The sequence below is a fragment of the Streptomyces sp. Root1304 genome (assembly GCF_001426405.1).
Classification (GTDB): domain Bacteria; phylum Actinomycetota; class Actinomycetes; order Streptomycetales; family Streptomycetaceae; genus Streptomyces.
In genome coordinates, this window is record NZ_LMEP01000001.1 from 684783 (window position 1) to 740166 (window position 55384).

Sequence of the window (55384 nt, forward strand, 5' to 3'; positions counted from 1 at the left end):
GTCGTCGGGGCCTGGGCGCCCGCGCCCACCTCGTACGCCTACCAGTGGCGGGTCGACGGGCTCGCGATCCCCGGTGCCACCGGGGCGCGTTACGTCCTCCCGGCCGCCGCCCGCGGCAAGAAGCTGACCGTCACCGTGTACGCCCTCCGCACCGGGCACCTGACCGGTTCGTACACCTCGGCCGGCTACACCGTCGGCTACGGCCTCGCGCCGAAGGCGACCGTCGCGCCGTACGTCACCGGCACGGTCAGGGTCGGGCGGACCCTCACCCTGAACCGGGGCACGTGGACGCCGGCACCGACCTCGTACACGTACCAGTGGTACGCGAACGGGCGGGCCATCACCGGCGCAACGAAGACCTGGCTCACGCTCGGCAAGGCCCAGCGCGGGACGCGGATCACCGTCAAGGTGACCGCCTACCGGACCGGCCACACGGCGGGCGTCGCCTGGACCCGTTCGACGGGTGCGGTCGCCGGGTGATCCCGACCGCCTAGCGCACGCTCATCCAGCAGCCCCCGGGGCGACGGCCGGTCCGTCGCGCCGGGGGCTGTGGCGTACGGCGGCGGGCGGCGGCCCGGCGGCTCCCGGGGGCTTCCCATCTGACGATGCGTCAGTTTCAATGGGTGACGTGATGGGACACGCGGGGATGGCGGCCACCGCCGTCCGACACCTGAGAGCGGCCGGTTCGCCGACGGCCGTGGAACCACTGCCCAGGCCGGTACTGCGCGCGGTACGGGAGGACGAGCGACCGCCCGTCGACCCGGCCGAATTCCGCCGCGTCCTCGGCCACTTCGCGAGCGGCGTCACGATCGTGACCGCGCTCGACCCGGAAGGACCGGCCGGCTTCGCCTGCCAGTCCTTCGCCTCCCTCTCCCTCGACCCGCCCCTGGTCGCCTTCATGGTCGCCCGTACGTCGACGACCTGGCCCCGGATCGCGAGCGCGGGCACCTTCTGCGTCAACATCCTGGGCGCGGACCAGGGCGGCCTGTGCCGCGCGTTCGCGGTGAGCGGCGCGGACAAGTTCGCGGGCGTCGACTGGACCCCCGCCCCGACGACGGGCGCACCCCGCCTGACGGGAACGCCCGCCTGGATCGACTGCACGATCACGGCGGTGCACACGGGGGGCGACCACCTGATCGTGGTCGGCCGGGTGGAATCCCTGGGGTCGGAGGAGGAGGACGGGGGGCCACTGCTGTTCCACCGGGGGAAGTTCGGCCGGTTCAGCGGCGCCTAGGCTGTCGCGCCCTCCGTACGGGGGCGCTATCCACGCCCGTGCCCGGGGGCTGAGGGGGGTTCAGTCGCCGATCAGGCCCGCGTACACCCCGATCCCGCCCAGTGTGAAGACCGTCAGGACCACCAGCGCGCCCCACACCAGGAGCGAGACGAAGTAGCCCCTGCGGGCCGGGCGGGTCAGGAGGGTCGCCGCGGACAGGCAGGCCGCCGCCAGGGGCCAGCCCTGCCGGCCCGTCAGCGGGAGGACCAGCGCGCCCGCCGCGGCCGACAGGAGCAGCTGCCAGCCGAGCGGACGGCCTCCGAACCTGCGCGCCAGGTCCTCGCCGAGCAGCACCGTCGGGAGCACGATCACCGCGGAGACCACCAGGGCCGGCAGCAGTGCCATCAGCGGCAGGAACGGGAGGAACAGCAGCGTCAGCGCGCTGACGCGTTCCTCCCCCGGCTCCGCCTGCCCGGCGTCCCCGAACACCACCCCCAGGGCCAGCGCCAGCGCCCCTTCGAGGAACAGCGCAAGCACCGACGCCCACAGCATCCGGGCATGCGTCCGACCGTCGTCCGGACCGCTCATCGCGATCACCCCCGGCGGTCATCATGCTCCTGCCGGGGACACCGTTCCCGTCCGGGGTCGCCTGATGACCAGCGCCATCAGGGCCGCCGCCGCGCACAGCGCGCCCGAGGCGTACCAGACCACGTCGTACGTGCCGAAGACGTCACGGGCCACCCCGCCCGCGAAGGCGACGACCGCCGCCCCGACCTGGTGCGAGGCGAGCACCCAGCCGAAGACGATCGCCGAGTCCTCCCCGTAGTGCTCGCGGCACAGCGCGATCGTCGGCGGGACCGTCGCCACCCAGTCGAGGCCGTAGAAGACGATGAAGAACAGCATCGGCGGGTGCACGGTCGGCGCGAGCAGCACCGGCAGGAAGAGCAGCGAGATCCCGCGGAGCGCGTAGTAGACCGCGAGGAGCCGCCGCGCCTCGAAACGGTCGGTGAACCAGCCCGAGGCGATCGTGCCGACCACGTCGAACACCCCGATCACGGCGAGCAGTCCGGCCGCCGCCGTGACCGGCATGCCGTGGTCGTGCGCCGCCGGCACGAAGTGGGTCTTGACCAGGCCGTTCGTGGACGCGCCACAGATCGCGAAGGTGCCCGCGAGGAGCCAGAAGGGGCCGGTGCGGGCCGCCTTGAAGAGGACGGTGACGGCCCGGCGCGCGGCGCCCGGCACGGGGGCGGGCTTCTCCGCGTACTCCCCGCCGTACGGGGCGAGTCCCACGTCCGCCGGGTGGTCCCGCAGCAGCAGCCAGACGAACGGCACGACGGCGAGCGCCGCGAGGGAGACCGTCACGGCGGCCGGTCGCCAGCCGTGGTGCTCGACCAGCCAGGACAGCAGCGGCAGGAAGACGAGTTGCCCGGACGCCCCGGCCGCGGTGAGGATGCCGGTCACCAGGCCCCGGCGGGCGACGAACCAGCGGTTGGTGACGGTCGCGGCGAAGGCCAGCGCCATCGAGCCGCTGCCGAGTCCGACGAGGACGCCCCAGAAGAGCACCAGCTGCCACGCGGCCGTCATCCACACCGTGAGGACCGATCCGGCGGAGATGATCGTCAGCGCGACGGCGACGACCCGGCGGATGCCGAAACGGTCCATCAGGGCCGCGGCGAAGGGGGCGGTGAGGCCGTAGAGGGCGAGGTTCACCGAGACGGCGAAGCCGATCGTGCCCCGCGACCAGTCGAACTCGGTGTGCAGGGGCTCGATCAGCAGACCCGGCAGGGAGGCGAAGGCGGCGGCGCCGATGATCGTGACGAAGGTGACCGCCGCGACGAACCAGGCACGGTGGACGCGGGAGTCGCGGGCCGGTCCGGCAGGGGTACGGGCAGGGGTCTCGGTTGTCTGGGCCATGCCACTGAGCCTCCCGTGTGCGCCCCGCCCCGGCCATTGGCCCGACTGACAGCTTTCGAACGGATCGGGACACGGGCGCGAGCAACGGACCAGAGGGGTGTACCCCTCCGGGAGGCTCGGGCAGGCTGAGGCGCAAGCTCATCCGCTTCCAGCAGCTCTTCGAGGAGGACGGCGCCGTGGGCCGCCCGGCGGAGGTCCCGCTGAGCGGACGGTTCCGGCACCGGCTGTTCCGGGACGAAGCCCTCGTGGCCCCGCAGCCGTCGCCGGACGGCCGGTGGCGCGTGCGGCTCGTGCTCGCCGCCCACGGCCGGTTCCCGCTGCGACTGGTCGCCGCCGTGGGACTGCGCCTGTTCCGGTCCCGTATCGACCGCGAACTCGGGACGGCCCTCGGCCGCGCCGCCGCCCGCTGGGACGCCGTCGTCCCCGCCCTGACCGCCCTGCACGGCGAGGCACTGCGCCGCCGCGTCCTGGAAGACCCGGCCCCTAAGCCGGCACCGAACCCGGAGCCGAAGCCCTGGGCAGCGTCCTGATCGGCCGTACCGCCAGCAGCGCCGCCACCACCAGTACCGCGATCCCCGCCCCCGTCAGCAGCACCCGCTCCGTCCCGACCGCCGCCGCCACCGGGCCCGACAGGGTGCGGCCGACGCCCATCATCAGCAGCGAGCCGGCCACGTCGTACGCGTGCATCCGGTTCAGCGCCTCCTGCGGCACGTGGGTCTGGACGGACGTCGACCACATCACCAGCCAGAAGGCGAAGGCCGCCCCGCCGATGAACTGGCCCGCGCCGAGCAACGCCACCGGCGCGCCCAGGCCGAGCAGGACGAGGTTGACGGGGAGGCCGAGGAGGGCGACCGCACCCGACGCGAGGGGGCGGCGCGGGCGCAGCCGGAGGGCGAGGAGGCCGCCGACCGCGCTGCCCGCGCCGTTGATCGCCATGAGCACGCCGTACGCGGCCGAGCCGTGGTCCTCGGTGACCAGGCTCGCGGTGAGCGGCACCATGGGGCCCGCGACGGTCAGCCCGTACACCGTCCAGATGGAGATGACCCCCCAGAGCCAGTTGCGGGACCGGAACTCCCGCCATCCGCCCACGAGTTCGGCACCGAGCGAGTCGCGTCGCAGGGAGTCGGACGGGATCGGCGCGATCCGCATCAGAGCGAGGCAGAGGGCGCTGACCGCGAACGTCACGCCGTTGACGGCGAACGCGGCGCCCGCGTTCCACACGGCGACGAGCACGCCCGCCGCCGCCGGTCCCGCCATGATCATGAGGGCTTCGACGACCCGCAGGACGGCGTTGGCGCGCTGCACGTCCGGGGCGATGCGCGGGATCGTGGAGGCGACCCCCGGCTGGAAGAGCGCGGCGCCGATTCCGCTGAGGACGGAGAGGGCGTAGACCGCCCACAGCGGCGGGCTGCCGAGGGCGAAGGAGACGGCGAGGACGGCGGCGCCGGGGAGCCGCAGCAGGTCCGCGAGGATCATCATGCGGCGGGCCGTGAACCGGTCGGCGAGGACGCCGCCGAAGAGGACGAAGAGGGCGAAGGCGGCGGTCCAGCCGCCGAGCGCGTACCCGACGGTGGAGCCGGAGTGACCGGCGCCGAGGAGTCCGGCGGCGAAGGCCACCGGGACCATGCCCTCGCCGAAGACGGCGACCGCGCGGGCGACGAAGAAGAGCCGGAAGTTACGGTTCCACAGTGCGGGCGGCTCGGCCGGGGCGGGAATCCGCTCGGCGGCCTCAGACTTGTACGTGTTGTCCGTCACGAAGACGAACAGCTACCAGCCAGCTGGTCTACACCACCACTGATTTTCCGATGGGAGCACCGCCCGTGCCGTCTCCGCACCGCGTCGCCGTGCTCGCCCTGCCCGGCCTCCTCCCCTTCGAACTGGGCATCCCCCACCGGATCTTCGGCCGCGCCCGCGACGCGGAGGGCCGGCTGCTGTACGAGATCGTCACCTGCGCGCCGGTCGCCGGGCCCGTACCCACGGACGCCGACTTCTCGGTGCACGTCGAGCACGGCCCGGAGGCCCTCGCCACCGCCGACACGGTCGTCGTACCGGCCTCGTACGAGCTGGGCCCGGTCTACGACGAGGGCCGGCTCCCCGGGGACCTGGCCGCCGCCCTCGCCCACATCCGGCCCGGCACCCGGCTGGTCTCCATCTGCACCGGCGGGTACGTGCTCGCCGCCGCGGGCTTCCTCGACGGCCGCCCGGCCACCACGCACTGGTCCTCGGCCGCGCACTTCCAGCGGCTCTTCCCGCGCGTACGGGTCGACGCGGACGTGCTGTTCGTCGACGACGGCGACGTGCTCACGTCTGCGGGGGTGGCCGCCGGGATCGACCTGTGCCTGCACATCGTGCGCCGCGACCACGGCACGGCGGTCGCGAACGACGTCGCCCGCCGGACGGTCGTCCCGCCGCACCGGGACGGCGGCCAGGCCCAGTACATCGAGCGTCCGGTGCCGGAGACGGGCACCCACACCACGACGGCGGCGCGGGCCTGGGCGCTCGCCCACCTCCACGAGCCGATCCAGCTGCGGGACCTGGCCGAGAAGGAGGCGATGAGCGTACGGACGTTCACCCGCCGGTTCCGGGACGAGGTCGGCATCAGCCCCGGCCAGTGGCTCACCCAGCAGCGCGTGGAGCGCGCCCGGTACCTCCTGGAGTCCACGGGGCTGCCGGTGGACCGGGTGGCGCGGGACGCGGGCTTCGGCACGGCGCAGTCCCTCCGGGTGCACCTGATGAGCGCGATCGGGGTGACCCCGACGTCCTACCGGCGGACCTTCCGCACGGGCGCGGACGCGTCGGCCTGACCGTCCGGCGCCGGCAGGACGTCGCCCCGACCGTCCGGCGCGGACGCCTCCCCCTCCCCCACGAGCTTCGGCGTCTCGCGGTCGAGCCTTCGCTCCCCCACCGCCCCCACGACCGCCAGCAGCACCGTCAGCCCCACCCCGTAGAGGATCGCCGTCGAGGGGGCGACCACCTTGAGCAGCCCGCCCGCGAGGGCCCCGCTCGCCGCGTATCCGGCGCCGACGGCCGCGTACATCACGGAGTACCCGGCGGCGAGCGCGGACGGCGGCAGGAGCCGCCGCAGGGCCAGGTTCCGCGCGAGGCCGGCGGGGGCCTGGCAGAGGCCGGCGACGACCAGGGCGACCGCGATGGCGGCCGTCCACGGCAGGACGGCGACGAGCGCGACGCCCGAGGTCACCACGAGGACGAGGACGAAGGACTGCCCGAGCAGCGAGCCCGGCCAGTTCCCCCGCAGGCCGTAGACGAACGCGCCGACCGCCGAGCCGATCGAGAACCCGGCGAGCAGCGGCCCCACCCACCCGATGCCGATCCCGCGCTGTTCGAGCAGGGCGGGCAGGATCAGCTCGGCGAGCGCCAACAGGGTCAGTCCGGCGGCCCCCAGGACGTACACCGGCCAGGCCCGCAGCAGCGCCCGCCGCGCGGCCCCGCCGTCCTCCCCGGCCGCCGCCTGCTCCCATCCGGCGGGCAGCAGCCACAGTCCGGCGACACCGAGCGCCATCGACACCGCCGAGAGCACCAGCGGTACGGCGGGGTCGACGCCGAGCGCCAGTCCGGTGACGAGCGCGGGCGCGGCGGCCCAGATGGCGAAGGTGAGCACCGACTCCATGCTCATGGCCTGGGTGACGGCCCGCTCCGGGACCAGGCTGGTGAGGAGGGCCCGCAGCCCGCCGGGCACGGCGGCGGGCCCGGCGCCCGCGAACAGCGCGAGGACGGCGAGGACCACCGGGTGCGCGCCCGGCAGGAGCCCGAGGCCCGCGAACCCGGCGGCGCCCACCGCGAGCCCGGCGGCGAGCTGCGGCCGGGCCCGCCCGGCGTTCATCCGCATGCCGAGGACGGGGGCGGCGACGATCTCGCCGATGACGTACGCGGCGGCGAGCGCCGCCCCCAGCGAGTAGCCCCCGGGCCGCTCCCGCACCAGGAACACGAGCGCGAGCGGCGCCATGGCGACGGGCAGTCTGCTGGTGACGGTGACGCCCGACCAGAAGAGGACGGAACGGGTGGCTAGCTCGCGGTAGGACATGGCCAGGACCGTAACCGCCGTACGGCCCTGAGCCCAGCCGGTTTACGGGGACGGCTCAGAAGGTGAGCACGCCCCTGGCGACCTTGCCCGCCTCCGCGTCCTCCACGGCCCGTGCGAAGTCCTCCACGGGGTAGGTAGAGGTGACGAGTTCGTCGAGGAGGAGACGGCCCGAGCGGTACAGCTCGGCGTAGAGGGCGATGTCCCGCTGGGGCCGGGAGGAGCCGTAGCGGCAGCCGAGGATCGACTTGTCGAGGAACATCGCGGCGGGCAGGAACGTCGCCTCCGCCTTGGGCGCGGTCATGCCGAGGAGGATCGCCTGTCCGTGCCGGTCGAGGAGGTCGACGGCGGTGCGGACGAGCCCGGTGTGCCCGACGCACTCGAAGACGTGGTCGGCGCCGGTGGGCAGGATGCCCCGTACGCCGTCGGTGGAGTCCAGGAAGTGGGTGGCGCCGAAGCGGCGGGCCACCTCCTCCTTGTCCGGGTTGGTGTCCACGGCCACGATCGTGAGGGCGCCGGCGACCCGGGCGCCCTGGAGGACGTTGAGGCCGATGCCGCCGGTGCCGATGACGACGACGGTCTCGCCCCGGCCGACCTTCGCCCGGTTCAGCACGGCTCCGACGCCGGTGAGGACGCCGCAGCCCATGAGGGCGGCGGAGGTGAGCGGGATGTCCTTCGGGATCTTCACGGCCTGGACGGCCTTGACGACGGTCCGCTCGGCGAACGACGAGTTCGACGCGAACTGGTAGAGCGGCCGGCCGTCCCGCGAGAACGGCTGCCCCGGCATCCCGATGGCCTTGCGGCACATCGTGGGCCGGCCCCGGTCGCAGTCGGCGCAGGCGCCGCAGTTCGCGAGGGTGGACAGGGCGACGTGGTCGCCGGGGGCGACGTGCGTGACGCCGGGCCCGACGGCCTCGACGACCCCGGCACCCTCGTGCCCGAGGACGACGGGCACGGGGAACGGGATGGTCCCGTCGACCACGGACAGGTCGCTGTGGCAGAGCCCGGCGGCGGCCACCCCGACCAGCACCTCGCCCGGCCCGGGGTCCCGTATCTCCAGGTCGTCGACGACCCGGACCTGCTTCCCGTCGAAGACGACACCCCTCATGATCCGTTCTCCTTACCGGTGTTGGGGCGCTCGCCCGCCGCCGCGGCGCGCGCCATCTCCTCCAGGCGCGCCAGCATGGGCATCGGGTCGACGCCCACCGTCCCCGGCAGGAAGTCCGCGATCCGCTCGGGGGTCCACGCACCGCCCTCGGCGTACCCGGCCCGCAGTTCACGGGGCTGCGCCCAGACCGCGATCTTGGGTCCGGCGATCGTGTAGACCTGGCCGGTGATCTTCTCCTCGCGGGCCCGCTCGGAGAGCAGGTAGACGACCAGGGCCGCCACGTCCTCCGGCTCCCCGATCTCGGTCAGCTCCATCGGGACGTTGGCCGACATCCGGGTCCGTGCCACCGGCGCCACCGCGTTCGCCGTGACCCCGTACTTGTGGAGCCCGAGCGCCGCCGACCGCACGAGCGAGATGATCCCGCCCTTGGCGGCCGAGTAGTTGGCCTGGGCCACGGAGCCCTGGTGGTTGCCGCTGGTGAAGCCGATCAGCGTGCCGGCGCCCTGGCGGCGCATGACCGCCGAGGCCGCCCGGAAGACCGTGAACGTGCCCTTGAGGTGGGTCGCGACGACCGGGTCCCACTCCTCCTCGGACATGTTGAAGAGCATCCGCTCGCGCAGGATGCCCGCCACGCAGACGACGCCGTCGATGCGCCCGTACTCCGCGAGGGCGGTGTCGACGACCCGCCGGCCGCCCGCCATCGTCGAGATGTCGTCGGCGACCGCGACGGCCGTGCCGCCCGCCGCCTCGATCTCCTTCACCACCGAGAGGGCGATCTCCGAGGTCGGTTCCCCGCCCTCGATGGACACCCCGTAGTCGTTGACGACGACCTTGGCGCCCTCCGCCGCGCACGCGAGGGCGACGGCACGGCCGATGCCCCGCCCCGCCCCCGTCACGGCGACGACCTTGCCAGTCAAGAAGTTCCCCACGTCCGGCCCCTTCCCGCGCTTTCTGACGGTCCGTTAGATTCGTTCGTCGTCAGGATTCTACGGTCCGTCAGATACCGGAAAACAAGACCCCGGAGGCCCCGGATGTCTCTGCCCGCCGCATTCCACGAGATCGCCAAGCGCGTCAACAACTGGGGACGTTGGGGCCAGGACGACGAGATCGGCACCCTCAACCTCGTCACGGACGAGGTCGTACGGGAAGCCGTCGCCACCGTCCGCACCGGCCACCGCGTCCCGCTCGCCGTCGACCTGAAACAGGACGGCGTCCAGACCGGGATGATCCCCGGCCGGGTCAACCCGCTCCACGCCATGGTCCAGATCAACCAGGAGCTCTTCGGCCCCGGCACGGTCGCCACCAGCGACGACGCCGTGACCCTGGGCCTCCAGGCCGGCACCCACTGGGACGCGCTGACCCACGCCTCGCACTCGGGCCGCATCTACAACGGCCGCCCCGCCGGCACCATCACCCCGCACGGCGGCGCCGAGTTCAGCGGCATCCAGACCGCCCGCCACCTCGTCTCGCGCGGCGTCCTGCTGGACGTGGCCGCCGCGAAGGGCCTGGACCGGCTGCCGGGCGACCACGCCGTCACCCCGGAGGACCTCGACGAGGCGGCGGACTTCGGCGGGGTGACCGTACGGGCCGGGGACGTCGTGCTCGTCCGCACCGGCCAGATCCAGCTCTACTTGGCCGGGGACCGGCACGGGTACGCGTTCCCGTCACCCGGGCTCTCGGTCCGCACGCCGGAGTGGTTCCACGCGCGGGACGTCGCGGCGGTCGCCAACGACACCCTCACGTTCGAGATCTTCCCGCCGGAGATCGAGGACCTGTGGCTGCCCGTGCACGCCCTCCACCTGGTCGAGATGGGCATGCTCCAGGGCCAGAACTGGAACCTGGAAGCACTGTCCACAGCCTGTGCACAGGAGCGGCGCTACGCCTTCCTGCTCTCGGCGATGCCGGAGCCCTTCGTGGGCGCCACGGGGACACCCGTGGCACCGGTGGCCGTCCTCTAGGGCCTGCCTTTCGGATCAGGCCCCAGGACAGCCACCCACGAAGAACGGTCAGCAGGGCACCCGGCCGGGGGTGAAGGAAGCCGCCGGCGCGGGCGCGGCCGGAGCCGACCGGTCCACCTCGCACCAGATGCTCTTGCCGACGCCCTCGGGCTGCCAGCCCCACCGGTCCGCGAGGCCGTCCACCAGCTCCAGGCCGCGCCCGTTGGTGTCCTCACCCTCCGCGTGCCGGGGCTTCGGCGGGCGGTCGCTCCTGTCGGCCACCTCGACCCGCACCCCGCCCTCCGCCGCGAACAGCATCCGGAGCACGGCCGGGCAGCCGGTGTGCACCACGGCATTGGTCACGAGCTCGGAGATGAGCAGCACCAGCGTGTCCGCCAGCGGCTCGTCGTCCCCTATGCCCGAGCCGGCGAGCCTCGACCGGGCCCACCTCCGGGCCCGCCCCACCTCGGCCGGGTCGGGCCCGACCTCCAACTGAACCTGAAGCACCTGCACCGCTCACACCATCCGAACCGGCGGACACATCGCCTCGCGCCTCACAGACATCGACGTCCTTACGGAACGTGATTCCCTTGCGAGACAGCATGGTTGACGTACAGTCACCGCAACAAGCGCTTCGGGCATATTCCAGCGCGAAGGAGTACGCGTAGTCCATACTGTGCGACGCGCGCTGCGGGGAGTCGAACAGGAGCGCGCGGGGCGCCTCCTCGGGGCGCGAGCGGCGCACATTCCCGAACCCGGAGTCACCTCGGGGGCGACACCGGGACGATCCGGGTCAACACGCACTCGCATCCCACGGAGCGTACCGGAGCCGGAGGGCGACTCCGGGCCGTGACGGCCCCACCGAAGGACACAACCCGGTATCGACATTCCGTGACCCACCGGACGCGGAGGGCTACCGGCCCGTCACAGTCCGGCCGCCACCGCCTCCTCCGCCCGCGCGGCGGGCAGCCGCAGCTCGGCCCGCACCCAGGCCCGCTTGAGGTGCAGATGGACGTCCGCCTCCCAGGTGAAGCCCATGCCGCCGAGGACCTGGAGGCAGTCCCGGGCGTTGCCGACGGCGGCCGTGTCGGCGAGCAGCTTGGCCCCGGCGATCTCGACGGGGTCGGCGGTGACGGAAGCCGCACGGACGGCGGCGCGGGCCAGTTCGGCACGGACGAGCATCCCGGCGCAGAGGTGCTTCACCGCCTGGAAGGCCCCGATCGGCTGCCCGAACTGCTCCCGCTCGCGGGCGTACCCGACGGCCGCCTCGGTGCTCCACCCGGCGCTGCCGACCTGCTCGGCGGCGAGCAGGAGCGCGGCGACGAGCCGGTCCTCCCCGCCCTCCCCACCCTCCTCGGGAGACCCCGGCACCCGGTGGAGCGGTGTCAGCGGGTCCACCGACCGCATCGGCACGGCGCCGCCCGCGTCGCCGAGGACCACGTCGGCCTCGTCCAGCCAGGGGACGAGGCCCTCGGCCGCCTCGGTGACGACGACGGTGCCCTCCGCCGCGCCCGGCACGGCGCCGGCCGCCAGGTGCGTGGCGACCAGCGGCCCCGGCAGCAGGGCCCGGCCGGCCTCCTCGAAGACGAGCACCGCCTCCGGGAGGCCGAGCCCCACGCCCCCGTCCTCCTCGGGCAGCCGCAGGGCGAAGAACCCGGCGTCGCCGAGCTCCCGCCACAGCTCCCGGTCCAGGGCGGGGGCGTCGGCCGCCGCCCGGAGCGCCTCGCGGTCGAAGCGCCCTTCGAGGAGGTCCCGTACGCCCCTGCTGAGGGCCCGCTGGTCCTCGGTGAGTCGGAAGTCCACGGTGGGGTCACCGGCCCTTCGGCAGGCCGAGGATGCGCTCGGCGACGATGTTGCGCTGGATCTGGGAGGTGCCGGCCGCGATCGTGTAGGAGAGCGAGGAGAGCCGGTCCAGGGTCCAGTCGCGGCCGAGGTCGAGCGCGTCGGGGCCGAGGACCGCGGCGGCGGCGTCGTACAGCTCCTGGCGGGCGTGGGAGTAGTGCAGTTTGAAGACGGAGCCGCCGGCGCCGGGGACCCCGCCCGTCGCCTGGGCCTCGCTGACGTTGCCCTGGACGATCCGCCAGAGGGCCCGGAACTCGGCGGAGAGCCTGCCGAGCCGGCGGCGCAGGACGGGGTCGTCCCAGGTGCCGTTCTTCCGGGCGGCGCGGGCGAGTTCGCCGAGGAGGCGGCGGCAGGCGACGACCTCCCCGACGAACGCGGTGCCGCGCTCGAAGGAGAGGGTGACCATGGTGACCCGCCAGCCGTCGTTCTCCTCGCCCACCCGGTTCTCCACGGGCACCCGGACCTCGTCGAGGAAGACCTCGGCGAACTCCGTCGACCCGGCGAGGGTCCGCAGCGGCCGTACGGTGATGCCAGGGGCGTCCATGGGCATGGCGAGCCAGGTGATGCCCTTGTGCTTGGAGGCCGCCCCCGGGTCCGTACGGACGAGGAGTTCGCACCAGTCGGCGACCTCGGCGTGCGAGGTCCAGATCTTCTGGCCGCTGACGACGTACGCGTCCCCGTCGCGGACCGCCTTGGTGCGGAGCGAGGCGAGGTCGGAGCCGGCGCCGGGTTCGCTGAAGCCCTGGCACCAGACCTCGTCGCCGCGCAGGACCGGCGGCAGCCAGCGGGCGCGCTGTTCGGGCGTGCCCTCGGCGGCGACGGTCGGGCCCGCGTGGAGGAGGCCGACGAAGTTGGCACCGACGTAGGGCGCTCCGGCGAGTTCGGTCTCCTCCAGGAAGATGAGGCGCTGGGTCGGGGAGGCGTCCCAGTGGACGTCGGCGTATCCGGCGTCGTACAGCCGGCGCTGCCAGCCGCAGTCGTAGGCGCGGCGGCCCGGCCAGTCGAGCGGGTCGGGCCGTTCGGGGAGGCCGGGGAGGGTGGCGGCGAGCCATTCCCGCAGCCCGGCGCGGTAGTCCTCCTCCTCGTCGGTGCAGGAGAGGTCCATCAGACGGTGCCCCGGCCGCGGTCGAGGTCGAGTCCGAGCATGCGGATGGCGTTGCCGCGCATGAGCTTGTAGACGGTCTCGTCGTCGAGGCCCCGGACGTGGTCGAGGGCGACCTCCTTGGTGTGCGGGAAGGTCGAGTCGACGTGCGGGTAGTCGGTCTCGAAGGTGGCGTTGTCGCGGCCGACGACGTCGAGCGAGGCGATGCCGTGCTTGTCGCGGAAGAAGCAGCAGAAGATCTGCCGGTAGTAGTACGTGGACGGCGGCTCGGGGACGAGGTCGCGGACGCCGCCCCAGGCGCGGTGCTCCTCCCAGACGTCGTCGGCGCGTTCGAGGGCGTACGGGATCCAGCCCATCTGCCCCTCGCTGTAGGCGAGCTTCAGCCGCGGGAACTTCACGAGGACCCCGCTGAAGAGGAAGTCCATCATCGAGGCCATGGCGTTGTTGAAGCTCAGCGAGGCCTGGACGGCGGGCGGGGCGTCGGGCGAGGCGGCGGGCATCTGGGAGCTGGACCCGATGTGCATGTTGACCACCGTGCCGGTCTCCTGGCAGACGGCGAAGAAGGGGTCCCAGTAGCCGGAGTGGATCGAGGGCAGTCCGAGGTGGGTGGGGATCTCGGAGAAGGTGACGGCCCTGACGCCCCGGGCGGCGTTGCGCCGGATCTCGGCCACGGCGAGGTCGATGTCCCAGAGCGGGATGATGCAGAGCGGGATGAGCCGGCCGCCGCTGTCGCCGCACCACTCCTCGACCATCCAGTCGTTGTAGGCGCGGACGCAGGCGAGGGCGACCTCCTTGTCGTGGGCCTCGGCGAAGGTCTGCCCGCAGAAGCGCGGGAAGGTGGGGAAGCAGAGGGAGGCCTCGACGTGGTTGAGGTCCATGTCCTTGAGCCGGGCGACCGGGTCCCAGCACCCGCGCCGCATCTCCTCCCGGGTGATCCCCTCCAGGGTCATCTCGTCCCGGTCGAAGCCGACGGCGGCGATGTTGCGCTTGTACGGGAACTTGAGGTCCTCGTAGATCCACCAGTCGGTGGGCGGCCCGTCGGGATCCATCGCGATCTGGTACTTCCCGGCGACGTAGGCGAGCTCCCCGATCCCGGCGGTGAGCGGCCGGGGCCCCCGGTCCCGGTACTTCTTCGGGAGCCAGGTGTCGAAGAGGTGGGCGGGCTCGATCACGTGGTCGTCGACGCTGATGATGCGGGGCAGTTCCGTCATGACCCCTCCATGTCTCTCATGGCGCTTTCTGATGGACCGTCAGATCTGACGGGATCAGGCTAGCCCCGCACCCCTGGACCGACAAGCGCCGGGCCTCTACGCTCACCGCACCATCTGACGGAACGTCAGCCAAGAGGAGTACGGTCATGGATCAGACCGCGCACGCCCTGGGCGAGTCCGGCACGCTCTGGGAGCTCGTCGAACGTCGCGCCGAGCTCACGCCCGGCCGGCCCGTTCTTCTGCAGGGGGACCGGGTGCTCACCTTCGGGGGGCTCCGGGAGCGGGCCGAGCGGTGCGCCGCCGGGCTGTACGCCATGGGGGTGCGGCCCGGGACGGTCGTCGCCTGGCAGCTGCCCACCCGCATCGAGACCGCCGTGCTCTCCTTCGCGCTCGCCCGCCTCGGAGCCGTACAGACGCCCGTGATCCCCTTCTACCGGGACAAGGAGGTCGGCTTCGCGCTGCGCGAGTCCGAGGCCGAGTTCTTCGCCGTCCCCGGCGTCTGGCGCGGCTTCGACCACACCGGCATGGCCCGGCGGCTCGGCGCGCGCGGGATCTTCGAGGCCTACGACGACCTGCCCGACGGCGACCCGGCCGTACTGCCCCCGCCGCCCTCCTCGGGCACCGACGTCCGCTGGATCTACTGGACCTCCGGCACGACCTCCGACCCCAAGGGCGTCCTGCACACCGACCGTTCCCTGCTGGCCGGCGGCTCCTGCCTCGCCCACGCGCTGCGGCTCACCGCCGAGGACGTCGGCTCGATGGCCTTCCCGTACGCGCACATCGCCGGGCCCGACTACACCGTGATGCTGCTGCTCTACGGCTTCCCGGCCGTCATGTTCGAGCAGTTCGCACTGCCCGACGCCCTCGACGAGTACCGGCGGCACGGGGTGACCGTGGCCGGCGGCTCCACCGCCTTCTACGCCATGTTCCTGGCCGAACAGCGCAAGCGGCCCGGCGAACCCGTCATCCCCACCCTCCGGCTGCTCGCGGGCGGCGGCGCGCCCAAGCCGCCGGAGATCTACCACGCCGTGCGCAAGGAGCTGGGCTGCCAGCTCACCCACGGGTACGGCATGACCGAGGTCCCCATGATCACCATGGGCGACCCCGAGGACACCTCCGAGAACCTCGCGACCACCGAGGGGCGGCCGCCCGCCGGCATGGAGATACGGATCACCGGCTCGGGGGAGGTCCGGCTGCGCGGCGAGGCCGTCTGCCGGGGCTACCTCGACCCGGCGCAGACCGCCGCCGCCTTCGACGAGGACGGCTTCCTGATCACCGGCGACGTCGGGCACCTCACCCCGGGCGGCCACCTCGTGCTCACCGGCCGCATCAAGGACATCATCATCCGCAAGGGCGAGAACATCTCGGCCAAGGAGATCGAGGACCTCCTGCACGAGCACCCGGACGTCGGCGACGCCGCTGTCATCGGCCTCCCGGACACCGAACGCGGCGAGCGCGTCTGCGCCGTCGTGGAACAGCCGCCGGGCGCCGCCCCGCTGGCCCTCCCGCAGCTCACGGCCTTCCTGCGGGAGGCCGGCCTCTCCGTCCACAAGCTGCCGGAACAGCTGGAGGTGGTGGACGCCCTCCCCCGCAACGAGACGCTGCGGAAGGTCCTCAAGTACCGGCTGAGGGAACAGTTCGGCCCGAGGCCGTGAGCGCCGACGCCGTGAGGCCCGACTCCGTGAGCGCCGCCGACGCGCCCGCCCCGGAGACCGCCGCCGGTACGTCCTCGTACACCTCGAAGAGGCGGCGGACGCCGAGCGCGGCCAGCACCCGGCCGACGTGGCCCTCCCGGTCCTCCGGCAGGATCAGCCGCAGCCGGCCGCCGCAGGACCGGAGCAGCCGCCGGGCCGCGATCAGGACGCCGACCCCGCTGGAATCGCAGAACCGCACGGCGGACAGGTCCATGACCAGGTCGCGACGGCCGCCCGCCACGGCGTCGTGGACCCGCCGGCGTATCCGTGGGGAGGTGATCAGGTCCATCTCTCCGCGCACCTGGAACACCGTCCAGGAGCCGTACTCGTCCTCGTCGACCTCGATCGTCGTCACGTCCGCCGCCTGCCCAGCGGGGAAGGGACGAAACCCCCGGACCGGTGGATGACGCTTTCCTTACCACCCGGGTCCGCATCAAGGGCGCACTTGCGGCAAACAGGCGTGCGTTCTCGGCGCGGGCCACTACGTTGGAGGGGAACCGGGGAGCCGACGGGGATGCCGGGAGGGGCGGAGGACCGGATGGCGAGGGAGACACCACCGCGCTGGGACCGCAGGATGCAGCAGCGGCTGGCGCGCGGCGAGGCCGCCGCGCTCGGCGAGCTGTACGACCGGTTCGCCGCCCTGGTGCACAGCCTCGCCCACCGGGTCCTCGACGACGACGACGCGGCCGACCAGGTCACCCGCGAGGTCTTCGGCTACATCTGGGAGAACCCCGACGCCTACGACCCCCGGCAGGGCAACCTGCGCTCCTGGGTCGCCAAGCTGACCCAGCGGCAGGCCGTCCACCGGCTCCGGCAGGCCGAGGCCACGGCGTACGCGGAGACCGGGCTCGGCTCCGCCGAGGAACTGGAGCAGAAGGTCCGGCGGGCCACCGTCGCCGCCCGCGCCGACTACATCGTCACGTCCATGCCGAGACCGCTGCGGGCCGCGCTCGAACTGGCGTACTTCCAGCGCCGGGACTACCGGCAGACCGCCGCCGACCTCGGCGTCACCGAGGACGAGGCCCGACGGCGCCTGCGTCTCGGCCTCCAGCTGCTCTCCTCGGCCAACGCCCGCCCCGTCGAGGGCGGAGCACCGCCCGGTTACGGACGGGCACTGTGACCGGGGCGAACGACGACGCGGACGACGTCGCACGCGCCCCCTGGATACCGGGGCCGCGCCGGGCGGCCGACGACCACGCGGACCTGACGGCGGAGACGGCGTACGGGGACGGGGACACGGACACGGACGGGCGCGCCGACAGGGACGCGGACGGGCACGAGCTCGCGGACGGTCACAGGGACGCGAACGGCGTCGGCCCTCCGCCGGAACCGCAGCCGGAACCGGAACCGGAACCCGACGTGCCCGTCCTCAGCCACGGAGTGCTCAAGTCCCTGCTCGGGGCCTGGGCGCTTTCGGCGTGTTCGGCCGGGGAGACCCGGGCCGTCGAGGACCACCTCACCGCCTGCGCGCCCTGCGCCGACGAGGCCCTGCGGCTCCGCGACGCCGTGTCGCTGCTCCACGAGGACCGCGACCTGGACCTCGACCCGCTGCTGCGCTCCCGGGTCCTGGAGAACTGCCTGGGCCGCCGCCCGGCCCGCATCCCCGTCCCCGACTGGGTCACCCCGTACGACGCCGAGACCGCGCGGCTCGACGCGCTGCTGCGGGACATCGGCGAGTCCGAGTGGCACGCCCCGGTCCGGCTCAAGTGGTACGAGCAGGACCGCGTCGTGCGCCGCAAGGCGACCGTCGCCGGGGTCATCGGCCACCTCCTCGCCGTCGACGGACTGGTCGCGGCGTCGCTCGGACTCGACGACCCGCTGGGCGCCGGCACGCCCGAGCTGTCGCCGACGGAGCGCACCGAGGAGTTCTGGTCGGGTCTGGAGCGCCCCGCGAACCGGTCCCTGCGGGGTCCGTGGCGGGAGCAGAGCCACGCCCTGATCCGCACGGTCTCGTTCGCGGGCCGCGGCGTGGCGGATCTGACGGTCACCTACAAGGACTTCGCGCTGCCGCTGCGCGACTCGCTCCTGGAGCGGGCCTTCGAGTGCTGGGTGCACGCCGACGACATCGCGAACGCGGTGGCCTACCCGTACGCCCCGCCCAGCGGCGCGCATCTGCACGGCATGATCGACCTGGCGGCGCGGCTGCTCCCGGCGGCCCTGGCCGGGCGCCGTCGCACCGGCCTCGCGTCCCCGGCCCGGCAGCTCGTCGCGGCGGGCGCGCCGGGCCGCTCGCTCCACCTGGAGGTGGAGGGCGCGGGCGGCGGCCACTGGTACATCGCGCTGGACTCCCCGGCGGCGGTCGGTTCACCGGAACGGGCGGTGGCGCAGGTGGCGATGGACGGGGTGGAGTTCTGCCAGCTGGTGGCGGGCCACATCTCGCCGGAGGAGGCGGCGGCGGGCCAGGACGGCGACCGCGAGGCGATCAGGGACGTCCTGTTCGCGGCGGCCTCCCTGAGCCGGCTGTAGACGGCCGGTCGGCCCAGGGGTCCTGAGGGGTGGTACGGCTCCGCTACGCGAAGACGACGGTGCGGCGGCCGTTCAGGAGGATGCGGCGCTCCGCGTGCCACTTCACCGCGCGGGCCAGCGCCTGGCACTCCACGTCCCGGCCGATCGCGACCAGCTGGTCCGGGGTGACCTCGTGGCCGACGCGCTCGACCTCCTGCTCGATGATCGGGCCCTCGTCGAGGTCGGCCGTCACGTAGTGGGCGGTCGCGCCGATCAGCTTCACCCCGCGCGCGTGCGCCTGGTGGTAGGGCTTGGCGCCCTTGAAGCTCGGGAGGAAGGAGTGGTGGATGTTGATGATCCGGCCGGAGAGCTGCTTGCAGAGGTCGTCGGAGAGGACCTGCATGTAGCGGGCGAGGACGACCAGTTCGACGTTCTGCTCGCGGACGAGGTCGAGCAGCTCGGCCTCCGCCTCGGCCTTGGTGTCCTTGGTGACGGGGATGTGCCGGAAGGGCAGCCCGTACGAGCCGACGAGTGCCTCGAAGTCGGTGTGGTTGGAGACGACGGCGACGATCTCCACCGGCAGCGCGCCGATCCGGGAGCGGAACAGCAGGTCGTTCAGGCAGTGGCCGAACTTCGACACCATGAGGACGACGCGCATGCGCTCGTCGGCGCGGTTGATCTGCCAGTCCATCGCGAAGGAGTCGCCGACGGCGGCGAAGCTGGCCCGCAGCTTGTCGACGTTCACGGGGGCCTCGGCCGAGAAGTGGACCCTCATGAAGAAGAGTCCGGTGTCGCGGTCTCCGAACTGCTGGCTGTCCTCGATGTTGCACCCGGTGATGAAGAGGTAGCTCGACACTGCGTGCACGATGCCCTGCTTGTCGGGGCACGAGAGGGTGAGGACGTACTGGTCGGTCATCCCGTCAGCCTGCCACACCCGGGCCTTCCGGCGGCCCACCGTCCGCCAGACGGAACGGGTTCACGGACGCCCGGAGGGGGGCGACGCGCGAACGGCTCACCGACGGTTCAGGCCCCGGTCATGATCTGCAGCACGTCCAGCGAGCGCGGAGGCGTGTCGGGGTCCTCGCCGTCCGCCCGCGCCAGGTGGACGTGGGCCTCGCGGGCGGCCCGTACGGCCTCGGGCCAGCCGGGGTGCTGGAGGTAGGCGGAGACGGGGGCGTCCGGGCCCACCTGGTGCATGATCCGGAGCACCCGGAGGACGGCGACGTCGACGAGGGCGGCCTCGGCGGTGTCGCGGAAGATCGAGCCCACGTACTTCTCGGCGGACCAGTTGTCGAGCCAGGTGTCCTCGACCAGGCGGTATACGGCGTCGGTGACGTCGCCGTACCCGTCCAGGCCGGCCAGCCAGGTCGTCTCGTGGAACCCGGGGTCGGAGAGCATGTGCAGCGCCGAGCGCACGTTGCTGCGCCAGCGCCACCACGGCATGTCGTTGAGCGGCATGCCGCCCATGGTGGAGGAGCGACGGCCACGACGGGAAGAGTTCACCGAACCGGAGACTGGACTGGACACGTTTCGATCGTACGTTCCCCTGTCCGGTAACCGGAGTCGCCCCCTCGCAGCCCCCGTAATTCACCTTCACGTCACCCACCGTTGAACCGTGCTCACTCCCGCGTTACCCATGAGGCGGAAATGTGCATGCCCATGACCGGTAGGCGACTGACCTCACTCCTCGCGTACGTCACGACCGCGGCGGCCGGAGCCTCGATGCTCACCGGGTGTGGCGTGCTCCCTGGGGCCACGGGGGGCTCCAGGGAGCCCGTCACGGTGATGACCTGGGCCCCCGACCAGACCCGCGCGACCAACATGCCCGGAATGCCCGCCATGGCGCAGGCCTTCGCCCGCTGGGTCAACTCCCAGGGCGGGATCGACGGCCACGAACTGCGCGTCCTCACCTGCAACGAGCACAACACCCCCTCCGGCGCCGCCGCCTGCGCCCGCCGGGCCGTCCACGAGAACGCGGTCGCGGTCGTCGGCTCGTACAGCCAGAACGGCCGCGCCTTCATGGCCCCGCTCGAAGCCGCGGAGATCCCGTACATCGGCGGCTACGGCATCACGGAGGACGAGTTCACGAGCCCGCTCTCGTACCCCGTCAACGGCGGGCAGGCCTCGCTCATCGCCGGGCACGGCATGCAGCTCGCCGCGACCTGCCGGACGGTCTCGCTCGTCCGGCCCGACACCCTCGCCGGGGACAAACTGCCTGAACTGCTCAACTCGGGCCTCCGCAAGGCGAGCCACCGCAGCGCCGTCGACATCCCGGCCGTCGAGGACGCCGCCGAGTACAGCACGCAGGCGGGCCGGGCCCGCGAGAAGGCCGGCGACCGGGAGGGCTGCGTCACCGCCGTGCTCGGCGAGCGCACCCAGACCTTCTTCGACTCCTTCCGCCGCCTCCCCGAGGAGGAGGAAGCCAAGGGCTCCGACGGCAAGCGGGACGCCGTACGGATCTCCTCGGTGCTCGGCAGCGTCGGCCAGCCCGTGATCGACCGCACGGGAGGCGCGCACAGCCCCTTCGAGGGCGCCTACGTCACCGGCTGGTACCCGGAGGCCGACGACAAGAGCTGGGCGCCGATGCGGAAGGTCATCCAGGAGCACGCGTTCGCCGACAACCGGGTGGACCCGGCCGACGCGGGCGTGCAGACCACCTGGATCGCGTACACGGTCCTCAAGGAGGTCGTCGAGTCCCTCGGCAGCGACCGGATCAGCGCCGCGCAGATCACCCACGCCCTCGACCGGGGCGAGCGGATCGACACCGGCGGCCTGACCCCCAGCCTGCGCTGGAAGTACGAGGACCTGCTCGGCGCCCCCGGCTTCCCCCGGATCGTCAACCACCAGGTGACCTTCCAGGTGGTCCGCAAGGGCCGGCTGGTGGCGCAGAAGCCCGGCTTCGTCGACGTCGGCGCGACGGTGCTCAGCGCGCCCTGAGCACCGCCCCCAGGGGCTACAGCTGGGTGTACGTCCGCTTCTCCAGGCCGTACTTCGCGGCGGTCGGGTTCCACAGCCCGGCCGCCTGCTTCTTCGCCGCGGTGGCCTCGCCGCTCTTCTGCGTCGCCGCGACCGTCTGGTTCGTCGACCGGGCCTTGCCGCCCTTGCAGGCCTTCTTGGCCTTCATCTGGTCGGCCCAGGCCGCGTAGTGGTCGTCGGCGGAGGCCGAGGCCTGCCAGGCCTTGGTGAGGGCGGCGGTCAGCGCCGGGCTGTTCGGGATCTTGTCGACTCCGAGCGTCTGGAGCCGGGTCACCAGGCCCCGCCGCTGCTCGGCGGCGCCGCGCAGGTCGCCGGCCGCCTTGTCGAGGTTCTTGCACTGCTTGATGAGCTCCACCGAGCTGATCACCGTGTCACGGCTGCTGCTGCTGTCGGCGAGCAGCTTGCTCAGCTCGCGCGCCTGCGGCTCGGCCGGGTCGGCGGGCTTCTCCGCGGGCGGCTGGGTGGAGGGCGCGGCGGAGCCGGTGGCCACGTTCTGGGTGCCCTTCTCGGGCGTCTTCTCGTCGTCGCCGCCGCTGAGGAGCGCACCGGCGCCGAGCCCGACGACCGCGCAGCCGACGACCACGGCGGCGATCAGCGCGACGGGCGACTTGCGGCGCGGGGGTTCGGGCTCGCCTCCGTCGTCGTAGTACGCGTCCTGGTAGGCGTACTGCTGCGGGGGCGGCCCCTGGTGCTGCTGCTGGTGCTGCGGCGGCTGGTGCTGCTGGTACGGGGCGGGCGCGGGCGGCTGCTGGTACGCCTGCGTGCGCGGCGGCTGCGGGGCCTGGGGCGCCCGCGGGGCCTCCGTACGGAAGAGGTTGTCGAACTCGGCGGGGGGCTGCCGCTCGCCGGGAGCCTGCGGCGGTACGGGAGCGATGTACTGGGTCGCGTCGGAGGCGCCGGCGGGCCCGGGGGCCTGCGCCTGGAGCGGTCCGGTGCCGAGGAACTGGGTCGAGGCGCCCCCGCCCTGCTGCGGCGGGACCGGCGCTATGTGCTGGGTGGCCTGCATGTCACCGGCGGCCGGCGGCGGGTACCCGTACCCGGGCTGCTGCGGGGCCGACACCGGCGGCATCCCGCCCTGAAATCCGGGCATTCCGCCCGAAGCGGGCGGCATGCCGCCCGCGACCGGGGCGATGTGCTGGGTCGCCTGCATGTCACCGGCCCCCGGGCCCGGGTAGCCGTAACCGGGCTGCGGCGGGGCACCCTGCGGCGGCACCGGCGGCAGGTACTGCGTCGACTGCATGTCCGCGGCGCCGCCCGGGGTCGCCTCCGGAGGCAGCGGCTGCGCGGGCGGCAGCGGCTGCCCGCCCGGCCGGCCGGCGGCGGGACCCCAGGCACCGTCCCACGGCTGCGCTCCCCCGCGGGCGTCGTGCGCCGGGGGCACCGCCGGGTACTGCTGCTCCGGACCCTGTCCGTTCTGCGTCACCGGGACTCCTACTGATGGACCTACGGAATCGTCGGCTCACGCTACCGGGTGCGCGCCGGGCTCCGCACACACGTGTGAGCCCGGTTACACAACCTTCCTTCACCACCCCTGCCCCACCAGCGGCTACGCGGCGTACAGCTCCATCCGCGCCCCGAACTCCCGTACCACCGACTCCCCCGCGTACGGCTCCAGGCGGTCCCTCAGGTCCTCCAGGTACTCCGCGCCCCGCGACGACCGCAGCGTGCCCAGGAGTTCGAGCGCCCGCGTCCCCGTCCGGCAGGCCTGCTCGACCTCCCGCTGCTGCACCTGCGCCGACGCGAGCAGCGCCAGACCGATCGCCCGCCGCCGCGCCCGCGTCTCCGGATGGCCCTCCACCGACTCCGCCGCCGCCCGCGCCGCCGCCTCCGGCTGCCCCAGGTCCCGGTAGCAGTGCGCCAGTTCGTCCGACAGGTACGCCCCGTCGAAGTGCGCGATCCACGACGGGTCGTCGCCCGCCGCCGGATCGGCCCGCTCCAGCGCCCGCGCGGCCCGCCCCGCGGCCTCCTCGAAGGCACGGACGTCCCCGAGCAGCGCGTGCCCGCGCGCCTCGGCCGCGAAGAACATCGCCTCCGCCCTCGGCGGCACCTTCCCCCGCGCCCCCTCCTGCGCGGCCCGCGCCAGCTGGGCGATCTCCCGGGGGTTCCCGAGCTGTGCGGCGAGGTGGCTCATCGAGGCGGCCAGCACGTACCCGCCGTAGCCCCGGTCGCCCGCCGCCTGCGCGAGCCGCAGCGCCTGGATGTAGTACCGCTGCGCGAGCCCCGGTTCACCGGTGTCCACCGCCATGTACCCGGCGAGTTCGGTGAGCCGGGCGACCGCCGCGAACAACTGCCGCCCGACCGCCTCCCGGTACGAGCCCGACAGCATCCCCGACACCACGCTGTTGAGGTAGTGGACGACCACCGGCCGCACGTGCCCGCTGCCGAACCGACGGTCGAGGTCGACGAGCGCGCCCGTCATCTCCCGTACGGCCGCCACGTCCGCGACCCCGACGCGCGTCCCCGCCATCCTGGCCACGTGCGTGTCGGGCCCCGTGATCAGCCAGTCCCTGCTGGGCTCGACCAGTGCGGAGGCCGCCACCGTCGAGCCGGCCAGGAAGTCCCGCCGCCCCACGTCGCTGCGCCACAGCTCGCAGACCTGCTCGATCGCCCCGGGCACGGTCGGCGCGAACTGGAGGCCGACCCCGGCGGCGAGGTTCCGCCCGTTGGCCATGCCGACCTCGTCGATCGTGACCGTGCGGCCCAGCTTGCGGCCCAGCGCCTCGGCGATGACGCCGGGCGCCCGGCCGCGCGGCTGCTGCCCGCGCAGCCAGCGCGCCACGGACGTCTTGTCGTACCGCAGGTCGAGGCCGCGCTCCGAGCCGACCATGTTGACCCTGCGGGCGAGACCGGCGTTGGAGCAGCCCGCCTCCTGAATGAGCGCCTGGAGCCGTTCGTTGAGCTGACGCGGAACGAGTGGCCTGGCTGCCATGAGTACCCCCTGAGGCCGTGCGGTGATCACGAGAGAAGTGATCACTGCCCGGTGGATATCCGGTCAATGCCGATGTGAACACGCGAAACCGGACACGTCGGCCGCGATCCCGCCGGTGCCCCCACCACTCCGTACCCACCCCCGCTCCCCGGCCCCCCGCGCGCCCCCGCCCGTGCTCCGATGCGCCCCGCATGCAGGATCGATGCCTCACACCACCGGACCCTCCGCCCGTAACCCCGGGTGACGCGGGAAGTTGTGTTCACCGTGGAAGAGACCATGGGAGTCACGGAAGCCGCACAGATCCCCCAGCAGCGCGGCGAACAGCTGCTGGACAGTGCCGTGCGGTACGCGGAAGAGCGGCACTGGGACGTGTTTCCCGGGACCTGGCTGGAAGCCGTCGAGGGCAGGGAGCGCTGCTCCTGCGGCGCGGACGCGTGCGCCCTGCCCGGCGCCCACGCCGTCCGGCCCGACTGGTCGACCCAGGCGACCGGCAGCGGGGTCGGGGCGCGGCGCATGTGGTCGAAGCAGCCGAAGGCCTCGATCCTGCTCCCGACGGGCCGCACCTTCGACGCGATCGAGGTGCCCGAGTCGGCCGGCTTCCTCGCGCTCGCCCGCATGGAGCGGATGGAGCTGACGCTCGGCCCGGTGACCTGTACCCCGGACCGCCGCATGTACTTCTTCGTCCTGCCGGGCGCCGCGACCAAGGTCCCCGACCTCGTCCGCAAGCTGGGCTGGGTCCCGGCCGCCATCGACCTCACCACGCGCGGCGAGGGCCACTACGTCGCCGCCCCGCCCACCCGCATCGGCGGCTGCGGCGCCGTGCAGTGGGCCCGCCGCCCCACCCCGGCGAACCGCTGGCTCCCCGACGCGGAGGAGCTGATCAGCGCCCTCGCGTACGCCTGCGGCCGGGAGGCGGCGGAGGCGCGCGGCCGCACCTCGTGACCCCCGGGCCCCCGGGATTCCGCAGGTCGCGGGCCTAGGGGCGCGGAGGCCCCGCCCTTAGGGTTGCCCCGTACACACGGGGACGACCGAAGGGTTGACGGAACATGCCTGACCAGGCATTTGACGGAGCGTACGAAAAGGCGGGCGCGGCACCGGGCGACGGTGCGGTGCCCGCCGTCCGCGTCGAGGGGCTGTGGAAGCGCTTCGGGCAGCAGATCGCGGTGAACGGGATCGATCTCGTCCTGCCCGCGGGCAAGTTCATCGGGCTCGTGGGGCCCAACGGCGCGGGCAAGACCACCACCCTCTCGATGATCACCGGTCTGCTCCGGCCCGACCACGGCCGCATCCTGGTCGCCGGGCACGACGTGTGGGCCGACCCGGAGTCGGTCGCCCAGGTCAAGGCCCGGATCGGCATCCTGCCGGAGGGCCTGCGGCTCTTCGAGCGCCTCTCCGGCCGTGAACTCCTCGCGTACAGCGGCCGGCTGCGGGGGCTGCCGGGCGCCGAGGTCGACAAGCGGGCCGCGCAGCTGCTCGACGTGCTCGACCTGACCGGTTCGCAGAACAAGCTGGTCGTCGACTACTCCACCGGCATGCGGAAGAAGATCGGGCTCGCGGCGGCGCTGCTGCACAACCCCGAGGTGCTCTTCCTCGACGAGCCCTTCGAGGGCGTCGACCCGGTCTCGGCGCAGACCATCCGGGGCGTCCTGGAGCGGTACACCTCCTCCGGCGCGACCGTCGTCTTCTCCAGCCACGTCATGGAACTGGTCGAGTCGCTCTGCGACTGGGTCGCCGTGATGGCGGCGGGCCAGATCCGGGCGCAGGGCCCGCTCGAAGCGGTACGGGGCTCGGCGCCGTCGCTCCAGGCGGCGTTCCTGGAACTGGTCGGCGCGAACGGCCGCGAGGCGGCCGGGGACTCGCTGGACTGGCTGGGCGGCGGGGGCGGCGCGGCCGGTGGGGCCGGTGCTTCGGGCGGGTCCGGTGCTTCCGGTGCGGCCGGTGCTTCGGGTGGGTCCGGTGCTTCCGGTGCGGCCGGTGCTTCGGGTGGGTCCGGTGCTTCCGGTGGGGCTCAGTGATGAGTGCCGTCACGACCACCGCCCCCTCCGCCGGGGCCGGTTCCGCCCCCTCCCTCACCACCGTCTTCGTACGGCTCAAGCTGGCGCTGCTGCGCAACGGGCTGCGCCAGTCGGGCGGGCGGACCGCCGCGTACATCGCCTCGGCCGTCTTCGGCGCCTTCTTCGCCGCCCTGATGCTGCTGGCCTTCGTCCTGCTGCGGGGCAGCGCAGACGCCGACACCGTCGCGGTCCTCCTCACGGGGGCGCTCGCGCTCTCGTGGACGGTGATGCCGCTGTTCATCCCGAGCGGCGACGAGACCCTCGACCCCTCGCGGCTCGTGATGCTGCCGCTGCGGCCGCAGCCGCTCGTGCGGGCCCTGCTCGTGGCCTCGCTCGTCGGCGTCGGCCCGGTCCTCACCTTCCTCCTGGTCTTCGGCGCCGCGCTGTCCGTCGCGCACGGCGCCGCCGCGACCGTCGTCGCCGTCCTGGCCGTGCCGCTGGTGACCGTGACGTGCGTGGCGCTGTCGCGGGCGGTGGCCGCCGCCAACATCCGGCTCCTGACCTCCCGCAAGGGCCGCGACCTGGCTCTGCTGAGCGGTCTGGTGATCGCGGTCGGCATCCAGTTCGTGAACTTCGGGGTCCAGCGCCTCAACCGGGCCGGCAGCCTCACCTCCCTCGAACCGGCGGCGACCGTCGTCGGCTGGCTGCCGCCGGCCGCCGGGATCGGCGCGGTCGACGCGGCGAGCAGGGGCGAGCACCTGGTGGCGGCGGTCCGGCTGCTGCTCACGGCGGCCACCCTGGCGGCGCTGGTGTACTGGTGGCGGCGGAGCCTGGTGCGGCTGATGGTCGAGCCGGACGGTTCCACGATCGGCGCCGCCTCCGACAGCGGGCGGGAGAAGTCCACCGGTGCGGGGCTGCTCGGCCGCATCCTGCCGGACGGCCGTACGGGCACGGTCATGGAGCGCAGCCTGCGCTACATCTGGCGCGACCCGAAGACGAAGGCGGCGTGGGTGACCTCGCTCGCCATCGGCCTGATCGTCCCGCTGTTCAACGCCTTCCAGGGCAGCGGCTCGATCTACTTCGCGTGCTTCGCCTCGGGCATGCTCGGCATGCAGATGTACAACCAGTTCGGGCAGGACACCTCGGCGTTCTGGATGGTCGCGCAGACCATCTCGACGAGCGCCGACGCGTACGCCGAACTCCGGGCGCGGGCCCTCGCCCTGCTGACGATCACCCTGCCGTTCACGGCGCTCGTCACGGCGGTGACGGCGGGCGTCCTCGGGCAGTGGTCGCGGTTCCCGGAGGCCCTGGGACTGGCGTTCGCGCTGCTCGGCGCGATGCTGGCCTCGGGCGCGGTGGCGTCGGCGGGCTTCCCGTACTCGATCCCCCAGGACAGCGGCTACAAGAACGTGGTGCCGGGGCAGGGCGGTCTGGCCTGGATGTCGATCCTGGGCGGCATGATCGCGGCCGCGGTGCTCTGCGCGCCGCTGATCGCCGGGACGATCTATCTGCACGTCTCCGACCAGGGGTCCCTGCTGTGGCTGGTGCTCCCGGTCGGCGCGCTGTACGGCGCGCTGATCGCCTGGGCGGGCCTGAAGGCGGCGGCCCCGCGCACGGCCCGGCGACTGCCGGAGATCCTGGCGGCGGTCAGCAAGGGCTGAGCCCGTACGGACGCGGGCCCCGGGACGGTCGTACGTCTCGGGGCCCGTGCCCGCCGGTCAGCTCACGGGGTGTCTCGCCGCCTCCCACCGCGTGTGCGCGGCGCGGACGCGGTGCCAGAGTTCCGCGCGTGCGGGGGCGTCGACGTCGCTCAGGTCCAGGCGGAACACGCCGGCCAGCACGTCGTACCAGTCGTCGGCCGATGCGATGGTCCGCTCGTCCGTTCCCCCCGCGCCGGTCCGGCGGAGCACGCAGCCGCGCAGCACGTCCACGCCCTCGGCGTCGCGGCGCTGGGCGCTGAGGACCCGGACGAAGCCGGACTCGGGGGAGGTGGAGAGCCGGACGTGCTCCTCCTCGAAGGAGGACAGGTCCGCCGGTTCCGGCGCGAAGTCCATCCCCGTGAACGAGCCGCGCGGGTCATGGGTGAACCGCCAGCCGCCGGGCACCGCCGTCGACGGGGCCAGCGCGTAGGTGAAGGGCCCCTGGGTGTGGCTGCCCTCGCGCAGCGGCAGGGGCTCGTGCAGTCCGTCGCCGAGCCCGGTGTCGACGAACCAGCGTTCGCCGTCGAGCCGGACGGTGAGCGCGAGGTGGTTGCCGTCCGCGTTCGCGGGGTCCTCGGGGGTGCCCTGCACCCCGGCCCGGTGCCGGGTCACCTCGTAGCCGAGGGCGGTGAGGAGTTCGCTGAAGGCCCCGTTGAGGTGGAAGCAGTAGCCACCGCGTCCGCGCAGGATCCGGGCCACGGACGCGGCGGCGCCGATGCCCGTCGGCCGTCCCAGATGGATGTCGAGGTTCTCGTACGCGACCCGCTCCACCTGGGCCCGGTGCAGTTCCCCCAGCGCCTCGGCGGTCGGGGCCGCCGGCCGGGCGACCCCCAGTACGGCCAGATACCCGTCGACGTCGATCATGCTCCCCCACCCTCTGCGGACACCCTGCGCGAACGGGTGATCAGCATAGGCACCGGCACTGACACCGGCGCGGGAGCCGGCAGCGGCCCGCGGTGGCGGAGCACGATCCGGGGCGTCGGTCAGGCAGCGTGGTTGTAGCCGAACCCCACGTCGTAGGACCAGACTTTCTGGGCGCCGAGGAGCGGGGTCTTCCAGTCGCCCGTGCCCCGGTAGAGGGACATGTCGCCGGTAGGACGGATGGCGAGCAGGTCGGGACGGCCGTCCTTGGAGACGTCTCCGGCCGCTATGAGGAACGCGAAGGCGTTCCAGCCGCCGCCCACCCGGGTGCGCGGGGCGAAGGTGCCGTCGCCCTTGCCCAGGTGGCTCCAGAGGACGCCCGAGGTGTCACGGGCGAGGAGGTCTCCGGCCGGGCCGCCCGCGATGTCGCCGACGGCGGTGATGTCGTTGTAGATGCCCCAGCCGGTGCCGAGCTTCTTCCGGGCGGTGAAGGGGCTGGTGGCGTTGCCGGTTCCGGGGTGCAGCCAGAGAACGCCGGCCTTGTCGGCGGCGAGGACGTCCGGCCTGCCGTCGCCGGTCAGGTCGCTGCCTCCGGTGATCCGGTCGTAGATCTGCCAGCCGGCGCCGACCCTGATACGGCCGTAGAAGCCGCCCTGGCCGTTGCCGGCGTGGAGCCACAGCACCCCGGAGGTGTCGCGGGTGAGGATGTCGCTCACGGTCGATCCGCCGAGGTTGCCGACCGACGCGATCCGGTCGTAGACCTGCCATCCCGGGCCGATGAACTCACGATGGTGCGAGTCCATTTCCAGCTCACCGCTGTAGTACGTGCTGTCGGTGCGCCACAGGCCGCCGCCGGATTCCCGCTGGAGCAGGTCGAAGGCGCCGTCGACATCGAGGTCGTGCGCAGCGGGCCGGCGGACGAGCTTGAAGGAGCCGGAGGCCTTGAAGCCGAGCGGGATGCCGTCAAGCGTGATCGTCCAGGTGTAGTCGCCGTTGGGGGCATCACCCTTCTCGATGTTGTGGGCGTCCCAGTAAAGCCTGAATGTGCTCGAACTCGAGGGTGTGCCCAGGAGCTCGGTGGTCGTGTAACCGGTGCGGGTGTTGCGCATGACGACGGTGGCCCACGCGCCCCCCGTCAGTTCCCACTCCAGCGCGACGTACTGCCGGTTGGTCATGTCGATGACCGGCGGAACGGTGTGCCGGACCAGCGTGATGTCGTCCTCGGCCGTGGCGGTTGTGGCGGCCGTGGCGGCCGTGGTATCTACCGCGCCTGCGGCGAACGTGACGGACAGGACGGCGGCCAGGGCAGTCGCAAACCGCCGGGCGGCGCGGGGACGGCGCAATTCAGTTCTCCCTCGGACGCATCAGGTGCCACTTGCACCACATTCCTGTGACGCACGAGAAGGCGAAAGGTTGTACGGAGACGGCCCGCGCCTCGAACCGGCGCGAGTACGGAGGGTTTACGCGTCACGCAGGTCTTGGCCGACGGCGTTCCCGGCGCCGCCGGCCACCCCGGCGATCTCAGGACGGGAGCGCCTGGACGATCGCTTCCACGCGTTCCCGCCAGGGGGTCGCGACGGCGGTTTCGGGCTGGAAGCGGCGGGCGTGGGCCTTCCAGGCCTCCTCCGTGCGGCAGGGGCCGCAGAAGGTCTCGTCGGCCGTGGGCCGGAAGACGTGCGTGTTGCCGGGGCCGTCGCAGGTCACCAGCTCGGCGACGCGCGTCCCGGCCGGTTCGGACACCGCCGTACGGGCCGGGGCGGGCCCGGCCGGGAGCTTCTCCGTCAGGCGGTGCCGGAGGAAGCCCGCCGCCGAACGGACCCCGCCGCGCGGCAGATGCGCCGTCAGCGCATGGCGCAGGTCCGCGACGGACACCCCCCTCCGCAGCCATTCCGCCGCCGCCTCCGCCAGCCCACGGGCCTCCCTGACCCCGAGCAGCAGGTCCCGGTTCTGGTGCCGCAGCGACAGCAGCACCCGCTCGGCTTCCACGACTTCGGGGGCGGCCGGGCTCTCGGGCGTCGACGGCGCCTCCGGGGCGGCGGGCTCGGGGTCGGCGGCGGGCTCGGGGTGCGGCTCGGGGGCCGGTTCCCGCTCCGGTTCCGGGGCGGCTTCCGGGGCCGGTTCCGGGCGCTGCGGCCGCTCTTTGGTGGGTGGGTGGGAAGAAGTCTTGTCTCCGTCTTTGTCTACCGGTTGAGTCGCCGGGTGCCGGACACTCCGAAAACCGGTAGTCGGTTCCCCGTCAGCCGGAGACCCGGCCGGTACCCCGTCCCGGAGCCCGTTCGCCTGCTCACGCGTGAGGGTGACGTTCGACAGCAGCTGCTCGGTCACCCAATGCCCCCTCCGGCTATGCCACTTCCACTCGTGGAGGTACCCGCACTCCGTCAGCCAGACCTTCGCCCGGTGGTACGCCCGGGGCCGCATGCCCAGGTCGGCCGCGTGCTCCCCGAGCGGCTTGGTGCCGTCGGTCTCGGGGAGGCCCTGCACGTAGATGAGGAGGAGCTTCGCGTCGCTGTTCAGACGCGGGTGTCGCACGACACTGTTCGAGACCTTGGTGAAACACCGAACAGGGGCGATAGCATGCCGAAGCATTTCTGGTGGACCTCTGTATTCCACTGGCAGTGAAGGTCCCCGGACTCCCTGGTGTTGGCGCACCAGCCGGGGACCGCTCCATTTACGGAGCGTGATGATGTGATCACCGTAGCGCACACATCACCGTGCGATGCAACAACTCCGGCTCTACGAAAGGATCTTCGATCGTCGGCCGCGACCTCCAGTCCAGCGGCCAGGTCACCCCGTACAGCGCCGGAATCCCTACGAACGCCTCACTGCGCCCGTTCCGGCCCAGTGCCCTCGCGGGCGCCGGCCACGCGAAGTCCCCGACGGTCTGCGGCGGTAGCAGGAAGTAGTAGTTCCGCTCCCCCGTCGCCGCCCGCACGATCGGGCCCGCCTGGAAGTCCGTGAACTCCATCAGCCGGTAGGCCACGTCCTCACCGATGAAGCCGCCGATCCGTACGGCGTCGAAGTGCACGCCCGCGTGACGGAGGGCGTGACCGGTCGCAGGCACCCAAGAAGGCACCGCGTCAAGCGACTTGCGCAGATTCATGCGGCCAGCTTGGAGGCCGTGTTCTCCTGTGACCAGCGACACAGTCCGTTTGTGCAGGACTGTGCACTCGGGGAGGTGGGCTGTGAACAAGGGGAACAGCAGGAGCCCAGGGGCCGCGAAGGCCTTCGGGAGACTGCTGCGGTTCTACCGGGAACGGGCCGGGATCTCGCAGGAGGCGCTGGGCCGGGAAACCGGATACTCGAAGTCCCAAGTGGCCATGATCGAGCGCGGGGAGCGGCGCGCGAAGGGAGACTTCGTCGCCATCGCCGACGGGATGCTGGGTGCACAAGGTGCACTTCTGGAGGTGGCCGCGGAGGTACCGCTCAGCGCGGTGGCCGCCTGGTTCGAGGATTACCTGGAGGAGGAGGCGAAGGCCGCCGGGATCCACGCGTACGCGAACCAGTTGATCCCCGGGCTGCTCCAGACCCCTGACTACGCACGAGCCGTCTTCAACTGCGCCAACCCTCCCTGGGAGGACGACGAGCGGGAGGCGATGATCGAGAACCGCATGGCGAGACACGCGGTGTTCCACCGCAAGCCCTTCACGCTGATCAGGTTCGTTCTGGAGAAGACCGCACTCACCCGCCCGATCGGCGGATCCCAGATCCTCAGGGACAACCTGATCCACATCCTTGATGTCGCCCGACTTCGCAACGTCGAGATCCAGGTCATGCCGGAGGACCGGGAGACCCATGCCGGGCTCGATGGTCCGTTCACCCTGCTGGAGACGGAAGCCCGCAAAGGGCAACTCGTCTATGTCGAGTGGCAGAGCGGCAGGTACTTTCTCACCGAGCAGCCCGAGTTGGGTGACGCCTTCGCTCGATACGGTTCGTTGCGGGCCCAAGCACTCACCCCCGAAGAATCAGCAGACTTCATCGAACAGGTGGCACGGAAGCTATGAGCAACGATCTCCACTGGTTCAAGAGCAGCTACAGCAGCCCCCAGGGTGGCGACTGCGTCGAGGTCGCCACCTGCCCCCACACCGTCCACGTCCGGGACTCCAAGGACACCCTGATCCCGTCCTTCGAGGTCTCCCCCACCGCCTGGGCCGCCTTCCTCGCCCAGCTCGGCTGAGCCCGCGCAGCCGTGGGCCCCGGGACGGTCGTCCGTCCCGGGGCCCACGGCAAGGCGCTCAGCCCGTGAAGGCCTCCGGGCCGAAGCGGCCCCAGACCACGAAGCCGATGAGGACCAGGTAGGCCAGGTCCACGGCCACGAGCTTCAGTTCGTTGCGCCGTACCCGTACGACCGCCGCTCCCGCCATGACGATCATCAGCCCCACCCCGGCCAGTGGCACCAGGACCGGCGCCGTGCCGAGCAGGGCGGGCAGCACCAGCCCGACGGCCCCCAGGGCCTCCAGGGCTCCGATGGCCTTCACGCTCCCCGCGCTGAAGTCGTCGACCCACTGCCCGCTCGGACCGGCGGCGGCGATCTTCGTCTTGGGGACGACGACCTTGTACATGCCACCGGCCAGGTAGGCGGCGGCGAGGAGTCCGGCGACGATCCACAGCGCGATGTTCACGGCTGTCTCCTTTACGGGGAAGGGCGGTTACGGGGCGGGGCGGCGGTCGCGGTGATGGTTGCCGGGTGTCAGCCGTGCTGGCCCGGGCGGTAGTCGCCGGCCGGCTGCTGGATGATGGCGTTGCCCCGGTTGAAGGCGTTGATGATCGCGATCTGGGCGACGAGCGCGGCGAGCTGCTCCTCGTCGTAGTGCTTGGCCGCGTTCTCCCAGACCTCGTCCGGGACGCCGCCGCCGTCGGCCAGGCGGGTGCCGTACTCGGTCACTTCGAGGGCCGCGCGCTCGGCGTCCGTGAACACCGTGGCCTCCCGCCAGGCGGCGACGAGGTGGAGGCGGACCGAGGTCTCACCGGCGGCGGTGGCGTCCTTGGTGTGCATGTCGAGGCAGTAGGCGCAGCCGTTGATCTGGCTGGCCCGGATCTTCACGAGCTCCTGCGTCGCGTGCGGCAGGGTCGAGTCCGCGAGGGCCTGGTTGGCGGCGATGATGTGCTTCCAGACCTTGCCGGAGATCTGGCTGGCGAACATGTTCAGGCGAGCGGTCATGGCGGGCTCCTCCGTCGTGGTCGTTGACTACACCCCCAGGACGGGACGGGCCCTCCGGGATGTGACACGGCGGAATGTGACCTGCGTCTCGCGGCGCCCGCGCCGGTCGCGGACCGCTCCCCGGCCCAGGACTCGCGGCCCGCGCCCGCCCCGGCCCCGGCCCGCCGAATTCCCTTGCCCGCGGCGGGTGCCCCGTACGATCCTCGCCGCATGGACCTCCTCGCCGTACCCAGGCCCGTGATCGCCCTCGACGACGCGCTCACCCTGCGCGTGTTCGACGCCGTGGCGGACCTTCCCGAGTTCCTCCGGGTCGTCGAGGAGTCGCTCGACCATCTGCGGCCGTGGATGCCCTGGGCCTCCGAGCACAGCCCCGACCGGGGGACCGCCTTCCTCGCGGGGCTGCCCGCGGCATGGGCGAGCGGGGCCTCGTACACGTACGCGATCGTGCTCGACGGCGCCCTCGTCGGCTCCTGCGGGCTGCACCGGCACGAGGACACCCCGGACGGCGCCGTGGAGGTCGGCTACTGGCTGCATCCGGCCGCGACCGGCCGGGGTGTGGTGACCCGGGCGGCCCGCGCGCTGGTGGAGGAGGCGTTCCGGATGCCCGGTGTCGAGCGCGTCGAGATCGTCCACGATCCGGCGAACCGGGCGAGCGGCGCCGTTCCCGCCCGGCTCGGGTTCACGGCGGGCGAGCGGCGCCCCGCCGAAGCGCTCGCCCCGGCCGAGACCGGCGAACTCCAGGTCTGGCACCTGTCCCGGAACCCCGGCGCGGGACCTGCCAAGGAGCACTGACGCGGGCCCGGCGGGAAGGGTTCCGTCCGCCCCGGCGGCGTCGGTACGTTGAGCCGATCTTCGTACCTCTCCCCCCTCGTCGGACCGAACCCCAGGACTCCCGTGAGACACACCGTCACCGAATCCCTGCGCGCCGCCGCCCTGGTCTGCGCCGCCGTCGCCGTCGCCCTCTTCCTCTTCCGCGACAAGGCCGACGGCGTCCGCTGGGACGTCCTGGCCGCCGTCCTCGCGACGGCGGCCTGCATCGGCGCATGGGCGGTGCTCACCCGGCGGGAGGCACCGCTCGGCCCGCCGGAGCCGGCCCCCGGACCCATGACGGCCCTGCCGTCCGTGCTGCCGCGCAACCCCGTCGACTGGTATCTGACGGCCGGTTCGACGGTCTACGCCTTCGCGCCCTGGGCCGTGTTCCGCTACGCCGCCCACGGCGAGATCCACCTCGCCTACGTCGTCCTGGGCGCCCTGCCGCTCTTCACCTGGACCGCCGTCGTCCTCTTCCTGACGGTCAAGCACCTGCTCGTACGGCGGCTGCCGGAGGCGCAGCGGCTGCTCGCCGCGGACGCCCGGGCGGGCCGGGTGATCGCCGTCCGCTTCGAGTCGGCGGGCGGCGAGTGGAACCGGATCGTGCCCGAGGACTGCACCAAGCTCATCGACCCGCCGTTCGAACACGCCCAGCACCTGAAGCTCCAGGACGCCAAGGGGAAGTGGTACGGCACCCACGGCCTCCTCAGCAGCCTCATGGGCCCGGACCACGCCCGTAACCAACTCGCCTTCTTCGGGCCCCGGTTCAAGGGCCGCCAGGTCTGGGTCTACTGGCCGGAGCGGTGGCAGCCGGTCCTCGCCGCCACCCGGAACAGCAACCGCCCGGCGTACCCGGTGGCCGTCATCGCCGACACCGGCGACATGGTGTGGGGCTACGCGGCCCACGACTACACCGACCGCTATCTGACCGACCCCACGAACCTGCACGCCACCACGCCCGGCCTGCGGGCCCGTCCGGTGCGCCCCCGCCCGTACTTCCGCGCCGCCGTCCACGGCCGGATGCTGCTGTGGTTCGCGCTCGCCGCGGCCGCCCTGACCCCGGTCCTCCTCGGTCTCGTCTCGGACGGGCTCAGCGCGCTCCTCGGCGTCGCCGCCGCCCTGGCCGTGATGACCGCGCTGCCCGCCGCGGTCCGGGGCAACACCGTGACCCCGGACCCGAGCCGGTGGACCATCCCCCCGGTGGTGGACTTCCGCGTCCAGTAGGGGCCCGGTTCCCCGGGCTACGGCGTGAGCACGCCGTAGGTCCCGGTCCGCCCGGCCTACGGTGTGAGCACGCCGTAGGTCCCGGTCCGCCCGGCCTACGGTGTGAGCACGCCGTTCAGGAAGGGCTCCACGGCCTCGCTCCAGGCCTCCGGGTGGGTGTAGTGGAGGAGGTGGCCGGCGTCGGGGACCTCCGCGTACGCGCCCCGGGGCAGGACCCGGACCATCTCCTGGGCCTCGGCGCGGCCCAGTTCGCCGTCCAGGCCGCGGACGACGAGGGTCGGGCAGCGGACCTGGGCGAGCGAGTCCCAGTGGGCGTCGTGCACCCAGGTCTCGCGGGAGGTCAGCATCTGCTCCGGGTCGAAGACCGGACGCCAGCCGTCCGGGTGCTCGGCCATCACCTCGGCGAAGAAGGCGCCCCGCGCCGGGTGGGGCGTCTCCACCCACGGGTCCTCGTCGCCGAACCAGCGGTGGACGGCCGGGAGGGACGGGAAGGGCGCGGGCCAGCCGCGGAACCAGTCCTGCCAGGCCCGCTGCGAGGCCGCCCCGAGGGCCGAGGCCCGCATGTCGCAGATGACGAGGGCCCGTACGAGGTCGGGGCGCTCGGCGGCCAGCTGCCAGGCGGTCAGGGCGCCCATGGAGTGGCCGACGAGGGTGACCGGGCCGAGGCCGAGCTGCTCGACGACGGCGGCGGCGTCCGCCACGTACGCCTCGCGGGTGAAGGGGCCGGCTGCGGGCTTTCCGCTCGCGCCGTGACCGCGCTGGTCGAGGGCGACGATCCGGTGCCCGCCGGTGAGCCGGCGGACGGCGGGGGCCCAGTGGCCCGCGTGGCCCATCAGGCCGTGGAGGAGTAACACCCCGGGAGCGCCGGGAGCGGGAGCGGGAGCGGGAGCGGCCGGGGGCCGCGCGGGGCGGGGGACGGTGTGGCCGCCGGGGCGCGGGGCGGTGTGGCCGCCGGGGCTCGGGGCGGTGTCCGGACCGGGCTGCGGGATGATCCCGCGCACGCCGGACGCGGGTGCGGGTGCGGGACTGCCGGGGCCGCCAGGAATCCCGGGGATGCCGGGGCTCCCGGCCGTATGACCCCCGGGTGTGTAGTCCCAGGCCGCCAGCCGAACACCGTCGGCTCCGGTGACGTCGAGTCGTCGCGCCATCCCTGGCACCCCCTCTTTCCCGTCGAACCACGCCAGACTATCGAACTCGTATTCGAAAATGCGCTACTGCCGCGCAACACCCCTCGTTCGAGTGACAGGGCTCAAGGATTGGCAGCCGCTGCCGAGGGGAGATCTTGAGCGGGAGGCGGACCACTCGGGGAAAAGGGGTCCGGCGGGACTGACCTTGAGAGCTCGGGGCTCCAGGTCAGAACAGGGGAGGACAGGCCCCGGCGCCCATGGGCGCCGGGGCCCTCTGTCGTCTTCGGCCCGCATGCCCCACCCCAATCCCCCACCCGCCGCGCCCTGGACATACCAGCGTGGCACGGCCGGGGCGCGGGCGTGGCGATTCCGGCGTAAAACGGGGCGCGCGGCACGCGGCCGGACCACCGGGTCAGGGCCGCGCGGCGGCCCGGAAGAGCGGAGAGGGGCGCCCCGCCGGTCCTGTCGACCTGCGGGGCGCCCCTTCTCAGTGGCTCGGCCTCAGCGCTTCGCGACGAACACGTGCGCCGCGACCTCCGCGTCCAGCTCGGCCGCCTCGCCGCTGCTGCCCACCAGGACGCCGCCGGGGGACTCCGTCACCGACACCACGGAGCCGGGCTGCACGCCCGCGCGCCGCAGCGTGTACATCAGCTGGGCGTCCGTCTGGATCGGCTCGCCGATCCGCCGCACGATCACGGTCTTGCCCTCGCTCGCGTCCAGGTCCGCCAGCGAGACCATCGAGTCGTCGAGGAAGGCCTCGGCCTCCGCCTTCTCGCCGAGCTCTTCGAGGCCCGGGATCGGGTTCCCGTACGGCGACTCCGTCGGGTGACGCAGCAGCTCGAGGACGCGCCGCTCCACGGCCTCGCTCATCACGTGCTCCCAGCGGCAGGCCTCGGCGTGCACCTGCTCCCACTCCAGGCCGATCACGTCGACGAGCAGGCACTCCGCGAGGCGGTGCTTGCGCATGACGCGGGTGGCGAGGCGGCGGCCCTCGTCCGTGAGCTCCAGGTGCCGGTCGCTGGCGACGGCCACCAGGCCGTCGCGCTCCATCCGGGCCACCGTCTGGCTCACCGTCGGGCCGCTCTGGTCGAGCCGCTCGGCGATCCGGGCGCGCATGGGGACCACGCCTTCCTCCTCGAGCTCGAGGATGGTGCGGAGATACATCTCCGTGGTGTCGATCAGTCCGGACATACGTGCCCCTCGATGAGTCGTGCGCTGGCCCTGCACCAATTCTGACGCATCGCGCCGACAACCGGGCCGCACCGGGTGAAGGCGCGGTGAAGGCGGTATTGACAGAGCAATGGTCCAGACCGCACCGTGATCGGCGACCAGGGCACGACCATGACACGACCGGCGACACCACGGCGACGAGAAGGAGCTTCCGGAATGGGCGACAGCGCGGGCGAGAGCAAACTGGCCGGACAGTTCTTCGACGCCGCGATCGGCCTGCTCCAGCAGGTGCGGGACGGCGACTCGGCCGAGATCGCCGCCGCGGGCGCCGCCATCGCGGAGGCCGTCGCGAACGGCAACCGGCTCTTCGCGTTCGGCGCGGGCCACTCCTCGCTCGCCGCCCAGGACGTCGTCTACCGGGCCGGCGGCCTCGCCCTGATGAACCTGCTCGTGGTCCCGGGCGTCGTCGGCGTCGACGTCATGCCGGCCACGCTCGGCTCCGCCCTCGAACGGGTCGACGGCCTCGCCGGGGCGGTCCTGGACTCCTCCCCCGCCAAGGCCGGGGACGTCCTGATCATCATCTCGCTCTCCGGGCGGAACGCCCTGCCCGTCGAGATGGCCATGAACGCCCGCGCGCTCGGCCTCACCGTCATCGGCGTCACCTCGGTGGCGTACGGGACGGAGACGAAGTCCCGGCACGTCTCGGGGACCTACCTCAAGGACCACTGCGACATCGTCCTCGACTCGAAGATCGCCGTCGGCGACGCCGAGCTCACCCACGAGGGCATCGAGGCGCCCTTCGCCCCCGCGTCCACCGTCGTCACCAGCGCCCTCATGCAGGCCACGATGGCCGCCGCCGCCGAGGAACTGGTCCGCCGCGGCATCGAGCCGCCGCTGCTGCGCTCCGGCAACGTCGACGGCGGGCACGAGTGGAACGGCCGTGTGATGACGGAGTACGGCGACCGGATCTTCTACCGGCACTGAGACCGGCACCGGACGGACCCGACGCCGGGCACCGGCCGGACGACCAGACGCACCGGCCGCTACTCGGCGGCCGGGTGCCCGGTCCTGCCGCGCGGGGGCGACAGCAGCTGGCTCATGCCGATGCAGCCGAGCCCGGTGAACATCAGGGTGAGCTGGCCGAAGAAGCGGACCTCCCAGGAGAGGCCCGGCAGGACGCCGAAGTACGCCAGCCCCGGCAGCAGGACGGCCAGGCCCGTCAGCACCGCCCCGACGCCCTGGAGCCGGGGCCTGGTGACGTGCCGGCGGGTCCAGGGCGGAACCCAGCCCGTCCGGAGCGTCAGCACGCCCAGCGTGATCACCACCAGCCCCAGGAGCATCCCCGCTCCCACCATCCACGCCATGAGATCCCCCTCTTCCGGTCCGACCGGAGACCCTCATGGTCGTCCCGCCCCATCGGGGCCGTCCATGCCGGACCCCGGCAGAAACCTGACCCCTTCCTTGCCCGGCCCGTCCGGGACGTCCCGGACACGCCCTAAGGGGTGGTGTCGCCCAGGTCCAGCGCCGCCGCCACCCTCGTCGCCACCGCCTCCGCGAGGACCACGTCGTCCCGCTCGAACGGGGGACGGCAGGCGGCGCGCAGGAAGGTGACGACGCCGAGCGTCCGGCCCCGGGAGCGCAGCGGGACGCACACCGCGTGCGCCGCGTCCCCCGGCCACTGGTGGGCCTCCGCCCACACCTCGGCCGTCCGGCCCGCGCTCGCCCGTACCGTGCCCACCCGGTCCCAGGCCTGGAGCGCCGGGTGCCGCGGCCCGTACCGCAGCGGGATGCCGCCGCCCACGACCGGCGACGCGGGGCCGGGGGCGGTCGCCGGGGTGGCCAGGGCGCGGGTGAGGCGGCGCTCGCCCGCCACCCGGTCGACGAGGGCGTGGTCCGCGAACCCGGCCAGGGCGAAGTCGAGCAGGACGGCCGCGGCCTCCGCCGGGTCCTCGCACTCCGCCGCCGCCGCGCCCGCCCGGTGCAGTTGGCTCCACCGGAACCGCAGCCGGTCCGCCTGCCGCGCCGCGAGCCGCTCCTCGGTGACGTCCTGGAACAGCCAGGCCACGCCCAGCGGCACCGGCTCCTCCGCCATCGGCGAGGCCAGCCGCAGGAAGCCGCTGCGCCAGCACCGGCGGCGCTCCTCCCCGGCGGAGGTCCGCAGCGTCACCCAGACCTCGGCGGGCGCGGGCGGGGTGCCCTCCGCGAGGACGTGCTGCAGGGCGGCCTCCAGCTCCTCGGCGCCCTGGACGACCACATCGCCCAGCGGGCGCCCGAGCAGGGCCGTGCGCCCGGTGCCGAGGGCGCGGGCGGCGTGCCCGTTGACCATCGCGGGGCGCAGGTCGGCGTCGACGAGGACGACACCCCAGGAGGCGTCCTCGAAGAGGGCCTCGCTGAGGGCCACCGAACGCTCCAGGTCGAGCTGTACGTGGACCTCGCTGAACGCGCAGTACACGCCCGCCGGCGCCCCGTCGGCGCCGCGCACCCCGGCGGCCTGGCTGCGGACGAGCACCCGGCCGCCGTCCTTGCGGAGCAGGGCCAGCTCGTGGACCTGCCGGCCGGGGCCCTTCATGACGCCCATCAGCCGGTTCAGGATGTCCTCGGAGTCGGCGCTGCGCGCGGCCCAGCCCTCGAAACCGCGGCGTCCGACGGCCTCGCCCGCGGACCAGCCGAGGATCCGCTCGGCCTCGCGGTTCCAGTGGGTGACCGTCCCGTCGGCGTCGAAGGCGCAGAGCGCCGCGTCCATCCCGTCGAGCAGCGCGGCCAGCAGATCGGCCCCCGCCCCGGGAACGGAAGCGGTCTCGCTCGCGGACCCCGTGAATGCACTCATGCCGCACCCCCCATGCTGCGGCCATTCAACTGGAACGTGACGCAGGGCACATCACCTTCACCGAAATCGTTGCATCGCGGAAACGCATACGAATCGGGCGATGAGGGGATGGCCGCCGGCACCGGCACCCCGGCCCTTACGGGGCCAGCCGCTCCACCCGCCAGGTCTCGCCCCGCGGGCCGCCCTCGCGGACGTAGCGGAGGCGGTCGTGGAGGCGGTTCTCGTGGCCCTGCCAGAACTCGACGGCGTCCGGGACGACCCTGATGCCGCCCCACTCGGGCGGGACCGGGACCTGGGAGCCCTCGGGGTGGCGGGCGGCCAGCTCCTCGTAGCGGGCGAGGAGTTCCTCGCGGGAGGCGATCACCGAGGACTGGCGGCTCGCCCAGGCGCCGAGCTGCGAGCCGTGCGGGCGGGTGCGGAAGTAGGCGGCGGTCTCCTCGCGGCCGACGCGCTCGGCGCGGCCGGTGACGATGACCTGGCGGGCCAGCGGGTGCCAGGGGAAGAGCAGCGAGGCGTACGGGTTGGCCGCGATCTCCGCGCCCTTGCGGGAGTCGTAGTTGGTGAAGAAGACGAATCCGGCCTCGTCGTAGTGCTTGAGCAGGACGGTCCGGGAGGAGGGGCGGCCGTCGGGCGTGGCCGTGGAGACGATCATCGCGTTCGGCTCGTGGATCGCCGGGTTGGCGGCGGTCTCCTTGAACCAGCGGGTGAACTGCGCGATCGGCTCGGGCGCGAGGTCGGCGGCGGACAGCTCCGTGGTGCGGTACTGCTCGCGCATGTCGGCGGGATCCAGGGCGTCGGTCACGGGATCGGTCACGGAGTCATTGTGCGTCAGCGCCTCAGTTTGCCCGGCACCGCCCGCCGCCAATCCTCACTCGCCGGATCGGCGGAGTGTGCCGGATGTCACGCTTCCCCGCATCATCGGAACCGTACAGACTCTGGGGCTGGACGACTGTTGAAACCCGACCATCGACCAGTACTCGGTTGATCGATCATCGATTAGAGGAGCCGCCTGATGTCCGACTTCGTACCCGGGCTCGAAGGAGTCGTCGCGTTCGAGACGGAGATCGCCGAACCCGACAAGGAAGGCGGCGCCCTCCGCTACCGCGGCGTCGACATCGAGGACCTCGTCGGTCACGTCTCGTTCGGCAACGTCTGGGGCCTCCTCGTCGACGGCGCCTTCAACCCGGGCCTGCCGGCCGCGGAGCCGTTCCCGATCCCGGTCCACTCCGGCGACATCCGGGTCGACGTGCAGTCCGCGCTCGCGATGCTCGCCCCCGTGTGGGGCCTCAAGCCGCTCCTGGACATCTCCGCCGAGCAGGCCCGCGACGACCTCGCCCGGGCCGCCGTCATGGCCCTCTCGTACGTGGCCCAGTCCGCGCGCGGCCAGGGCGTCGCGATGGTCCCGCAGAGCGAGATCGACAAGGCCGAGTCGGTCGTCGAGCGCTTCATGATCCGCTGGCGCGGCGAGCCCGACCCGAAGCACGTGAAGGCCGTCGACGCCTACTGGACCTCCGCCGCCGAGCACGGCATGAACGCGTCGACCTTCACCGCCCGCGTGATCGCCTCCACCGGCGCCGACGTGGCCGCCTCCCTCTCCGGAGCCGTCGGCGCCATGTCCGGCCCGCTGCACGGCGGCGCGCCCTCCCGCGTCCTCGGCATGATCGAGGAGATCGAGCGGACCGGCGACGCCACCGCGTGGGTGAAGCAGGCGCTGGACAAGGGCGAGCGCCTGATGGGCTTCGGCCACCGCGTCTACCGCGCCGAGGACCCCCGCGCGCGCGTGCTGCGGCGTACCGCGAAGGAGCTGGACGCCCCCCGCTACGAGGTGGCCGCCGCCCTGGAGAAGGCCGCCCTGGAGGAGCTGCACAACCGCCGCCCCGATCGCGTCCTCGCGACGAACGTGGAGTTCTGGGCGGCCATCGTCCTCGACTTCGCCGAGGTCCCGGCGCACATGTTCACCTCGATGTTCACGTGCGCGCGTACCGCCGGATGGTCGGCGCACATCCTGGAGCAGAAGCGCACCGGCCGCCTCGTGCGCCCCTCGGCCCGCTACACGGGCCCGGGCCAGCGGGACCCGCGCGAGATCGAGGGCTACGCGGACATCGCGGGCTGACCCCGACCGCAGCACGCACCCCGCACCTCGCACGCACCACGCAGGACGACGACGGCCCGACCCGCACAGTCAGGGCCGTCGTCGCATGAGCGGCGGCAGCCGGAGCCGGCTGGCCGCGTACGCCCGCGCGGCGGCAGCCGGAGGCCGGCTGCCGCCGCCACGCCCGTAAGGCGCCGGCTAGACCGACAGCGCCGGCTGCGCCTCCGGGTGCAGGAGCAGGTCCGCGTGGTGGCGGGCCGCGACCAGCGGGTGCGCCCGCATCTTGCCCTTCAGTTCGTTGCGCCCGTACTCGGCGAACAGCGGGTTCGCCGGGTCGGCCGTGACGCCGGGCGCCGTGCCCGCGTACGGGAAGACCAGCGGTTCGATGCGGGCGTCGAGCCGCGGGTTGTAGAAGAACGGCACGGAGTAGCGCTCCGTCGCCCCGGGCGGTGAGACGACCCGGTGGTTGGTGGCGACCAGATAGCCGTTCGTCGCCACTTCGAGCAGCTCGCCCAGGTTCACGACGAACGCGCCGGGCAGCGGCGGCACCTCGTGGAAGTCGCCGTCCTCGCGCTGCACCTGGAGTCCGCCCACCTGGTCCTGGAGCAGCAGGGTGAGGAAGCCGTAGTCCTTGTGCGCGCCGACGCCCTGGTCGTCACCCTCGCCGCTGCTGCCCGGGTAGCGCACCAGCTTGAGGTGCGGGTGGGCGCGCGGCCCGAAGATGCCGTCGTAGAAGTCCGCGGGCGCGCCGATGGAGGCCAGCAGCTCGTGCAGCAGGCGCTCGGCGACGCCGCTGAGCCGGTCGATCCAGTGCAGGGCGGCGGTCCGCAGCTCGGGGAGGGCCTCGGGCCACTGGTTGGGGCCTTCGAGCCACCAGTAGGGGGCTTCCCAGGGGGCGGGGACGTGCGCGGGTCGCTCGGCGCCGATGTCGAGCTGGTCGCGCCAGTCGCGGGCGCCCGCGGTGCGTTCGTCGCCGACGCGGGTGTAGCCGCGGAAGTGCGGCGAGTTGATGTTGTCGAGGGCGAGCCGGTCGGCCTCGGGCAGCGCGAAGAAGGCGCGCATGGCGGAGGTCAGGGCCCGGGTCTCGGCCTCGGTGACGCCGTGCCCGATGAGCTGGAAGAAGCCCACGTCGTGGGCGGCGGAGTGGAGCTGTGCGTGGAGGAGGCGCCGGGCCTGCGGGTCCCGGTCGGCGGCGGAGAGGTCGACGATGGGGAGCTGCGAGGTGTACGAGCTGCGAGTCATGGATGCGTCCGCGGGGTCTACGGGTGCCCGGGGCGGCCGCCAGGGGTGGGGCGGGGGCCACGGGTGCCGGTCGGCAGGGGCTCTGGACGAGGGACCCGTGGGTGGGGGGCGTGGTGTGGCCCCGGTGCCGTGAGGGTCAGGCGGAGCGGCGACAGCTCATGCTCGTGACGCGGACGAAGTCCACGTGGCGGCGGCGTACGAGCGTAGGCATGGGACCAGCGTACTGCGGCGGGGCGGGTTCGACTGTGGCCCGCGTCACGTCCCGCGGCCGGTGGTCCAGGGGTGTTCAAAGGGGCGGCGGTACGCGAAGATCACCGCCACGCATGTCAAGCGCATGCCAATCATCTCGTCGCAGCATCCCAACGCAGGAGGATGTCCATGAGTCGCCGCCCGTCCCGCGGCCTGATCGCCGCGGCCACCGCCACCGCGGCCGTCGCCGCCACCGCCGCGCTCCTCCCCTCCGCCGGCGCCTCGGCCGCGTCGCTCCCCCAGGCCCGGGTCTTCATGGTGAACCCGGTCCAGTCCTCGGGCGACCAGTCCCTCGCCGACCACAAGGACGCGGCGAGCGACATCCCCGCCTCCGCGTACGCCACCGTCACGCTGCGGAACCTCGACGCGAGCGGCGCGCTGTCCGGCAGGTGGGCCGCCGTCCGCTCGGAGACCGGCAAGCCCGCCGCGGTCGCCGGCGCCGGCTCGTACGACCGCTCGGACGACGAGTTCGAGCAGGTCATGGCGTACTTCTGGGTCAACGAGGCGCAGGAGTACCTCCAGGGCCTGGGCTTCGGCAGCGAGCTGCCGGGCGCCAACGACCGGGTGCAGCCGGTCCGCCTCAACCAGTGGGGCGCCGACAACTCCTTCTTCACCGACAAGAAGGCCGAGATCCGCTTCGGCAAGGGCGGGGTGGACGACGCCGAGGACGCCGAGGTGATCGTCCACGAGTACGGCCACGCCGTGCACAACGCCCAGGTGCCCGGCTTCGGTTCGTCCCCCGAGGCGGGTGCGATCGGCGAGGCCTTCGGCGACTACCTGGCCGTGGAGGTCGGCTCGAACGCGGTCACGAAGTACGGCTGGCCGATGAAGGCCGACCTGGCCTGCGTCGGCGACTGGGACTCGACCGGCTACAGCGCGGCCCCGCACTGCCTGCGCCGGATCGACGGCACCAAGACGTACGCGGACGTCGAGGGCGAGGTCCACGCGGACGGCGAGATCTGGTCCCGGGCGCTCTTCGACATCCGGGGCAAGCTCGGCGCCCGCACCGCCGACCGGATCATCGTGAACGCCCAGTTCGGCTTCGCCGCCGACACGACCTTCGAGGACGCGGCCCTGAAGACGGTCGCGACCGCGCAGAAGATGTACGGCACGACGGCGGCGAACGCCGTGCGCGACGCCTTCCGCGCACGGGCGATCCCGGGCGTCTAGTCGTTCAGCGCCTCGTTCACCAGCCGCGCCCACTGGGACACCACACGGTCCCGGCGGGCGCGGTCGTCCGTGAGGAGGGTCGCGAGGCCCAGGCCCCTGGCCATGTCCAGGAGGCCCTGCACGGTCTCGCGGACTCCGGGGCGGGACTCGTCGGCGCCGAGCACCTCGACGGCGATCCGGTGCGACTCGCGCCCGACGCGGGCCTCCAGCTCCGTGACCCGTTCACGGAGCTGTTCCTCGTCGGAGGCGGCGACCCACAGGTGGAGCGCGGCCCGGAAGAGGGGCCCGGTGTAGAGGCCGACGAGCGCGGCGACGGCCTGTTCGCGGTCGTCCGTGCGGACCGCCCGCAGGGCCTGCGAGCGCTCCTCCGCCACGTACTCGACGGCGGCGGTGAACAGGTCCTCGCGGGTCGGGAAGTGGTGCTGGGCGGCCCCCCGGGACACTCCGGCCCGCTCGGCGACGACGGCGACCGTGGAGCCCGCCCAGCCGTGCTCGGCCAGGCAGGACACGGCGGCTTCGAGGAGCCGCTGCCGGGTGGCCCGGCTGCGGTCCTGCTTGGGGTTCCGGTCGGGCCTGGCGGTCCCGTCCGGCTTGGAGTTCCGGTCCGGCTTGGGCGCGGTCACAGCCGCCATGCGGGGTCCCGTCGTTCGAGGAAGGCCGTCATCCCCTCGCGTGCCTCGGCCGAGGCGAAGAGCGTGGCCGACCTCTGCACCAGGTCCTCCGCGTCACGTTCGAAGGTCTCCAGGACTCTAGCGGTGACCAGCCGCTTCGCCTCCCGCAGGCCCTGCGGGGAGGCGGCGCGGAAGGAGTCGAGGATGCCCGGGAGGGCCTCCTCGCCGGCCGTCACCAGGCCCATGCCGATCGCCTCCGGGACGCCGAACCGCTCGCCCGTCAGGTAGTAGCGGGAGGCCGCGCGCGGTTCGAGGGTGGGGAGGAGGGTGAGGGAGATGACGGCGGGCGCGACGCCGATCCGTACCTCCGTGAGGGCGAAGTCCGCCCGCTCCCCCGCCACCACGAGGTCACAGGCGCCGAGCAGGCCGAGGCCGCCGGCCCGTACGTGCCCGGTGACGTGGCCGACGACCGGTTTCGGCAGCTCGACGAGCTGACGGAGCAGGTCCACGAAGGCGTACGGGCTCGCGGGGCCCTTCAGGTCGGCGCCCGCGCTGAACGTGGAGCCGGTGTGGGTGAGGACGACGGCCCGGACCGCCGGGTCCTTGCCGCAGTCGGTGAGCGCGTCGGCGAGTTCGGCGACGAGCGCGGCCGACAGCGCGTTGCGGTTGGCCGGGGAGTCGAGGGCGAGCGTGGTGACGCCCCGTTCCTCGGTGACGGCGACCAGGGTCATGCGCGGTCCCTCAATTCCCTGCGGAGGATCTTCCCGGAGGCCGCCCGGGGCACGGTGTCGATGAACTCGACGCTGCGGACCTTCTTGTACGGGGAGACGCGGGCGGCGACGTACGCCATGACGTCCTCGGCGGTGAGGCCGGGCGCGGCGGGCTGGCGTACGACGAAGGCCCTGGGCGTCTCGGTCCCGTCGGCGTCGGTGACGCCGATGACGGCGGCGTCGGCTATCCCCTCGTGGGTGAGGAGGAGCGCTTCGAGTTCGGCGGGGGCGACCTGGAAGCCCTTGTACTTGATGAGTTCCTTGACGCGGTCGACGACGAACAGCCAGCCGTCCTCGTCGACGCGGCCGATGTCGCCGGTGTGCACCCAGCCGTCGGCGTCGATCATCGCGGCGGTGGCGTCGGGCCGGCCGAGGTAGCCCTTCATGACCTGGGGGCCCCGGATGGCGACCTCGCCCTCCTCGCCGGGCGCCGCGTCCTTCGCCGGGTCGTCGAGGGACAGGATGCGCATCTCGGTGGAGGGCAGCAGCTTGCCGACGGTGCCGGGCGGCGGGTTCGGGGCGCCGAGCGGGACGACGTGGGTGCCCGGGGACAGCTCCGTCATGCCGTACGCCTGGAGGACCGGCGGCAGCCCGAGCCGGGCCGAGCACGCCTGGGCGAGGGCCGCGTCGAGCGGGGCGGCGGCGCTGACGACGTACTCCAGGGAGGAGAGGTCGTAGTCGGCGACGGCCGGGTGCTTGGCGAGCGCGAGCACGATCGGCGGGGCGACGTACAGGCCGTTGATCCGGTGCTCCTGGATGGCGCCGAGGAAGGTGTCGAGCTCGAAGCGGGGCAGGACGACGACGGTGGCGCCCCGGCGGAGGGGGGCGTTCATGAGAGCCGTGAGCCCGTAGATGTGAAAAAAGGGAAGAATGGCAAGGATTCGGTCACCCGGGCCCATCGGGATGACCGGCTCCAGCTGGGCCAGGTTGGTGGCGATGGACGTGTGCGTGAGCATCACGCCCTTGGGGACGCCGGTGGTGCCGGAGGAGTACGGGAGGGCCGCCACGTTCCGGTCGGGGTCGATGACGATCTCGGGGAGCGCCTCGGTGGAGCCGAGGAAGGCCTGCAGCGAGCGGACGCCCTCACCCTCCGGGGCCTGGTCGCAGACGAAGATCTCCTCGATGCCGCCGGCGAGTTCGGCCGCCGCGCGGGCGGCGGCGAGCAGCGGCGAGACGGTGACGATCCACCGCGCCGAGGAGTCGCGCAGCTGCTTCGCGAACTCCTCGGGCGTGGCCAGCGGGTGCACGGTGGTGACGGCCGCGCCGGCGCGGGTGGCGGCGTAGAACGCGATGGGGAACAGCACGGTGTTGGGGCTGTGCAGCGCGAGCACGTCCCCCTTCCGCACACCGGCCCCGGCGAGCCCGGCGGCGACCTTCCGGTGGAAGGCGTCGACCTGCCCGTAGGTGAGGGTCAGCCCCCCGGCCCCGTCGACGAGGGCCGGGGTGTCGCCGTACTCGGCGGCGCGGCCGAGTACGACGTCATGGATCGGCAGGGAGAGGGACGGAACGGCCTCGTACTCGCTGTGGAACACCATGCGTTGACCCCCTGGAGAGGTGAGAGTGGACGCCAGGATCGCGGCTGCGGGCGGGACTTGGGGAGACCCTGTCAGCCCTCCGAAAAACAATCAAGCGTGCCTGCATGGTTTGTGGGACGGCGGTTCAGCCTTCGCAGGCGACTCCGTCGCCGTCGCGGTCGAGGTGGCTGTCGTAGCCGGGTTCCCCGCGGTGGATGGGGGCGGCGCCGGCCGCGCGGACGGCGGTGCAGTTCGCGTAGTAGACCTCTTCGGGTGCGTCCTCGGTCGTCCGTACGGGCTCCGGCTCGCGGGTGGTGGGGGCCGGTGCCGGGGTGCGGGTCGGCCTGGGGGCCGTGGTCCGGGGCGGGGCCGTGGTCGGTTCCGGGGTCGGCTCGGCCGTGGTGGGCTCCGGAGTCGGGGTGGGCGACTGGGTGGTCGGCGCCGCTTCCGGGGTGGTCGGCGGCGGGGTGGTGGGGGTCGGCTCGGTGGCCGTCGGGGTCGCCGGGGCCGTGACCGTCACGGCGGGCTTCGGGTCGTCGGTGCCGTTCTCCTTCGGGTCGTCGACGGCGAGGGCGAAGACGAACCACAGGGCCGACACGACCGTCACCACGATCTTGGTCCGGCCGGTCCAGCGGCTCAGCCAGGCCAGGGCTATGCCCCCCGGCGGGAAGATCACCAGCAGGGCGATGACCAGGGCCGGATGCTGCCACCAGCGCCGCTGCGGCACCCACGGCGGCGGGCTCTGGTACGGGTTGGGCTGCTGGTACACGCGCGTCTCTCCCCTGGCTCACGGCCCTGAGATGTGGCCGAAGTGGGGGGATCGTACACGCGGCCTTCACAACCGGAGGGCGGATTGGCCGAGATGAGACATCAGGACGGCCCGGCAGCGGCCGGGCCGGCCGGGACGGTTCACGTCGCCGACGTCCGGCCGGGACGGTACGCGTCGCCGACGGCCGCCCGCCCGGGGCCACGGCCGTCGACGACCACGACCGGGAATCAGTACGACTTGGGCAGCCCCAGCGAGTGGCTCGACACGTAGTTCAGGATCATCTCCCTGCTGACGGGGGCGATCCGGGCCACCCGCGCCGCCGTGATCAGGCGGGCGATCCCGAACTCCTTGGTGAGGCCGTTGCCGCCGAGCGTGTGCACGGCGGTGTCGACGGCCTTCACACAGGCCTCCGCCGCCGCGTACTTCGCCATGTTCGCGGCCTCGCCCGCACCCACGTCGTCACCCGCGTCGTACAGCCGCGCCGCCTTCTGCATCATCAGACGGGCGAGTTCGATCTCGATGTGGGCCTGTGCGAGGGGGTGGGCGATGGCCTGGTGGGCGCCGATCGGCGCCTTCCAGACCTGGCGCTCCTTCGCGTAGGCCACCGCCCGGTCCAGGGCGTGACGGCCCATGCCGATCGCGAACGCGGCCGTCATGATCCGCTCCGGGTTGAGCCCGGCGAAGAGCTGGAGCAGGCCCGCGTCCTCGTCGCCGACGAGCGCCTCCGCCGGCAGGTGGACGTCGTCGAGGGTCAGCTCGAACTGCTTCTCGTCCGCGTCGAGTTCCATCTCGATGTGACGCCGCCCGAAGCCGGGGGCATCACGCGGGACGATGAACAGGCAGGGCTTGAGGCTGCCGGTGCGGGCGTCCGAGGTGCGGCCGACGATGAGGGTCGCGTCCGCGATGTCGACCCCGGAGACGAACACCTTCCGCCCGTTGAGCACCCAGCCGTCCTCGGTGCGGGTGGCGGTGGTGGTGATGCGGTGCGAGTTGGAACCCGCGTCGGGCTCGGTGATGCCGAAGGCCATCGTCTTCGAGCCGTCCGCGAGGCCGGGGAGCCAGGCCCGCTTCTGCTCCTCCGTACCGAAGCGGGAGATGACCGTGCCGCAGATGGCGGGCGACACCACCATCATCAGGAGCGGGGCCCCGGCGGCGCCCGTCTCCTCCAGGACGAGGGACAGCTCGGCGATGCCGCCGCCCCCGCCGCCGTACTCCTCGGGGAGGTTCACGCCCAGGTAGCCGAGCTTCCCGGCCTCCGCCCACAGGGCGGCCCGGTCGAAGCCGGGGCCGTGGCGTCGCCCCAGCGCGGTGACGGCGGCGCGGAGTTCGGTGTGTTCCTGCGGCTCGATGTCGGTGCTCATACGGGGTCTTCCTCCGTTGCTTCGGTCTGTACGACGGCGAGCAGGGTGCCGACCTCGACCTGGCGGCCGGGGGCGGCGTGGAGCGCGGTGAGCGTGCCGGAGGCGGGAGCGATGACGCGGTGCTCCATCTTCATGGCCTCCAGCCAGAGGAGCGGCTGCCCGGCGGTGACCCGGTCGCCGACGGCGAGACCGTCCGCGACCCGGACGACGGTGCCGGGCATGGGGGCGAGCAGGGAGCCGGGCTCCCGCTGGTCGGCGGGGTCGGTGAAGCGGGGGACGGCGGCGAGACGGTGGCGCCCGGCGTGGACGACGCCGTCGCCGTACGAGGCGACCTCGAAGTCCCGTACGACTCCGGCGACTTCGAGCCGTACGCGGTCGGGGGAAGCCGAGACGACCCGCACCCCTTCCGGTGCGGTGACCTCGTATCCGCCGCCCCTGACGGGCCGGTAGCGGACCTCGTGGTCCCCGAACGTCCGCGTCTCCTCCTGCGAGCGGACGTTCCGCCAACCCCCGCCGAACCGACCGGTGTTGGCGGCGGCCCCGGCGAGGGCGGCGGCGACGGCCGCGTGCTCCCCGCCGTCCCGGGGGCCGGTCAGCGCCGCCAGGTTGCGGTCGTAGAACCCGGTGTCGAGGCCGCGGGTCTCCCGGAACTCGGAGTGCCGCAGGGAGGCGACGAGCAGGTCCCGGTTGGTGGCGGGCCCGTGGATCACCGTGCGTTCGAGGGCGTCGGCGAGCTTGCGGACGGCCTCGGCGCGGGTCGGTGCGTACGCGATGACCTTGGCTAGCAGGGAGTCGTACGGGACGGGGACGGTGTCCCCGGAGGCGTACCCGGCGTCGACGCGGAGGCCCGGACCGGCGGGGAACTCCAGCCGGTGCAGCACGCCCGCCTGCGGGGTCCAGCCGGACGCCGGGTCCTCGGCGTACAGCCGCGCCTCGACGGCGTGTCCGGCCGGCGCCACCCTGCGACCCCCGGCGGCGGCGTACTCCAGGACGTCCGTCAGCGGGGTGCCCTCGGCCACGGAGATCTGGAGGGCGACGAGGTCGACGCCGAACAGCTCCTCGGTCACCGGGTGTTCGACCTGGAGCCGGGTGTTCATCTCCAGGAAGTGCGTGCGGCCGTTCTCGCCCATCAGGAACTCGACCGTTCCCGCGCCGACGTAGCCGATCGCCTTCACGGCGTCCGTCGCCACCTCGGACAGGTCCCGCACGACGTCGGCGGGCAGGCCGGGCGGCGGGGTCTCCTCGATCACCTTCTGGTGGCGGCGCTGGAGGGAGCAGTCGCGGGCGCCGAGCGTCCGGACGGCGCCGTGGGTGTCCGCGAGGACCTGGACCTCGATGTGCCGGCCGTTCTCGACGTACGGCTCGACGAACACCTCGCCGTCCCCGAAGGCGCTCGCGGCCTCCGTCGAAGCGGACTCCAACGCCCCTGCCAGCTCGCCGAGTTCGCGGACGATCCGCATGCCCCGGCCGCCGCCGCCCGCCGCCGCCTTCACCAGCACGGGCAGGTCGGTCCCGGTCACGTCCTCCGGACGGAGGGGCGCGACGCCCAGGAGTTCCTTGGCGCGGGTCTTCGACGCCATCGCCTCGATGGCCTCGGGCGGCGGGCCGATCCAGGTCAGTCCGGCGGCGTTCACCGCCCGCGCGAAGTCGGCGTTCTCGGAGAGGAAGCCGTAGCCGGGGTGGACGGCGTCGGCGCCGGCCGCGAGGGCCGCCGCCACCACCAGGTCCCCGCGCAGATACGTCTCCGAGGGCGCGGCCCCCGGCAGCCGTACCGCCGCGTCGGCCTCCCGCACGTGCAGGGCGCCGGCGTCCGCGTCGGAGTACACGGCGACGGTGGAGATGCCCAGCTCACGGCAGGTACGGAACACCCGGCAGGCGATCTCGCCCCGGTTGGCGACCAGAAGGGTGGAAATCACCTGGGGCCTCACATTCGGAAGACGCCGAAGCCGCCGCGGGCGCCCTCGACCGGTGACGTGTGGATCGCGGAGAGGCACAGCCCGAGGACCGTGCGGGTGTCGCGGGGGTCGATGACCCCGTCGTCGTAGAGCCGGCCGGAGAGGAACATCGGCAGCGACTCGGACTCGATCTGCGCCTCGACCAGCGCGCGGAGACCGGCGTCGGCCTCCTCGTCGTACGGCTGCCCCTTCGCGGCGGCGGACGCCCGCGCCACGATCGACAGGACGCCCGCGAGCTGCTGCGGGCCCATGACGGCGGACTTGGCGCTCGGCCAGGCGAAGAGGAAGCGGGGGTCGTACGCCCGGCCGCACATGCCGTAGTGCCCGGCGCCGTAGCTCGCGCCCATGAGCACGGACAGATGGGGGACCTTCGAGTTCGACACCGCGTTGATCATCATCGCGCCGTGCTTGATGATGCCGCCCTGCTCGTACTCCTTGCCGACCATGTAGCCGGTGGTGTTGTGGAGGAAGAGCAGCGGGATGTCCCGCTGGTTGGCGAGCTGGATGAACTGCGCCGCCTTCTGCGACTCGGCGGAGAACAGGACGCCCTGCGCGTTGGCGATCACCCCGACCGGGTAGCCGTGCAGGCGCGCCCACCCGGTCGTGAGCGAGGTCCCGTACAGCGGCTTGAACTCGTCGAAGTCGGAGCCGTCGACGATCCGCGCGATGACCTCGCGCGGGTCGAAGGGGGTCTTGAGGTCGCCGGGGACGATCCCGAGGAGTTCGTCCTCGTCGTACTTCGGCGGCTCCGCGAGGGCCGGATCGGCGTGCGCCTTGCGGTGGTTGAGGCGGGCGACGATCCGGCGGGCCTGACGGAGCGCGTCGGCCTCGTCCACGGCGTAGTGGTCGGCCAGACCGCTCGTGCGGGCGTGCATCTCGGCGCCGCCCAGCGACTCGTCGTCGCTCTCCTCGCCCGTCGCCATCTTCACCAGCGGCGGACCGCCGAGGAAGACCTTCGACCGCTCCTTGATCATCACGGTGTGGTCGGACATGCCGGGGACGTACGCGCCGCCGGCCGTCGAGTTGCCGAAGACGACCGCGACCGTGGGGATGCCCGCCGCCGAGAGCCGGGTGAGGTCGCGGAAGAGCGCCCCGCCGGGGATGAAGATCTCCTTCTGGGAGGGGAGGTCGGCGCCGCCGGACTCGACCAGCGAGATGACGGGGAGCCGGTTGGCGAACGCGATCTCGTTGGCGCGGAGGGCCTTCTTCAGCGTCCACGGGTTGGAGGCGCCGCCGCGCACGGTCGGGTCGTTGGCCGTGATCAGGCACTCGACGCCCTCGACGACCCCGATGCCGGTGATCAGGGAGGCCCCTACGGCGTAGTCGCTGCCCCAGGCGGCGAGCGGCGACAGTTCGAGGAACGGCGAGTCGGGGTCCACGAGCAGCTCGACGCGCTCGCGGGCGAGCATCTTGCCGCGCGCCCGGTGCCGGGCCGTGTACTTCTCGCCGCCGCCGGCGAGGGCCTTGGCGTGCTCGGCGTCGAGGGCGGTCAGCTTGTCGAGCATGGCGGCGCGGGCGGCGGCGTAGTCGGATCCGCCGGTGTCGAGGGCGGAGGCGAGGACGGTCACTGGATTTCCTCCGGGTCGTCGGGCGGGAGGGGTGCGGCCGGGGTGTGGGGTGGGAGGGGGGCGGCCGGGGGCTCGGGTGAGAGGGGCTCGGCCGGGGGCTCGGGTGAGAGGGGCTCGGCCGGGGGCTCGGGTGAGAGGCCTGCGCCCGGGGACTCGGGCAGCAGTTCCTCCGGGATGTCGAGGCGGCGGGAGCGGAGCCACTCGCCGAGGGCCTTGGCCTGGGGGTCGAAGCGGGCCTGGGAGGCGACGCCCTCGCCGAGGATTCCGGCGATCGTGAAGTTCACCGCGCGGAGGCGGGGCAGCAGGTGCCGGGTGACCACCAGCCCGGCGGTCTCCGGGAGGAGTTCGCGGACCTTCTCCACGGTCAGGGCGTGGGCGAGCCAGCGCCACTCCTCCTCCGTGCGGACCCAGACGCCGACGTTGGCGTCGCCGCCCTTGTCACCGCTGCGGGCTCCGGCGACCAGGCCGAGCGGCTCGCACCGGGTGGACCCCGGCCGGAGCGGCTCGGGCAGGGCCGGTTCCGGGACCGGCTCCAGGTCCCGGGTCCGCCGCGGTACGGGGATCTCCCTACGGGTCCCGTCGGGGAGCACGGCCGTGTGCGGGACCTCGGCGGCGGGGACGTACACCGTCTCGAAGACCCCGTAGGGGGCGCCCCTGCCGGGCGGGGCGGTGACGTGGAAGCCGGGGTAGCTCGCGAGGGCCAGCTCGATCGCCGCCCCTGTCAGGGTGCGCCCCACCTTCTCGGGGTCGGTGTCCCTGACGACGAGCCGCAGCAGGGCGCTCGCGGTCTCCTCGGTGGGGG

The 55384-nt window shown here is 73.1% G+C and carries 54 protein-coding genes (2 of these 54 only partly in view); 19 read left to right on the top strand and 35 right to left on the bottom strand.

What is annotated here, in order from left to right; translation table 11 throughout:
* Both ASD33_RS35340 and ASD33_RS03100 read left to right on the top strand, forming a co-directional pair.
* On the top strand, nt 1-480 hold the 3' end of the coding sequence (locus tag ASD33_RS35340) for a hypothetical protein (RefSeq protein WP_157869983.1). Its footprint begins 3138 nt before the window's first position; the window shows 480 of its 3618 coding nt (coding positions 3139-3618); its start codon lies beyond the left edge, outside the window; the stop codon is at nt 478-480.
* 139 nt (nt 481-619) lie between these two features.
* Complete coding sequence (locus ASD33_RS03100; protein WP_242426813.1) at nt 620-1234, top strand: flavin reductase family protein; 615 nt, start codon at nt 620-622, stop codon at nt 1232-1234.
* A 60-nt stretch (nt 1235-1294) separates the two neighbouring features.
* Here ASD33_RS03100 and ASD33_RS03105 read toward each other — a convergent pair whose 3' ends face one another.
* Nucleotides 1295-1801, bottom strand: coding sequence for a hypothetical protein (locus tag ASD33_RS03105; RefSeq protein ID WP_157869984.1), 507 nt, complete (start codon nt 1799-1801; stop codon nt 1295-1297).
* 21 nt (nt 1802-1822) lie between these two features.
* Nucleotides 1823-3127 (bottom strand): MFS transporter, encoded by a 1305-nt coding sequence (locus tag ASD33_RS03110; protein WP_056552730.1) that lies wholly within the window; start codon nt 3125-3127, stop codon nt 1823-1825.
* A 176-nt stretch (nt 3128-3303) separates the two neighbouring features.
* Between ASD33_RS03110 and ASD33_RS03115 the strand changes: the two genes are divergently transcribed.
* Entirely contained in the window at nt 3304-3657 is a 354-nt protein-coding gene (locus ASD33_RS03115; RefSeq protein WP_056552733.1) for a hypothetical protein, read from the top strand.
* Here the strand turns inward: ASD33_RS03115 and ASD33_RS03120 are convergent.
* Nucleotides 3611-4843: an MFS transporter gene (locus ASD33_RS03120; protein WP_199863446.1), complete on the bottom strand. Its 1233-nt coding sequence runs from the start codon at nt 4841-4843 to the stop codon at nt 3611-3613. The genes ASD33_RS03115 and ASD33_RS03120 overlap by 47 nt on opposite strands.
* Nucleotides 4844-4932: 89 nt before the next feature.
* Between ASD33_RS03120 and ASD33_RS03125 the strand changes: the two genes are divergently transcribed.
* The gene (locus ASD33_RS03125) at nt 4933-5931 is read left to right on the top strand and encodes a helix-turn-helix domain-containing protein (RefSeq protein ID WP_056552740.1); all 999 of its coding nucleotides are present in this window, start codon (nt 4933-4935) and stop codon (nt 5929-5931) included.
* On the opposite strand, the gene ASD33_RS03130 is transcribed toward ASD33_RS03125, so the two are convergent.
* Genes ASD33_RS03130 through ASD33_RS03140 form a run of 3 tightly spaced genes read right to left on the bottom strand, consistent with a single transcriptional unit; the run spans nt 5889 to nt 9203 of the window.
* Nucleotides 5889-7169 carry a hypothetical protein gene (locus ASD33_RS03130; protein ID WP_056552743.1) on the bottom strand — a complete coding sequence of 427 codons (1281 nt, stop codon included), beginning with the start codon at nt 7167-7169 and terminating at the stop codon, nt 5889-5891. The two genes, ASD33_RS03125 and ASD33_RS03130, sit on opposite strands and share 43 nt — an antisense overlap.
* 55 nt (nt 7170-7224) lie before the next feature.
* A complete protein-coding gene (locus tag ASD33_RS03135) occupies nt 7225-8274 on the bottom strand; it encodes a Zn-dependent alcohol dehydrogenase (protein ID WP_056552747.1) in 1050 nt (349 codons plus the stop codon).
* Nucleotides 8271-9203, bottom strand: a complete 933-nt coding sequence (locus ASD33_RS03140) for an SDR family NAD(P)-dependent oxidoreductase (RefSeq protein WP_056552750.1) — start codon at nt 9201-9203, stop codon at nt 8271-8273. The genes ASD33_RS03135 and ASD33_RS03140 overlap by 4 nt, the downstream gene beginning before the upstream one ends.
* A gap of 102 nt (nt 9204-9305) precedes the next feature.
* Between ASD33_RS03140 and ASD33_RS03145 the strand changes: the two genes are divergently transcribed.
* Nucleotides 9306-10232, top strand: a complete 927-nt coding sequence (locus tag ASD33_RS03145; RefSeq protein ID WP_056552753.1) for a cyclase family protein — start codon at nt 9306-9308, stop codon at nt 10230-10232.
* Nucleotides 10233-10280: 48 nt separating this feature from the next.
* Here the strand turns inward: ASD33_RS03145 and ASD33_RS03150 are convergent, their stop codons facing one another.
* The 4 genes from ASD33_RS03150 to ASD33_RS03165 all read right to left on the bottom strand — a co-directional run bounded on the left by ASD33_RS03150 (nt 10281) and on the right by ASD33_RS03165 (nt 14366).
* On the bottom strand, nt 10281-10724 hold the full coding sequence (locus ASD33_RS03150) for an ATP-binding protein (protein WP_056552756.1): 444 nt from the start codon (nt 10722-10724) through the stop codon (nt 10281-10283).
* A 411-nt stretch (nt 10725-11135) separates the two neighbouring features.
* Nucleotides 11136-12014, bottom strand: coding sequence for an acyl-CoA dehydrogenase family protein (locus ASD33_RS03155; protein WP_056552759.1), 879 nt, complete (start codon nt 12012-12014; stop codon nt 11136-11138).
* A gap of 7 nt (nt 12015-12021) precedes the next feature.
* A complete protein-coding gene (locus ASD33_RS03160) occupies nt 12022-13158 on the bottom strand; it encodes an acyl-CoA dehydrogenase family protein (RefSeq protein WP_056552762.1) in 1137 nt (378 codons plus the stop codon).
* Nucleotides 13158-14366 (bottom strand): amidohydrolase family protein, encoded by a 1209-nt coding sequence (locus ASD33_RS03165; RefSeq protein ID WP_056552764.1) that lies wholly within the window; start codon nt 14364-14366, stop codon nt 13158-13160. Before ASD33_RS03165 ends, ASD33_RS03160 begins: the two co-directional genes overlap by 1 nt.
* A gap of 146 nt (nt 14367-14512) precedes the next feature.
* Between ASD33_RS03165 and ASD33_RS03170 the strand changes: the two genes are divergently transcribed.
* Entirely contained in the window at nt 14513-16021 is a 1509-nt protein-coding gene (locus ASD33_RS03170; protein WP_056552767.1) for an AMP-binding protein, read from the top strand.
* Here the strand turns inward: ASD33_RS03170 and ASD33_RS03175 are convergent.
* On the bottom strand, nt 15981-16415 hold the full coding sequence (locus tag ASD33_RS03175) for an STAS domain-containing protein (RefSeq protein ID WP_079044508.1): 435 nt from the start codon (nt 16413-16415) through the stop codon (nt 15981-15983). The two genes, ASD33_RS03170 and ASD33_RS03175, sit on opposite strands and share 41 nt — an antisense overlap.
* A 183-nt stretch (nt 16416-16598) precedes the next feature.
* Here ASD33_RS03175 and ASD33_RS03180 point away from each other — a divergent pair, with 183 nt between their 5' ends.
* Nucleotides 16599-17180 (top strand): sigma-70 family RNA polymerase sigma factor, encoded by a 582-nt coding sequence (locus tag ASD33_RS03180; RefSeq protein ID WP_056553806.1) that lies wholly within the window; start codon nt 16599-16601, stop codon nt 17178-17180.
* A complete protein-coding gene (locus ASD33_RS03185; protein WP_056552771.1) occupies nt 17177-18526 on the top strand; it encodes a maleylpyruvate isomerase N-terminal domain-containing protein in 1350 nt (449 codons plus the stop codon). Before ASD33_RS03180 ends, ASD33_RS03185 begins: the two co-directional genes overlap by 4 nt.
* Nucleotides 18527-18569: 43 nt before the next feature.
* Here ASD33_RS03185 and purU read toward each other — a convergent pair whose 3' ends face one another.
* On the bottom strand, nt 18570-19421 hold the full coding sequence (purU, locus tag ASD33_RS03190) for a formyltetrahydrofolate deformylase (RefSeq protein ID WP_056552774.1): 852 nt from the start codon (nt 19419-19421) through the stop codon (nt 18570-18572).
* 107 nt (nt 19422-19528) lie between these two features.
* Nucleotides 19529-19972, bottom strand: coding sequence for a hypothetical protein (locus ASD33_RS03195; protein WP_056552777.1), 444 nt, complete (start codon nt 19970-19972; stop codon nt 19529-19531).
* Nucleotides 19973-20164: 192 nt separating this feature from the next.
* Here ASD33_RS03195 and ASD33_RS03200 point away from each other — a divergent pair, with 192 nt between their 5' ends.
* A complete protein-coding gene (locus ASD33_RS03200) occupies nt 20165-21442 on the top strand; it encodes an ABC transporter substrate-binding protein (protein ID WP_056553809.1) in 1278 nt (425 codons plus the stop codon).
* A 16-nt stretch (nt 21443-21458) separates the two neighbouring features.
* Here ASD33_RS03200 and ASD33_RS03205 read toward each other — a convergent pair whose 3' ends face one another.
* Nucleotides 21459-22904, bottom strand: coding sequence for a hypothetical protein (locus ASD33_RS03205; RefSeq protein WP_056552779.1), 1446 nt, complete (start codon nt 22902-22904; stop codon nt 21459-21461).
* A 123-nt stretch (nt 22905-23027) separates the two neighbouring features.
* The gene (locus ASD33_RS03210) at nt 23028-24410 is read right to left on the bottom strand and encodes a hypothetical protein (RefSeq protein ID WP_056552782.1); all 1383 of its coding nucleotides are present in this window, start codon (nt 24408-24410) and stop codon (nt 23028-23030) included.
* A 276-nt stretch (nt 24411-24686) separates the two neighbouring features.
* Between ASD33_RS03210 and ASD33_RS03215 the strand changes: the two genes are divergently transcribed.
* From ASD33_RS03215 to ASD33_RS03225, 3 genes are all read left to right on the top strand, one after another.
* Entirely contained in the window at nt 24687-25352 is a 666-nt protein-coding gene (locus ASD33_RS03215; RefSeq protein WP_056553812.1) for a bifunctional DNA primase/polymerase, read from the top strand.
* Nucleotides 25353-25456: 104 nt separating this feature from the next.
* Entirely contained in the window at nt 25457-26425 is a 969-nt protein-coding gene (locus tag ASD33_RS03220; RefSeq protein ID WP_107103614.1) for an ABC transporter ATP-binding protein, read from the top strand.
* Nucleotides 26425-28065: a hypothetical protein gene (locus ASD33_RS03225; RefSeq protein WP_056552789.1), complete on the top strand. Its 1641-nt coding sequence runs from the start codon at nt 26425-26427 to the stop codon at nt 28063-28065. Before ASD33_RS03220 ends, ASD33_RS03225 begins: the two co-directional genes overlap by 1 nt.
* Nucleotides 28066-28122: 57 nt before the next feature.
* Here ASD33_RS03225 and ASD33_RS03230 read toward each other — a convergent pair whose 3' ends face one another.
* From ASD33_RS03230 to ASD33_RS03245, 4 genes are all read right to left on the bottom strand, one after another.
* Nucleotides 28123-28968, bottom strand: a complete 846-nt coding sequence (locus tag ASD33_RS03230; protein WP_056552792.1) for an arylamine N-acetyltransferase — start codon at nt 28966-28968, stop codon at nt 28123-28125.
* Nucleotides 28969-29087: 119 nt separating this feature from the next.
* Nucleotides 29088-30308, bottom strand: a complete 1221-nt coding sequence (locus ASD33_RS03235; protein ID WP_056552795.1) for an FG-GAP-like repeat-containing protein — start codon at nt 30306-30308, stop codon at nt 29088-29090.
* 178 nt (nt 30309-30486) lie between these two features.
* The gene (locus tag ASD33_RS35345; RefSeq protein ID WP_056552798.1) at nt 30487-31494 is read right to left on the bottom strand and encodes a hypothetical protein; all 1008 of its coding nucleotides are present in this window, start codon (nt 31492-31494) and stop codon (nt 30487-30489) included.
* Nucleotides 31495-31654: 160 nt separating this feature from the next.
* A complete protein-coding gene (locus tag ASD33_RS03245) occupies nt 31655-32065 on the bottom strand; it encodes a hypothetical protein (protein ID WP_056552801.1) in 411 nt (136 codons plus the stop codon).
* Nucleotides 32066-32147: 82 nt separating this feature from the next.
* On the opposite strand from ASD33_RS03245, the gene ASD33_RS03250 reads away from it, so the two are divergent.
* Both ASD33_RS03250 and ASD33_RS03255 read left to right on the top strand, forming a co-directional pair.
* Entirely contained in the window at nt 32148-32966 is an 819-nt protein-coding gene (locus ASD33_RS03250) for a helix-turn-helix transcriptional regulator (RefSeq protein WP_056552804.1), read from the top strand.
* On the top strand, nt 32963-33139 hold the full coding sequence (locus ASD33_RS03255; RefSeq protein WP_056552806.1) for a DUF397 domain-containing protein: 177 nt from the start codon (nt 32963-32965) through the stop codon (nt 33137-33139). Before ASD33_RS03250 ends, ASD33_RS03255 begins: the two co-directional genes overlap by 4 nt.
* 58 nt (nt 33140-33197) lie before the next feature.
* Here ASD33_RS03255 and ASD33_RS03260 read toward each other — a convergent pair whose 3' ends face one another.
* Both ASD33_RS03260 and ASD33_RS03265 read right to left on the bottom strand, forming a co-directional pair.
* Nucleotides 33198-33584: a DoxX family protein gene (locus ASD33_RS03260; protein WP_056552809.1), complete on the bottom strand. Its 387-nt coding sequence runs from the start codon at nt 33582-33584 to the stop codon at nt 33198-33200.
* 68 nt (nt 33585-33652) lie between these two features.
* Nucleotides 33653-34123, bottom strand: coding sequence for a carboxymuconolactone decarboxylase family protein (locus ASD33_RS03265; RefSeq protein WP_056552812.1), 471 nt, complete (start codon nt 34121-34123; stop codon nt 33653-33655).
* 210 nt (nt 34124-34333) lie between these two features.
* Between ASD33_RS03265 and ASD33_RS03270 the strand changes: the two genes are divergently transcribed.
* Nucleotides 34334-34915, top strand: a complete 582-nt coding sequence (locus tag ASD33_RS03270) for a GNAT family N-acetyltransferase (protein WP_056552817.1) — start codon at nt 34334-34336, stop codon at nt 34913-34915.
* A 102-nt stretch (nt 34916-35017) separates the two neighbouring features.
* Nucleotides 35018-36157 carry a hypothetical protein gene (locus tag ASD33_RS03275; protein WP_056552820.1) on the top strand — a complete coding sequence of 380 codons (1140 nt, stop codon included), beginning with the start codon at nt 35018-35020 and terminating at the stop codon, nt 36155-36157.
* 95 nt (nt 36158-36252) lie between these two features.
* Here ASD33_RS03275 and ASD33_RS03280 read toward each other — a convergent pair whose 3' ends face one another.
* A complete protein-coding gene (locus ASD33_RS03280) occupies nt 36253-37305 on the bottom strand; it encodes an alpha/beta hydrolase (protein WP_107103616.1) in 1053 nt (350 codons plus the stop codon).
* Nucleotides 37306-37785: 480 nt separating this feature from the next.
* On the bottom strand, nt 37786-38475 hold the full coding sequence (locus tag ASD33_RS03285; protein ID WP_056552823.1) for a metal-dependent transcriptional regulator: 690 nt from the start codon (nt 38473-38475) through the stop codon (nt 37786-37788).
* A gap of 195 nt (nt 38476-38670) precedes the next feature.
* On the opposite strand from ASD33_RS03285, the gene ASD33_RS03290 reads away from it, so the two are divergent.
* Nucleotides 38671-39438, top strand: a complete 768-nt coding sequence (locus tag ASD33_RS03290) for an SIS domain-containing protein (protein ID WP_056552826.1) — start codon at nt 38671-38673, stop codon at nt 39436-39438.
* A gap of 59 nt (nt 39439-39497) precedes the next feature.
* On the opposite strand, the gene ASD33_RS03295 is transcribed toward ASD33_RS03290, so the two are convergent.
* The 3 genes from ASD33_RS03295 to pdxH form a co-directional block, all read right to left on the bottom strand.
* A complete protein-coding gene (locus tag ASD33_RS03295; protein ID WP_063991892.1) occupies nt 39498-39818 on the bottom strand; it encodes a hypothetical protein in 321 nt (106 codons plus the stop codon).
* A 131-nt stretch (nt 39819-39949) separates the two neighbouring features.
* Nucleotides 39950-41281, bottom strand: a complete 1332-nt coding sequence (locus ASD33_RS03300; RefSeq protein ID WP_056552829.1) for a PAS domain-containing protein — start codon at nt 41279-41281, stop codon at nt 39950-39952.
* Between the two features lie 136 nt (nt 41282-41417).
* Nucleotides 41418-42056, bottom strand: coding sequence for a pyridoxamine 5'-phosphate oxidase (gene pdxH / locus ASD33_RS03305; protein WP_199863447.1), 639 nt, complete (start codon nt 42054-42056; stop codon nt 41418-41420).
* Between the two features lie 237 nt (nt 42057-42293).
* Between pdxH and ASD33_RS03310 the strand changes: the two genes are divergently transcribed.
* The gene (locus ASD33_RS03310; RefSeq protein ID WP_056552831.1) at nt 42294-43394 is read left to right on the top strand and encodes a citrate synthase 2; all 1101 of its coding nucleotides are present in this window, start codon (nt 42294-42296) and stop codon (nt 43392-43394) included.
* A 177-nt stretch (nt 43395-43571) separates the two neighbouring features.
* On the opposite strand, the gene ASD33_RS03315 is transcribed toward ASD33_RS03310, so the two are convergent.
* A complete protein-coding gene (locus ASD33_RS03315) occupies nt 43572-44615 on the bottom strand; it encodes a 2-oxoglutarate and iron-dependent oxygenase domain-containing protein (RefSeq protein WP_056552833.1) in 1044 nt (347 codons plus the stop codon).
* 378 nt (nt 44616-44993) lie between these two features.
* Here ASD33_RS03315 and ASD33_RS03320 point away from each other — a divergent pair, with 378 nt between their 5' ends.
* Nucleotides 44994-46034, top strand: coding sequence for a M36 family metallopeptidase (locus ASD33_RS03320; protein WP_079044512.1), 1041 nt, complete (start codon nt 44994-44996; stop codon nt 46032-46034).
* Here the strand turns inward: ASD33_RS03320 and ASD33_RS03325 are convergent.
* The 8 genes from ASD33_RS03325 to ASD33_RS03360 form a co-directional block, all read right to left on the bottom strand.
* Nucleotides 46031-46666, bottom strand: coding sequence for a TetR/AcrR family transcriptional regulator (locus ASD33_RS03325; RefSeq protein WP_242426814.1), 636 nt, complete (start codon nt 46664-46666; stop codon nt 46031-46033). The two genes, ASD33_RS03320 and ASD33_RS03325, sit on opposite strands and share 4 nt — an antisense overlap.
* Complete coding sequence (locus ASD33_RS03330; protein WP_056552838.1) at nt 46654-47376, bottom strand: enoyl-CoA hydratase family protein; 723 nt, start codon at nt 47374-47376, stop codon at nt 46654-46656. Before ASD33_RS03330 ends, ASD33_RS03325 begins: the two co-directional genes overlap by 13 nt.
* Complete coding sequence (locus ASD33_RS03335) at nt 47373-48950, bottom strand: AMP-binding protein (RefSeq protein ID WP_056552842.1); 1578 nt, start codon at nt 48948-48950, stop codon at nt 47373-47375. The genes ASD33_RS03330 and ASD33_RS03335 overlap by 4 nt, the downstream gene beginning before the upstream one ends.
* 124 nt (nt 48951-49074) lie before the next feature.
* Nucleotides 49075-49518: an excalibur calcium-binding domain-containing protein gene (locus ASD33_RS35675; RefSeq protein ID WP_199863448.1), complete on the bottom strand. Its 444-nt coding sequence runs from the start codon at nt 49516-49518 to the stop codon at nt 49075-49077.
* 407 nt (nt 49519-49925) lie between these two features.
* Nucleotides 49926-51059, bottom strand: a complete 1134-nt coding sequence (locus ASD33_RS03345; protein WP_056552849.1) for an acyl-CoA dehydrogenase — start codon at nt 51057-51059, stop codon at nt 49926-49928.
* On the bottom strand, nt 51056-52975 hold the full coding sequence (locus ASD33_RS03350) for a biotin carboxylase N-terminal domain-containing protein (protein WP_056552852.1): 1920 nt from the start codon (nt 52973-52975) through the stop codon (nt 51056-51058). The genes ASD33_RS03345 and ASD33_RS03350 overlap by 4 nt, the downstream gene beginning before the upstream one ends.
* Nucleotides 52976-52983: 8 nt before the next feature.
* Nucleotides 52984-54582, bottom strand: coding sequence for a carboxyl transferase domain-containing protein (locus tag ASD33_RS03355; protein WP_056552854.1), 1599 nt, complete (start codon nt 54580-54582; stop codon nt 52984-52986).
* On the bottom strand, nt 54579-55384 hold the 3' portion of the coding sequence (locus ASD33_RS03360; protein ID WP_079044513.1) for an acyclic terpene utilization AtuA family protein. It continues 1039 nt past the right edge of the window; 806 of the gene's 1845 nt are visible here — the last part of the coding sequence; its start codon lies off the right edge, out of view; the stop codon is at nt 54579-54581. Before ASD33_RS03360 ends, ASD33_RS03355 begins: the two co-directional genes overlap by 4 nt.

Bases quoted from the DNA above. Each gene is read 5' to 3' on its own strand.
- ASD33_RS03230 (WP_056552792.1), bottom strand. From the start codon at position 28,968: ATGATCGACGTCGACGGGTATCTGGCCGTACTGGGGGTCGCCCGGCCG.
- ASD33_RS03170 (WP_056552767.1), top strand. From the start codon at position 14,513: ATGGATCAGACCGCGCACGCCCTGGGCGAGTCCGGCACGCTCTGGGAG.
- ASD33_RS03215 (WP_056553812.1), top strand. From the start codon at position 24,687: ATGGGAGTCACGGAAGCCGCACAGATCCCCCAGCAGCGCGGCGAACAG.
- ASD33_RS03320 (WP_079044512.1), top strand. From the start codon at position 44,994: ATGAGTCGCCGCCCGTCCCGCGGCCTGATCGCCGCGGCCACCGCCACC.
- ASD33_RS03180 (WP_056553806.1), top strand. From the start codon at position 16,599: ATGGCGAGGGAGACACCACCGCGCTGGGACCGCAGGATGCAGCAGCGG.
- ASD33_RS03220 (WP_107103614.1), top strand. From the start codon at position 25,457: ATGCCTGACCAGGCATTTGACGGAGCGTACGAAAAGGCGGGCGCGGCA.
- ASD33_RS03285 (WP_056552823.1), bottom strand. From the start codon at position 38,475: ATGTCCGGACTGATCGACACCACGGAGATGTATCTCCGCACCATCCTC.
- ASD33_RS03105 (WP_157869984.1), bottom strand. From the start codon at position 1,801: ATGAGCGGTCCGGACGACGGTCGGACGCATGCCCGGATGCTGTGGGCG.
- ASD33_RS03160 (WP_056552762.1), bottom strand. From the start codon at position 13,158: ATGGACCTCTCCTGCACCGACGAGGAGGAGGACTACCGCGCCGGGCTG.
- ASD33_RS03255 (WP_056552806.1), top strand. From the start codon at position 32,963: ATGAGCAACGATCTCCACTGGTTCAAGAGCAGCTACAGCAGCCCCCAG.
- ASD33_RS03165 (WP_056552764.1), bottom strand. From the start codon at position 14,366: ATGACGGAACTGCCCCGCATCATCAGCGTCGACGACCACGTGATCGAG.
- ASD33_RS03290 (WP_056552826.1), top strand. From the start codon at position 38,671: ATGGGCGACAGCGCGGGCGAGAGCAAACTGGCCGGACAGTTCTTCGAC.
- ASD33_RS03310 (WP_056552831.1), top strand. From the start codon at position 42,294: ATGTCCGACTTCGTACCCGGGCTCGAAGGAGTCGTCGCGTTCGAGACG.
- pdxH (WP_199863447.1), bottom strand. From the start codon at position 42,056: ATGCGCGAGCAGTACCGCACCACGGAGCTGTCCGCCGCCGACCTCGCG.
- ASD33_RS03280 (WP_107103616.1), bottom strand. From the start codon at position 37,305: ATGGCGCGACGACTCGACGTCACCGGAGCCGACGGTGTTCGGCTGGCG.
- ASD33_RS03210 (WP_056552782.1), bottom strand. From the start codon at position 24,410: ATGGCAGCCAGGCCACTCGTTCCGCGTCAGCTCAACGAACGGCTCCAG.
- ASD33_RS03110 (WP_056552730.1), bottom strand. From the start codon at position 3,127: ATGGCCCAGACAACCGAGACCCCTGCCCGTACCCCTGCCGGACCGGCC.
- ASD33_RS03265 (WP_056552812.1), bottom strand. From the start codon at position 34,123: ATGACCGCTCGCCTGAACATGTTCGCCAGCCAGATCTCCGGCAAGGTC.
- ASD33_RS03315 (WP_056552833.1), bottom strand. From the start codon at position 44,615: ATGACTCGCAGCTCGTACACCTCGCAGCTCCCCATCGTCGACCTCTCC.
- ASD33_RS03225 (WP_056552789.1), top strand. From the start codon at position 26,425: ATGAGTGCCGTCACGACCACCGCCCCCTCCGCCGGGGCCGGTTCCGCC.
- ASD33_RS03300 (WP_056552829.1), bottom strand. From the start codon at position 41,281: ATGAGTGCATTCACGGGGTCCGCGAGCGAGACCGCTTCCGTTCCCGGG.
- ASD33_RS03245 (WP_056552801.1), bottom strand. From the start codon at position 32,065: ATGAATCTGCGCAAGTCGCTTGACGCGGTGCCTTCTTGGGTGCCTGCG.
- ASD33_RS03145 (WP_056552753.1), top strand. From the start codon at position 9,306: ATGTCTCTGCCCGCCGCATTCCACGAGATCGCCAAGCGCGTCAACAAC.
- ASD33_RS03130 (WP_056552743.1), bottom strand. From the start codon at position 7,169: ATGTCCTACCGCGAGCTAGCCACCCGTTCCGTCCTCTTCTGGTCGGGC.
- ASD33_RS03135 (WP_056552747.1), bottom strand. From the start codon at position 8,274: ATGAGGGGTGTCGTCTTCGACGGGAAGCAGGTCCGGGTCGTCGACGAC.
- ASD33_RS03100 (WP_242426813.1), top strand. From the start codon at position 620: ATGGGTGACGTGATGGGACACGCGGGGATGGCGGCCACCGCCGTCCGA.
- ASD33_RS03200 (WP_056553809.1), top strand. From the start codon at position 20,165: ATGACCGGTAGGCGACTGACCTCACTCCTCGCGTACGTCACGACCGCG.
- ASD33_RS03270 (WP_056552817.1), top strand. From the start codon at position 34,334: ATGGACCTCCTCGCCGTACCCAGGCCCGTGATCGCCCTCGACGACGCG.
- ASD33_RS03295 (WP_063991892.1), bottom strand. From the start codon at position 39,818: ATGGCGTGGATGGTGGGAGCGGGGATGCTCCTGGGGCTGGTGGTGATC.
- ASD33_RS03330 (WP_056552838.1), bottom strand. From the start codon at position 47,376: ATGACCCTGGTCGCCGTCACCGAGGAACGGGGCGTCACCACGCTCGCC.
- ASD33_RS03345 (WP_056552849.1), bottom strand. From the start codon at position 51,059: ATGAGCACCGACATCGAGCCGCAGGAACACACCGAACTCCGCGCCGCC.
- purU (WP_056552774.1), bottom strand. From the start codon at position 19,421: ATGACCGACCAGTACGTCCTCACCCTCTCGTGCCCCGACAAGCAGGGC.
- ASD33_RS03195 (WP_056552777.1), bottom strand. From the start codon at position 19,972: ATGGGCGGCATGCCGCTCAACGACATGCCGTGGTGGCGCTGGCGCAGC.
- ASD33_RS03335 (WP_056552842.1), bottom strand. From the start codon at position 48,950: ATGGTGTTCCACAGCGAGTACGAGGCCGTTCCGTCCCTCTCCCTGCCG.
- ASD33_RS03125 (WP_056552740.1), top strand. From the start codon at position 4,933: ATGGGAGCACCGCCCGTGCCGTCTCCGCACCGCGTCGCCGTGCTCGCC.
- ASD33_RS03325 (WP_242426814.1), bottom strand. From the start codon at position 46,666: ATGGCGGCTGTGACCGCGCCCAAGCCGGACCGGAACTCCAAGCCGGAC.